The sequence below is a fragment of the Gluconobacter oxydans DSM 3504 genome (assembly GCF_000583855.1).
In the GTDB taxonomy this organism is placed as follows: domain Bacteria; phylum Pseudomonadota; class Alphaproteobacteria; order Acetobacterales; family Acetobacteraceae; genus Gluconobacter; species Gluconobacter oxydans.
On record NZ_CP004373.1, the window covers coordinates 2,796,591 to 2,851,823 of the forward strand.

The window sequence follows — 55,233 nt, forward strand, 5'->3', positions numbered from 1 at the left end:
GCCTTGCGGAACAGAAACCCTCAGACCGTGACCGGGCATCTTTCGGGTTACCGGAAGACTGCGTAATTATTCTGGTTTCGTTCAGTCTGTCTTCCAGCATGGTGCGCAAAAGCCCGATTGAGACGATCGAGGCGTTTCGCGCTGCCTTCGGGGATCGTTCAGACCGGCTCCTGCTCATGAAGATCGGCCATACCGAACATTATCCTGACGACCTGGCGCAGATCCGGGCAGCCACCGGTGGAGCGCCCAATATCCGGATCGAGACCGGGCAGCTCAGCGGCGGCGACCGGCTTGGCCTGACAGTCTGTGCAGATATCGTGCTGTCCCTGCACCGTAGTGAAGGGTTCGGACTGGTCGTGGCGGAGGCCATGGCGCTGGGGCGGTGCGTGATTGCAACGGACTGGTCGGCGACGACAGAGTTTCTGGACGCGACGTGCGGCCTGCCGGTCCCGTACACGCTGGTTCCGGCACGGGATCCACGCGGGATCTGGGACATGCCGGACACGAAATGGGCGCTTCCCGACAGGGATGCTGCCGTGGCGGCCCTGCGGGCTGCAGCCGCAGAGCCGGACTTGCGGTCCCGCCTTGGTACGAATGCCAGACAGAGGATCGCCACGCGTCTGAATGGCGCGACACTACGGGAAGCGGCTCTGACGGTTGGGGGCCGGCCGTGACGAAATCTGCCGAACGCATTCTTGTGTGGCAATGGGGACGGCGAGGAGCCGGGCCGCGGATTGCCGTGGATCTGGCGGGTGGGCTGAGACGACTCCCCGGTACGGATGTTCTGCTCTGCCTGTCAGACCGGGCGGAAATCCTTCAGAGCCGGAATGCTCCGGACGCGGTCGTGAAAGTTGCGACCTACAGTTCCATCCAGGGGCTGGTGGGGCGCCTGCTGACGGCGCCGGGATTCATGCACCTGTTGGGACGGATTGTGAGGGACTTCTGTCCGGACGTAGCGATCTGTGCGATGCCGGGACCTCTGGATCTGCTGATGACGCATGTGCTGCGCCGGGCTGGCGTGCGGATCGTAGTCATTGTCCACGACGCACAGCCTCATCCGGGCGATGGCTATCCTTTGCAGGCAATCCTGCAACGCCGGCTGATCCGTCAGGCTGACCAGATCGTCACGTTCAGCCGTCATGTCGCCGATGGACTGACCACCGGGCCGGAGGCCGTAGGCTGTCCCGTCGTCGCCTTGGCTCACCCACCGTTCATTGGGGGGGCAGCCGCGCCACCATTCGCCCATGAAGGAGCCCCGCGCATCCTGATGTTTGGCCGTCTGCTGCCCTACAAAGGGCTGGACCTGCTGGCAGAGGCTTTGCCGTATGTCAGGCGTGATTTCGAATGTCGGGTTGTGGGACAGGGACCTGAAAGCCCGGAACTGGGGCGACTGGCGGCACTGGCGCAGGTCAGGGTCGAGAACCGCTGGGTCGCGGAAGACGAACTTCCCCGCCTCATCGCATGGGCCGACATTGTGGTGCTGCCTTATCGTGAAGCTTCCCAGAGCGGCGTCGGGGCCATGGCGATTGCCAGCGGGCGCTATGTCGTGGCGACCAGGGTCGGGGGGCTGGTAGAGCAGTTTTCGGGCGATACACAGGCCATTCTATGCGAGCCGGAACCGGTGGCGATTGCGACAGCGCTGGAGAATATCCTTGAGGCGCCTCCACCCGTTCGCCCGCAGGTTGATAGCGGGCAGGAATGGGAAAATCTGGCGAGGGATATTCTCGCCAGCCGTGAGATGTCCTAGCGGTCCAGCGAGTCTTCCGTCGCGATCCGGACGCGATAGCCGATATGTTTTTCGACATCGCGCAGGAACGTGCGCTCGTCGATATTGATCAGCGAGAACGCCACGCCCTTGCGTCCGGCACGGGCGGTCCGGCCGATACGATGGACATAGGCTTCCGGCGTTTCGGGCATGTCCATGTTGATGACGAGATCCACATCCGGAATGTCGAGACCACGCGAGGCGATATCGGTCGTGACCAGTACGGGAACACGCCCCTGACGGAACAGATCCAGTGCCTTGTTGCGGGCACCCTGCGTCCGGTCGCCATGCAGGGTTTCAACCCGAAGGTCATGTCGGCGCAGGGTTTTGGCGAGCGCGTCCACCGTGTTTTTCGTCCGGGCAAAAACGATGCTACGGCCTTCGAAATGCTTCAGGAGACGGGCAACGGTCTCGGGCTTGTCGTCCTTCTCCACGAAAATCGCCCGCTGACGGATATTCTTGGGCGTGAAGGATTCCGCCGCGATTTCCACGCGGACGGGATTGCGCGTCACACGCTTGGCCAGATCCATGACTGGTTCGGGCAGTGTAGCCGAGCAGAAAACAGTCTGGGGCGGCTGGTCCGGGAAATAGGGTGTCAGCGCCGTCATGCTGGCGGAGAAATCCTCATCCAGCAGACGATCTGCCTCATCCAGAACCAGATAGGTCAGATGCTCCAGAACAAGATCGGCCTGCATGACCAGATCCAGAAGACGGCCATGGGTCGCAACGATGATATCCACGCCATCGCTGACGGACTGGACCTGCTGCTCGCGGGACGTCCCACCACAGATAACGCGCGTTTTCAGGGAGAGCCGACGCCCGAGCTGGCGACAGACGGCCGCGGTCTGGGCAGCAAGCTCGCGCGTAGGTTCCAGAATAAGCGCACGGGGGCCGGGAGCGGGACCGGCTTCCGTAAGCTTCTGGAGCATGGGTAGCACGAAAGCGGCGGTCTTGCCGCTGCCTGTCTGGGAGCCGACCAGAACGTCCTTGCCCTCCAGCAGAGGGGGGATAGCCTGTGCCTGGATCAGGCTTGGACGTTTGTGTCCGGCCTGGGCAAGAGTTGCCAGCAGGGGCGCAATCAGCCCAAGCTCCTCAAACCCGGGAGCAGGAGTGGCGGACGTTGCGGTCGGCGAGGCAGGGCGCGGCTGGGACGTTGTCATGTGCGCTTCTTGCCAAATTTCTCGCAGTTCGGGAAATACCTTCTTTTTTGCGGAGTTCCCTCATGAAGGCCATCATCATCGCAGAGGACTTCGCCGGCATGCGGGCGCAGGGGGCGGGACTGGCTGAAAAGGCCGGTCTGGAGTGGGATTTCCGGCCTGTGCGCATCCATCCTTTTTGGTCGCGTTTTCCGGCGCGTTACTGGCCCTCTCCACTGCGCCGGGTCGATCCCATCAGGATTCCCGAAGACATAGGCCTCATTATCTGTATCGGCGGGACAGGGGGCGTCATCGGCAGGGCTGTGGCCCGGCGCGAGGGACTGCCGGTCGTGCAGATCCAGAACCCGCGCATGCCGGTCAGCAAGTTCGACCTCGTGATTGCCAACACGCATGATGGCATCAGCGGACCGAATGTCCTGATTTCGCGCAATGCACTGCATCCCGTCACACCACAGAAGCTCGCTGCGGCACGGGCCGAATGGGAAGAGCGCCTGAAACAGGACGCACGGCCGCTGCTGTCCATTCTGGTTGGCGGCGCCAATGGTCGTTTCTCGCTGGAGCCGGGTGAAGCGGAGCGGATGGCGGACGGGATCATCACTTTCACGAAGCGCAACGCCATGCAGGCCGTCCTTACCCCCTCCCGCCGGACCGATCCCGCTGCCGTGGCCGTTTTTCGCGAACGGCTGGAGCCTTATGGCATTGCCGTCCTGACAGGCAGCGGGGACGACAACCCTTACATGGGCATGCTGGCCTGCGCGGACATGATTGCCGTCACAACGGACAGTGTCTCAATGATTTCCGAAGCCGTGGCGACCTCTGCCCCGGTCCTGGTTTTCCCGCTTCCAGGCCGTTCCAGCCGGATTTCACGCTTTGTAAAAACGCTTGAAGACGCCGGGCGGGTTAAGTGGTTCGATCCGGCACAGGTTCCGTGGGATGTCATGCCGCTTGACGATACCCCCCTCGTGGCGAGAGAAATGCGCCGACGTCTGAAGCTCTGAAAGGGCCCCTGTATGCTCGATATCCGCACCTTTGGTCCGCAGGGTGGCAATGTTCTGTACAAGGCGCTGGCGCATCCGCTGGCCGCGGAAGCGCTCGTCCGGATGGAAGCCGAATTCGCAGGGCGGACGCTGGCTGTCTACGATCCGGATGACGCTGCCCGCACGCTGGCCGCGCTCTATCCGGGGCTGAAACCGGCCTGCGTCTATGTTCATGATACGGAGCGGGTGGGACAGCCGGACGGTTTTGGCGGAACGCTTCATGCGCTCGTGGATCTTCCCGCGACCGAAGCGGATGCCATCCTTGCCCTGTCTTTTGAAGACGCCAAGATGCGGACCCGGCTGAAGGGGCTTCAGAACGGCCGGGATCTTTACACGCTCGCCCCGGCGCGTCTGCCGGACGAGATGCTGGTTGCAGGCCGCCCCTATCTGGACAAGCTGAACTTCGCGACCAACTTCGCCTTCTTCCGCGAGACAGAGCAGTTTTCCTGCCGGATCGTGACGGCCAATTACTGGTCCAGCTATGCGGCGGAGAACCTGCGTTACTGGATGCGGCTCTATGACGGAGCAGGCAAGGTACTGGCCCAGTGGGAACAGCCGGTGACTGAAGCCGGGGCAGGGATCACGATCGACAGCGCCGATATCCGCCGCCGCTTTGATCTGCCGGAATTTACGGGACAGCTTTTCATCCATGTTCTGGGCGCGCGCGGACATGACGTCGTCAAATATGCTCTCGACAGCTGGGGTAAAAACGGCGACCCGAGCCTCTCCGTCACGCATGATGCCAATGCCTGGCCTTCCGTGCGTTACGCAACGCTTCCGGCCCCTGAGCCCGACGAAGCGCTGATCGTCTGGGTACAGAACAGCCACGCGACCACCATTCCGGCAGGAGGCATTACCTTCAACCGGATGGGAGAAGACACATCGCATGCGCTCGACCGTGCTGTCGGGCCGTTCGAGACGGTGGCGGTTGATGTTGGCGCGCTTTTTCCCGGATTACACTGGCCCGCACAGCTTGAACTGCGTTCGGGCCGGCATCTCGTGCGCCCACGCTATGAAATCACGCAGCGCGGCCGCACCCGCATCGCCCATCTGAACGTGGAGCGGGACGATCTGCGCTCCGAGCCTGCCATCCGTCAGTTTGCGCCATCGCTGGGCCGTGGGTTCCTGCTGCCGTTTCCGATCCTGGATCCGAAGCAGTTCGAGACGTTCCTGCAGCCCAACCCCATGTCCGAAGCGCTCCAGTCGCTTCCCGTAAGGCTCGATCTGTTTGATGAAGCAGGCGGGAAAGTCGGATCGCATTTCCTGGGCAATCTGCCCCGGAACCATGACACGGCCGTTGCACTGCATACCCTGATGGATCGCCCAGGTCATGCCGATCTGGTCTATGATTTCCGCGATGGCGGAGAAGCCGATGGCTGGCTGCACGCCCTGATGCGCTATCGGAACCGCGAGAGCGATCACGCCGCTGAAACCAGCTTTGGCGCCCATATCTTCAATACGCTCATGACCTGGCGCTCGGAGCCGCAATCGTACTCAGGCCCACCGCCGGGCCTGACAACGCGGCTTTTTCTGAAGCTGGGACAGAAGGCAGGGCAGGAGACGCTGCGAAGCTTCTGCTGCCTGATCCATCCCGCTTCCGTCGAGGGGACCGATAGCTCGGAAACCGTTCTTCTACTCCATGGCGCAAATGGGGCCCTGATTGCCCAGACGACCATCACGATCGCGCCCAACGGATCATTCATGGTCCGCCCGCACGAGCTGTTTGAAGGCTCGCACCTCGATCGTGCCGGGGAAGGGGGGTACGTCCTGATCCGGGACCTGACCTGCCGCCTCTTCGGCTATCATGGCTTGGAAAACGGAAAAGGGGCATTCTCGCTGGACCACATGTTCGGCTTCTGAACCACTGAAACGCAGGGACCGCAGCGGATAATGCGGTTCCTCCCGAAAAAGATCTTGTCAGGAAAACAACACCTTGCTAGAAGCCCGTCCCACGGATGGGCGCGTAGCTCAGCGGTAGAGCACTGCCTTCACACGGCAGGGGTCACAGGTTCAATCCCTGTCGCGCCCACCATCCTAACCCCCCTGAAATATTTATATTTTTTTGTGATTTTGGAGCAAAAAAGTTCCACAACTCGAAGTGATTTGGATTATTTTCGTCCAGTGCAAAGCTAGCTGATCCGTACAAATTCTGGACAGCACTAATAGCATATCTATCGATTCTCACTCAAAGAAACGGGGATGGGGAGGCTGCCTCAACAGGATAAAATTCTGTTAGCTTTTTCTCTCACTTTAGGCTTCAGCTTAAAGGCTAACTAGAATTTTCATAAATTACACAATTGACATGAGCAGTTACAAAATCCACCTTCTTGCAATCGCAAGAGGTGGAAGATTTTATGATTATTTGTTCGATTGGATCAAAGAACTTTAGAACCTTAGTTGATTTTGAGCTACAAGTTCCAAGCGACTATTGCGCTATATCTGGAAAAAATAATGCAGGAAAATCTGCAATATTAAGAATAATACAACACTTTCTTCTTGATAAAGAAAGCGATAGTTTTTTTAATTCTTATGGATCAGATATATCATACACAAAAGACTTTACTCAATGGAAATCATCAGAGGATATGGAAATATCAATAAAAATAAGAATAAATTCCGAATATGACTCAGAAGTTTTCTTCGTTGTGAAAACTTTTTCTTCCATTGATGACTCTGCAGACAATATTGAAATTACATTATCCCAAACATATAAGAGCGACGGCACCAATATATTGAAATGTATGGTAGAAGATATTGACCTGGAAGGACATAAAGCAAGCGAAATTCTAAAAAAGTTAAGGTCTGCCTCTAATATAGTTGTACACAACTCAACAAATCCGGAAAGAAATATTTTTTATGCTGGAGGAGGATCGTTTACTGAAATTATAGAAGCTCACTTCTCTCCAGAAGATCAGAAAAAAATATCAGAGGCCCAGAAGGGATTACAAACCAGAGTTAAAAAAGCCGCGAAGCAACATAAAGAAGACCTCGAAGGCCTCTTAGGTAAACTAAAAGATAAGTTTCAAGTTGAATTAAGCACTATTGATAGACAAAGAAACTCGAGATTTCCACTAGAAGTTAAGCTTACAGACAAAAGCGTTGAGGTTCCATTAAATGATTGGGGAGCAGGGACACAAAATAGGACACGTGTAATGATGTCCGTTTTGGAAGCAGCGCGGATAAGGTCCTCGTCGACCCCGGAAGATCGGTCTACGCCTGTTTTCCTTGTAGAAGAACCAGAAAGTTTTCTGCACCCCTCAGCTCAGGCAGAATTTGGGCAAGTACTAAATAGCCTCTCAAAAGAATTAAACATACAGATAATAGCAACAACACATAGTCCTTATATGTTAAATCAAACATCACCATCATCCAACATTCTTTTAGAAAGAAAAATTCATAGAAATCTCTTGAAAGAAACATATATTCAAGATACCAGCGGCGATGATTGGATGATGCCATTTTCTGAAATACTGGGAATTGTTCCAAAAGAATTTTCAAGTTGGGAAAATATTTTTTCTTCGGTAAATAATAGGGTCATTTTAGTAGAGGGTGAGATTGATAAAGAATATTTTCTAACTATAAAAGAAAAATATCCAAACATTTACCAAATGGATGGAGACGTAGAAATAATACCTTACGGCGGGAAGGATGCTTTAAAAAATACACCAATACTTCAATTTATGATTAATAAATTTGGAAGTGTATTTATAACATATGATCAAGACGCGCAAAACGAGGTAAAGCCATCTCTTGAAAGAATTGGATTAGTAGAAAATGAAAATTTCATAAGCATTGGGTTAGATACTCCCGGAAATGGATGCATAGAAGGCCTACTACCGCCCACAATAAAGAGAAAAGTTTATTCAGAAGAAATAGAGTTAGTTACCCAACTAACCGGCGACACTAAATCAAGGAACTCAGCAAAATCATCTCTGAAACGAAAAATGCTAGACGAATTCAAAAAATCCAACTTTGAAGACAGAGAATTATCTGCTTTCAAAAAGATATTTACATTAATTAATAAGAATATGAAGAAATAAACTATTTCCTATAGAAATTCAGATATCTCATTGATGTAACTATCCGACATCTGCTTTGCATATCGCGTCACCATATTGATCGTACTCCAACCTCCTTCGTCTTTCAGGCGAAGGAGGTCTTTGTGTAGGCAGTAGTGCCAGGTTGCCCAGGTATGGCGGAGATCATGAGGCGTGATGTCTGGGACGAAGATGCGGCGCTCTGTGGTTTCGTCTCCGGGGATCCAGACACGGAATTTGCCTGGCAGTTTGGCTTTGTGAAATGCGGCAGCCCATCCTGATTTGATCTGACCGCCGCTGGTGCGGCCGTTGTTGTGGTAGCGGTCGCCTGTGATCCTTTCCCCAGCGGTGTGCCGACCGAGGCCCTGCTGGCGACGGAGGCCACCCGTGCGGCTTGGCCGGCGCGGTATTATACGTCCTATGACCGGACAGCTCCGCAACCCACGTCTGTCACGGGATGGTGGGATGTCTGGGACATGTCCGATGTCAGCAACGTGCCGCCTGCGGCCGATACGGTGGCGCTGACGGGCGCGCAATGGTCGGCCCGTCAGCCGTTTGGTGCTGGTGTGCAGGACGGGCAGGTCGTAGCCTATGTGCCGCCCTCTGCTCCATTGTCTGTCCAGGTACAGGCCGAAACCGAAATGGGCTGGATCCACCAGCAGGCCAGCCTCGCGGCGGCCATGGGCCAGAGCTTCACGCAGGCCATGCGTGACTATGTGACGGCCGTGTCTGCAATCGCTGCGGGCTCTGACACCACGACGGCGGCGCTGCCGACGCGGCCGGCCGATATCATGGCCTGAGCCAGGCCGCCGCTTTTGCTTCTCGACGCTTTCTCTGACAGCCGCCTCCGGGCGGCTTTTTTTATGGAAAACCAATGCCTGACACACAGACGGCCGCTCCGGCCGCAAGCCTTCCTGAAGCTCTCACGCCGGCAGAGCGGATCCGGGTCCTCGAAGACCGATGCCTGACGCTGGAAACCCAGCTCTCCAGCGTCGGGAACAGTCAGTCCGATCTAAAGGCGGAAATGCGCCAGGAAATCGCGTCGCTGCGCAGTGAGATCGAGGCCCTGGCGAAGTCCATGGAAAGCAGCAACCGCCAGATCAATGGCAAGCTTGATCGCCTGTTCGGTGCGCGGGCCGTGGTAACGGCCGCCATTACATTGCTGACCTCGATCCTCGGATCCGGGGTTGTGCATCTGGCGGTCTCGATCGGGAAGTGATCCGCCATGCATGAAACCGCTGTCGTGCTGGCCGTAACACTCCTGAAGCGTCCTGGCTTCGAGGGCTTCAGATCGAAGCCCTATGTCTGTCCGGCCGGATGCTGGACGATTGGATATGGCAGCCGCTGGCTGAAGGATGGCCGGCCTGTTACGGCCTGGACAACTGCCATCAGCGAGGCCGACGCCGCTAGCCTGCTGCTCCAGTCTGTCACGGTCTGCGACGGCGTCCTGTCGCGTATGGTCAAGGTGTCGCTCTCGGACGTCCAGCGGGCTGCCCTGCTGTCCTGGCAGTACAATGTCGGCGCGCCAGCCGTGGAAAGTTCCACGCTGCTGCGGAAGCTGAACGCAGGCGATTATGCCGGCGCGGCCGATGAGCTGCTGCGCTGGGACAAGGCGACCGTCAACGGCCATCTGGTCGAGCTGGCGGGGCTCGCCAGACGCCGCGCCTGTGAGCGGGACGTGTTCCTGGGCAGGCAATCGGTGCTCAAGGCCGATCCGCTGTCTGCCTGACCCCCTCAATGCCGCCTGTGAGGCGGTTTTCTCATCTCTGGAGAACTGAAATGGACTGGACGTCCCTGTTCCAGACAATCCTGCCATATCTGCCTGCGCAGTATGCGGGAGACCTCGTCTCGATCCTGACCTTCCTGATCGCGGCGGCCGCTCTGGCCATGCGGTTCTGGAAGCCGCCTGCTGCCGGCAGCAGGCTGGCGCTGCTCTACAAGGCCGTCTCCGCCCTAGCACAGTCCAGGGGCTGGAACACAAACGCTTACCAGCCCGACGCCAAGGCCCTGATGATCCCGGCCGGGGCCGATCGAGCGGCAGCAGCCGCAATGCTGGGGCTTGATCCGACATCTTCGCACCCGAAGGCTGGAGAACCGCCTCGGGCTGCCGGTCTGAACTAAGGATAAGGGATTGAATCAATGGCAAGAGTATCGGCGCTGGATCTGGCAGCGCAGTTAGCGGCGGCGTCTCCGTTAGCCCGTCGGCCGGGTCGCCGCCCTGGGTGGCCGAGAAAAGAGCGGGCTGCTCTCATGCGGCGCGATATTCCCGAAATTTCTGCTGTTCGTGTTGAGTCCGGGGAAGAGGCGCTGCGTCGCGGGCATCCCATCAGCTGGCGCGCTATCTGGTCCGACGAGGCCCCGCCGTATCCCATGGAGGGACTGTCCAATGTCTGATGCTGGGAAAGTGCGCCATCCCTCGATCGCGGTCCGGCTGCATACGGTGCAGTCTCTGTATGATGCGCAGGATATCGGCGATGAAGAAATCGATGCCGCAAACCGATGGTATCGGGAATACGTTTTCGCCATGACTGGCGTCGTCGAGCACCGCCGTGATGGCCGCGAAAGAGAGAAGGGCGACGTCCATACCTGGATGCTCGGCCGGGGACGTTGTTCCGCCAGAATATCGCAGATCAGGGACCGGCTCGGCCTCTGTGCCCATCTCCGTCTGGAAATGATGCTGGCGCGCGAAATGTCCTTTTCGGCGATCGCGCGCATGATTTACCCGGATGTTTCAGAAGGTCGAGCAAGGATGAAGGTTTCTGCACAATGTGCCCTCGTGCTGGAGCAGCTTGTGCATGCATACGCAACCTTTCCCAGCCATGTTTCACGCTGATAGGCTGCTGTTGGCAGGATAGTGGCAGTCAGTCTTTAGGTGTATGCATCGAAAAAGCGTACATGATCCGGCTCATAGGGAGGGGTAAACGGCATGTCCGCTTTGCATTGGAAAGGCACAAAAGCGGACGCTTCTGGCGATCTAATAATGAATGGTTCCGCCTCAGAATGGAAGGTCGTCATCGAGGTCAGAAGCTGCCTTCGGTAGCGCTTCCGCCGGTAGAGGTACATTCCGCACTACATACAGGTTGAGGATGTCCTCTCGGTCCATGAAAATTATTTGGCTCCTTTTGCTCGCATCGAGCTTACCGGCGAGCCACTGCTGCGCCGCCTTGGTAATCTCCCCACCGGCTACGATGAAGGCATGGTCTACTAACACTTTCCGGTTTGTCTCAGGGTCGAAAATCTCGTGGCCTAACATCATCAATGCTTGGTTGTGGATCTCGGCCATATTGGCATTGCTGCCCCTGGTAACACCCGAAGCATCCAGCTTCCCCTTCTTCGCTTGGATACCAAAGTAGATGTAATGCTGAGTAGGTAGCTGGTACCGCATCCAGATGTCCTTACCGAACTCATTGGACTTGTCCTTGTGACCGGCAATGGTGATGCGGTGGAAACCAGCGTGCTTGAAAAGCGGCATCAGCACCTCGCCTATCAGGTCATCCTCCGAGCACTTGTCGAGATAGGCTGCGAGCTGCAAGCGCCTAACTGCCTCTAGGGTTGAGAGCGGGCGATGCGGGTTGGTGGATATGCCGGCAATCCTCTGGGTACCGACATGGCGGATGTAGCACTGCTTGTCTTCGGCATAGAACGCTTCGAAACCCTCCCGCCCAAGCGCCACGTTGAGTGCCTTGAGAGCAGCCGGTCGCTCCTCTGGCTCGTCTTGTGCCTCGGCCTGATCCATGAGGCGAGCAATAACGCGGCAGAATGCATCCGGCGGCGTCAGGTCATCGGTGTGAGGCTCCTCAAGGATTTTGCGGAGTGTGTCGGCTGTCCAGTCGCCACGGGTGGTCCCGTCATGGACGTGGTCGGTACCCGCTTCTTCGAAGAAGCGGGTAAGGCGTGAGCTGCTGCGATAGACAAAGTGTGAAGCGGGGTGATTGGGGTGAATTGCGATCATCTCGGCTATGGCTTTGATCGTCCTGTCCTTCCAAATCATACATCGCTCTCCGAACCTAACTTACAGTGTAGTAACCCTATCGTACTCAGTGTATTCTGTCGCCAAGATCCAATGCTTGGTTGCCTTCAGTCTCGAAAGCAATGTGAGAATCTTTCATGGCTTTGCGCGCCGTTGCCTAACAGTCTGGTCAAGCAATTCTGGTTGTACCTGTTCACATTCTCCTAAGCGGCAGGCGCCGCTTCGCGTGATTTGTGAGGCTTATCCCCCCTGTTGCTTCATATTACTTGAGCCGACAGGCGCTACTGGGGGGAAGCAGAATGTCCGCTAGCAGCTTACTGAATTAGCTCCAGATATATCTTTTGGGCTTTGCAATAAATTGTTAACAAAATCCTGTGTTAGGATTCTATTATAGGCTGATATTGCATCAATATTATCTTCTATTTCAAGAATATTAGCATACTTAGAAATTATCTTTTTTGCGTCGGATGCCAATAAGAAAACTACTTTTAACTCATTTTCACTTATAAACTGACCCTCAATCGACTTAATCCCGAGATTTTTCGACTTATTTCTATGCGCTATGAAATTATTTCTTATTGAGAAAAAATGTTCCAAATATTTATATTTCTTACTTTTATTATTCCTATAATCTACCATCAGATCTTCTATTTCGATAATATCGAAATGATCGGTTATTTTTTTTCGTGAGGCTATTATATAGGATTTGATTTCACGGAAGACTTTATCACAATTTATAAGGCTTGCCGTGGATTTGTTCGTATCCCAAATCTTACATACAGATAGTATTAAGCTGCTTTGAAAAACCAAAGCGGTGCTTTGAACAATATATTTTGCTTCAATACTACTGCCTTCCATTTTCTTATCAATGGATGTAATATTCTTAAAAATACATTCGATTGCATAGAACTGTATTAACTCACTACGGCATATCTCAATCATGCTGGATAGAGATTTTTTTTTCGATTCTTGGCTGCTTGTTTTGTTCATGACACCTTTCTCTCTTAACATAATTAATGGATGATTAAGAATTGGTCCGAAAGCCCTTCTCTTTCGATTTTTGCAATAACGCCATTAAATCGCTAAATTGCTCTACGTCCCCTTTGTAGGCGATTGCCGCCTGTCTGCTTGATTTTTGAAGCCGACAGGCAGATTTGGGGGGGGAGGCGGAATGTCCGGTGTAGCAAAAAATAATAAAAAACAGAACATTCCGTATGAATAGTCATTTTAGAAATTAATTGTACTTGCACTAATTAAACTCAGTCTAATTTCAACTTCCAGATTCTATTATTTCTGTCATCAGCCAGCTCTGCACCCATTGATAGAAAAAAACTATTATATGGCCAATTATCAAAATCTCTATGGCTTTCTTCAAAGAAAAATGTAGTCAAATTATACTCTCTCGATATGTTATTGATGGCAGTGCTTATTGCATGAGTTGCCAAACCTCTTCTTAAATAACTTTTTTCTATACCAATATGCCTAATGGTTGCCCGATCATCGTAAACAACAATACCTTCTATCCATCCAACCGCTTTGGGGCCGAATTTTATATAAATATCATCCAAACATTTAGTGTTGCCTAAGCTAGATATATATTTTCTAAAATCATAATTTATTCCAGAATAATCAAAAAAGAAATTTTGAGGACTTTTCTTAAAATTATCAATATACTCTTGCTCTGTTATATTTTTACTAGAATTTGAAAAAAATTTATGCCAGAATTTTTTAAGCATTATACCATTTCCTTTTCATGCTAGAATAAGAAATTTATCAGTAAGGTTTTATAGTGACCCAATTTTTTTTCTTAAAGCGCTTACTTTTACAAATAATGTATTTTTAATTAGAATCACCATACCCTATTTCTTTTAAAAGTTTTTTATAATATTCATCTATTTTTTTAAATATTGGATCGATGTTTGCGCCAGGAGGTAGGGGGAGTAGCTGATCCTAATACTTTCCAGCTCTTCGATTTTCTCTTGTATAATTTTCACAGCCTTTGAGTTTACCATTTTCTACCTCTAGTATAATTTTACTATGAATTTTTATTTGTAAGGAGGCCTACAACAATTGCAAGTTTAAATGATTGGGATCAGACCTCATAGCCAAAACATGACGGTTTCTTCGAGACATATAACTTAGAAAAAGGTCATTTAAAATCCGTTAGTAACGGTCACAACCCTACTAATTGTCACCCAGAAAAAAACACCATGAAGGGATATGCAGATTGTCAGCACGATGATCTGCAACAAAGACGCGACAGAACGTCCGCTTGAGGGGCCGCCGCGGCTGTCCTACTCGGTCCGACATGAGAGCGTAAACGGAAGGTCGGCTTTGTGTAGGGCTATCGGTAAAACCGGATCTTCACATGAATGATCCTCACGAAAGCTTTCACCATATACCGGTCATTCAAATAACCCATGAGCTTTTCTGGAAGCTGGCATTTGCTCATGAAGCAGTAAATTTATTCAGTGCATGACCACGTGTCAGAGCGACGGCAGGCAGCCCGAACCCCCACCGAAGAGGGTAAAACTGGCCTATAGCGGGTCGCTCAGGCCTTTTTCAGTTCAGCCAGAGACTGCAAACCGTAATCGAGTCCTATGCTGCTTGTCTCAGGAACCGCATAATGAAATCATGGGGACATGGAAGCGATCATGTTCGTCGCAGAACAGCGCGGCCGATTAGGCACGTATATTTTTCGGGATGATTATATCAGATGCGTATTTTTAAAGGTTTGTTTTTGCTGACATTACAACTCGCATTTGGGGTCACAGCAGCTGTAGCCTCAGATACGACGACCTTCGTACCCTCGACGTCATGTGCGACTTATCTGGACTACGCGAATAGAGACAAAGCATCTGTTAACGCGCCGGAAGCGCGAAACAGAGTGATCTCGGCAATGAAAATCATGCAACCGTATACGACGGAGTTTGCCTCGCTTCATCTGGACCAAAAGGTCATGGGTCAGATTATGTGGAGCTTCTTTCTCAGGATGGAGCTTGAATGCCACAGTCATCCTGATCAACTCTTGTCCCAAGTCATCCCAAAGGTTGGCAATGGTCTTGTTGATAACCTGAATAACGCTTTGGCCCATGCAGGAGTTAAGACGCATCTTTCCTATCCAGCCTTCTGAGCAGCATCAGCGAATCATTAGACGTCTCTGATGAGGGCTTACCCCGCCGTCTGCTTTATATTCTTTGAGCGGACAGGCAGTACAGGGGGGAAAGCAGAATGTCATTAATGGCCAGCTATGGACGCAATGGCTACAAACCACTCGACTTTGAAATCGATGCAATTTCGGATGCCGCTTCATGATTGAATCTCCCTATACTCCCGAACGCATCCGCAGCTTGCACCGGAAAAGCGCGACAATCATTCTCTCTCCAAAGTATATTGCGATTGAGTCGGATGAAATCTGGCGCGGGACCTACTTTTCGCGGACGGGTTGGTGTGCGCACGCGCCCTGCGACGCCTCCGCTCAGTGGATAGGCGAAAATTTTCGTAAGGCTCTGGAAAGCAGCGAATATTTTAACAAGCCTGGCGTCCCTTCGCTTGATCGTGACGAAATCAGGGCGATGAAAGAGGTTTCCAATACGCGGAGGCTGGCGTTCTGGGGCGAAATTGCACAGACCTATGGTTACAAGGACATTGATCAGGCCGGGCGAAGATGTGATCTCGTGTTCACGTCCTGGCATGATCTGATCGAGGACTTCGTGACCCTGATGGCGACACTCCGTCTTCCGGGGAGCCATCGGGCCTGGGGCCCTATGGAAAAGAAGAAATACGCGGAGAAGCGGATTGCCGTTCCCTTGTCCGTATCAGACGAAGCGTTAGGGCTTGCCATCCGTGATGCCCTCTCACGATGTGAAGCCTCGGGACGGCAGAAAATCAATACTCCGTCAGAGTAGTTTTATTGCTGGGACAAAAGCGAAGAAACAGGGTTTTTCATGCGGCGTTCGACACTAGATCGCGTTGACAAAAGACCCAGTCCAGAGCCTTGTCGCGGCGAGGTTGAGGAAACTCAAGAAGGACAAGGCGGTCCTGTCGTAGTAGATCCTGCTGAACATCCGCTGTGCAAAAAACGGGCAAGCTTATCCGGTCGTGTCCGATAAAATATCTATTTATCAATTATTTAACTCTAAGTTTAATCTACCTTCACACGGCAGGGGTCACAGGTGGAGGGATCGAAGAACTGTTGATTGGCGCGGCTGGCTCCTGATTTCAGGGTTGTGGCGTGCTGATTGACGGTTTCCGGGATGACTTTCGCTCTGCGTTTTGAGCGGATCGCGAGCTATCGCCATTGGGATGGCTACGCGCTCGCGTTCAACCTCTCGAGGAAGAGGAAGCGGCGCATATTGTAGACAATATTGGCCAGGCCGATCCGCATGGTGGCCCGGGTAATACCCACGGTTCGGACGAACAGCCCCATCTGCGATTTCTGATCGGCAAAGACATGCTCGACGCGCGATCGGATCACCGACTTCCCTGCATTGCACCGCTGGATATGGCGGGGCATGGGTTTGAGATGCGGCTTTTTCCTGTGAACTTTCGAGACGAAACCCTCTTTGTCCATGAAGTCCTCATTGGCTTTCGAGCGATACGCGGTGTCTGCCCAAACGGTTGAGGCCGTATTGGTTTTGTCCAGCAGCCCCTCGCGCAGTCTGGCACCATCACTGGCAGCGGCATCCGTTGTCTTCCATTTTCGGATCAGTCGGAACTTCCGGTCGATGGAAACATGCGATTTATAGCCAAAGAACGGAATGGCGAGGTCCGTAGCCGGGAGCGTCCCGTCCTCCTGCCGCTTTGCCTTCGTGAACTTCAGCGTCCAGCGGGCGTGCCTGTCCTTGTGGGACAGCTTTACCGGCTTGTCTTCCCAGCCTTCGGGAATTCGTCCTGCCCGAAGATCGGCTTTCTCTCCGTTGGTATTGCGCTGCTTTGGCGCTGCCACCAGTGTTGCATCCAGGATCTGGCCGGACATCGGCAGATACCCGGCGTTACGCAGGGTGGCGTCAAAGCGCTCGAACAGCTTCTGAACGGCACCAGCCTCGGTCAGACGTTCGCGAAACAGCCAGACCGTTTTGGCATCGGGTACCCGGTCCGACAGTCCCAGACCGAGGAAACGCATGAAGGACAGGCGGTCGTTGATCAGATATTCCGTTCGCTCGTCGGAGAGATTGTTCAGCGTCTGGATGACCAGGATCTTGAACATCATCACCGGATCGAACGGGGGGCGGCCGCCTTTGCTCCTGTCTGAATAGGCCAGAGCCTTCTCCAGATCAGGGCGGAACGCCTCAAAATCCACAGTCCGGGAAAACGCCTCGAGCTGATCGCCAAGCCCGCTTAACCGGGCAAGCCGCTCGTCAACATCAAAGAAACCCGGCTGCTTCATGAGCCATCCCTCCAATCATTACACAAGATAGGGAATTACAGCCAACAATTCAGAGCCAAGGGGTTTTTCGAACCCTCCAAGTCGTAATGTTCCCATCTGTGGCAGAGCCATGCCGTCTTCTGAGTTGGGTTAGGCGTATCGAGCTGATGCTGGCGGATAAGGATGTGCGGCAATCTTAGCTGCTTCACCTCGTTCTTTGGAAAGCTTGTGTTGAAGCCTATCCCGTTCGACAACAGCGAATGACCGCACCTTTTGTTCCGGCCACTGTCCATGTCCATGTCAGACGCTTCCTGAAATCTTCCGCCGGTGGAGCATCCTTTCTCCTGCTTGCGTCTCTTGCAGGGTTTGTTCTGGCCAATTCGCCATGGGCGGCGGGTTATAGAACTCTGACGGCACTCCCGCTGAAATTTTCCTTTCTTGGAAAGCGGGGCCCCGACAACGTCGCCGCATGGGTTTCTGACGGGCTAATGACCCTGTTCTTTCTGGTGGTCATTCTCGAAATCAAAAAGGAAATCGTCTCCGGACATCTCTCATCGCTCCGACGTGTCGGTCTGCCGCTGATTGGAGCCGTGGGCGGGATGGTGGTGCCGGCACTGACATATCTGCTGGTGACCGGAGGACACCCGGAAGCAACGTCTGGCTGGGCCATTCCTGTTGCAACGGATGCGGCTTTCACCCTGCCGATCATCCTTGCGCTTGGACGGCGTGTCTCGCCCGGAGCACGAGCCTGGCTGATGGCACTTGCCATTTTCGATGACGTACTGGGGATTGTGGTGATCGCCCTGTTTTATGGCAGCGTTCTGTACTGGCCCGCGCTGCTCGCGGTTGTACTTGTCACGGCCGCATTGATTGGAGCGAATAGGGCAGGGATCAGAACACTCTGGGTTTATGGCGCGGGGGGCATTCTGCTCTGGACTGCGCTTCTAGATTCCGGGCTACACCCGACGCTTGCGGGGGTCATCACGGGTCTGTGCCTGCCGGCAAGGGACGCGAAGAGGGCTACCCCTCTCGATCGGGTCTCATCTGCGGTAACGCCCTTCGTCACCTGGATCGTCCTGCCGCTTTTTGGCTTCATGAATGTAGGCATTTCAGTGGTCGGCATGAAACCGGACATGATGCTAGAAGCTGTGCCGCTCGGGATCATGCTGGGACTGATGATTGGCAAACCTGTCGGGGTCTTTGGCGCAACATTGCTCTCGATCCGGCTGAAAGTCGCCATGCTTCCAGCCGGCACCTCAACCGGAATGCTGTTCGGTCTTTCGCTGCTGTGCGGCATTGGCTTCACGATCAGCCTGTTTGTAGCAAATCTGGCATTTTCGGGATCAGATCTTATGACCCCGGCGAAGATGGGTATCTTCGCCGGTTCAACCTTGTCGGCTCTGATCGGGTGGTTCTGGTTGCGTTTTATGCCGCAGAACGTAACCCGGGCATCCGAAGAGGGCGGCTTCCCGCGTTAAGCGATGGCGTCAAGGCGCGCGCGAGCATCGTCGGGCAGTTCCAGCTCTGCTGCTGCCAGGTTTTCCGACAGGTGACGAAGATTCGAAGTTCCCGGAATGAGGAGCAGATTGGGGGAGCTGGCCAACAGCCATGCCAGAGCGACCTGTAACGGTGTAGCTCCGATATCTGCTGCAACTCGGGACAGGGCTTCGGACTGGATGGGGCTGAACCCACCCAAGGGAAAGAACGGCACATAGGCTACGCCCTGTGAAGCCAGCGCGTCGATCAGCGCATCATCCTTTCTGTGGACGAGATTGTAATGGTTCTGCACGCAGACCACTGGTGCGATCGTCTGCGCTTCAGCCACCTGGGCAGCCGTTGCATTGCTGAGACCGAGATGACGGATGAGCCCCTGTTCCCGCAGCGCAGCGAGTGCCGAAAATGGCTCGGCCAGCGATCCTTCTTTGGGTGCAAAGATTTCCCCCATCAGTCGCAGATTGACCACCTCAAGCCGGTCCAGCCCCAGATTGCGCAGATTGTCATGCACGGCTCTGGTCAGCTCTTCCGCGCTCTGGGCGGGCTGCCATGATGCATCCTCACCACGCACCGCGCCGACCTTGGTTATGATCACGAGGTCATCGCCATAAGGGTGCAGGGCCTCCCGGATGATCTGGTTCGTGACATGCGGGCCGTAAAAATCGCTGGTATCGATATGATTGACGCCGGCTTCGACCGCCGCTCGCAGTACAGCAATAGCGGCTTCACGGTCCCGCGGCGGCCCGAAGACACCAGGGCCGGCAAGCTGCATCGCCCCGTATCCCATGCGGTTCACGACGCGGTCGCCGAGTATAAAGGTTCCGGCATTGGCCTGACTGCTCATTGGTATCTCCTTGATAAGGGGTGCACACCAAACATGGACGGCGCTCGAATGATCGATAAGCTGTTCAATCCTGAACGGCCCGTACGGAAAATCGCACAATGTCTTTCGAGCTTGATGATCTTTCAGCCTTCGTTGCAGTTGCGCGGGCAGGCGGTTTCCGGGAAGCAGCGCGTGTTTCGGGTCTTTCAGCATCCGGTCTGAGCGAAGCTCTGCGGCGGCTGGAAACCCGCCTTGGTACGCGCCTGCTTCACCGCAGCACACGCAGCATTTCGCTTACTGAAACGGGCGCCCGACTGTTCGAACGGCTTTCGCCAGCTCTGGCCGAGATCAGCGCCGCACTCGATACGATCCATGCACAAACCAACCAGCCTGCGGGTACAATCCGCCTCAACGTGCCGGCCAATGTCGCCCGGACTGTGCTGCCGGGTATTCTGTCGCCTTTCCTGATCGCTCATCCACAAATCCGCGTGGACGTGACGGTAGAGGACAGTTTTGTCGATATTCTTGCTTCTGGCGCGGACGCAGGCATCCGTTATGAGGAACGTCTGGAACAGGACATGATCGCGATCCCCATCGGGCCAGCCACTCAGCGCGTTCTTACTGCGGCCGCACCATCTTATCTGTCTGCGAAGGGACGTCCTCAACACCCGAGCGAGTTACTGGAACACGCCTGTCTGCGTCTTCGCTTCGCCGGTGGAGCGCCAGCCATGTGGGAGTTCGAAAAGGACGGAGAGGTTATTCGCCTCGATCCTCCAGGGCCCTTACTGGTCCAACCCGGATCGGCCTGCGATCTTCTGGTTGAAACTGCTCTGTCAGGTCTTGGTATCGTCTGTCTGTTTGAAGACTGGCTGGCTCCTCACATCCGCAGCGGTGCGCTTGAGGTGGTGCTGGACGACTGGGCCACACCTTTTTCGGGACCCATGCTTTATTATTCCGGCCGCCGCCAACTCCCACCGCCGCTGCGCGCGTTCATCGATTTCATTTGTTCGCATCAGTCGTCGGTACAATAACTACCTACCCGATACCGAGGGGAAGCAATCGAAGCGCTGTGAATGAAGCTGGAATTCCTTATCGAACCAGTGAAGCCAGTCCATCAATCTTGTCGGCCAGCGCCGCAACCATGTGCTTGATCTCATCCGGTGCGCCTGATTTTTCGGTCGCAGTGCTCAGACGTTCTGCATCATTCTGCAGCTCGGACATCAGTTCCTGGATTTCTGAGTCGATGCCGTTTTCATCATCGTCATGATCGTGTCGCATGTTGCGCTCTCCTTTGCGTGAAGAGAGTGGAATCTGGAAAACAGGATATCCAGCTTTCCTGCGACACTTTACCACTGCTCAAGGTGTCAGTGACTGGGGAATGATCGTAGAGTGCTTCCATTCAAATTTTAAATCAGGGCCGGAAAAACGTCCTGATTTTACTCTCTGTTCATATCCCTCCGGTATCCGGGAAGAATTCTCGGGAGACGTTTCCACTCATGATGCCGGTCTATCCATTTTCCGCCGCTACACAGCCCTATCCGCGCCAGCAGTGGTACATTGCCGGCTGGAGTTCGGAGATCACCACTACCCCTCTGAGACGACGGTTGCTTGGGCAGGATATTCTGTTGCTGCGGACTTCAGGCGGGGACGTACGAGCATTGAAAGCCCTGTGCCCACACCGTCAGATGCCACTATGCGCAGAGCATCAGGACGGGGAACACCTGATCTGCCCCTATCATGGGGCGGTTTTTGAGACATCAGGCCAGTGCGTCAGTCTCCCCTTTCAGAAGCATATTCCCAAAGCCATGGATCTGAAATCTTTCCCTGTCGTCGAACAGAAACCGTTCGTCTGGATCTGGGCGGATCTGGAAACACCCGCAGACATGAACCGCCTGCCGGACACGGCTTCCCTTTTTTCGCATGGCACAGAGAAACTCCTGTTCGGAACAGGCACCTGCCATGTTGAGGCGCGGTCCCAGATCGTGCTGGAGAACCTGTTCGACCAGTCACATATCAGCTTCACGCACCCTGCAAGCCTGGGCATTCGGAGCTGTGAGGATGGCCCGGCAAAGGCCTGTTCAATACTCGAAGAGCCAACGCGTCTCTGTTTTCACCACCCCCTGAAAGCTTTTCCCACGCCAGATGCCATGACCGCCTTCTTTCCCAAGCTTGGAAGCACCATGGGGATCAGGAGCCGGGCCGAACTGTTTGGAGTTTCACTGGTCGTAGCAGCCGGGTCGGAAATCGTTTCCTGTGACGAAGAGGGGCATGTGCAGGACAGCATGGGTCAACTGGCGTTCCTTCACGGAATTACCCCCGAAACGGATACGACCACGCATTATCATTTCGCCATCCTGCGTGATTTTGCCACGGGTTCCGAAGACATTTCGGAGCAGTATGCCAGCCGGAACAGGGATGTGATTGCCGAGGACGTGCGTGTTCTCAATGCTATTGAACCCTGCCTCGATCAGACACGAGCCTGCGATGAGCCCAACTTCGTGACGGATGCAGAAGCTGTTCATGTGCGCAGAAGGATCGAAAGACTGATCCTTGAAGAGGAACATCTTCGTACCAGTTCGGCGGGCTGACAGCCCGACTCTGATTGGGTTTCTTTTTGTGTATATCGAACCAGCCCCTGGGTAGGGATTTGAATCGTCGGACAACAGGAGGCGACCATGTTCGCTCAATCCGGCAACACACCCATCAATCCGACAAAAGCTCCCGGTTCTCCAGGTGAAAGGGAGCCTTTCGATCCCTATCCCGACAAGAGCCCGATCATAGACGAGCCTCCGGAAGAAGATGAGGAGGTTGAAAAGGACTATGATCCCGCGAAAGAGACTTCATCATCCAAAACCGGGCAGTCGGGCAGCTTTCTTTTTGCTGCGAGCAAACCGCCGTTCCAAAACAGCTTTGAAGCATTGTCACCCCTGCAATGGAGATGATGATGCTCTACCCACAAAGTGCCAGTGAGCTGCCGAATCCCCCGCCACCAATGCCACCCGACCCGCCAAAGCCCAATCCATATCCCCCACCGGGTGAAGATCCTCCCCCCATGCAGGAACCTCCCAATCGGATAAACTGAAAGAAGCCCGGTGCAAGCCGGGTTTCTTTTTGTCTCAGATGAACCCCGGGCTTGCAGAGCGCTTGAATCGTTTTGCAGGAGGGCAGAGCATGTCCATTCCAGTTGATGAGCGCAGCACGAAGCCCATTCCGCCTTCAGAGGTTCACGATCCAGAACCATACGACGCGAATAATCACAAGAATGACGAAAATCGGCCGCTGAATTCGCCTCCTCGGCGAGGAAAGGTCCACCAATATCGCATCCGGCCTCTGGGTAGGTTTCTTCCGCCATGGACGCGCCACTGAGACAGGATGACGTCTACTCAAGTCAGGAAATTGTAACCATAGCTATCACAAACGATGGAAATGTATCATCCTGAATAAAGAACGATGCGCAGGAGGCGAATTTGAAGCATTTTCTATTGTTGATAGCTGTATTGGCAGCGCCAGGTATAGACTGCGGCCAGGAAACGAAGTCCAATCCCCCGCAGGTTATGAAAAACGGACCTGTGTATCCGGAAAAACTGGTCAGGGAAAATGCCACAGGCCAGGTCAAGATGATGTTTGATATTGATAAAACCGGGCATACGGTGAACTGTCAGGTGGTTTCCAGTACAAACCCTGAATTCAACGCAAGTGCGCTCAATCACTGCCGGCAACAGCGATATGCCCCAGCGACCATAAAAGGCGTTCCCGTGGTTGAGCATCATCACCAGACAACGGTAAATTTTAGTCTGGATAATTAATTCACACACTTCAAAGCATGGCGGCGACATGGGCCAGATCAACCCAAGGGCCGCCTTACCGTGCCACCGCAATCAGGGATCGCTCATATTTCATAGAGTTCGAGCGGAAGATCATCCGGATCAGCGAAAAACGTGAACCGGCGGCCTGTATAGGGGTCTGTGCGAATTGGCTCCGAAACAATTCCGTGCCCCTTTAAACGCTGTACCACCTGGGCAATATCCTGAACACGGAATGCGAGATGGCGCAGTCCACAGGCTTCTGGTCGCGAAACCCGAGGGGGAGCATGCGGAAAGGAAAAGAGCTCAATCTGGGCATCACCGACCTGAAGATCACACTTCCATGAATTACGCTCGGCCCGAAAATTTTCAGCGATGACCTTGAAGCCCAGTACATCAACATAAAACGCTCGGGAGCGCTGATAATCCGATGCGATGATGGCGACGTGATGCAACCCAGTAATATCGCCAGCATCCTGCTTCATCTTATCTGCGTCCCTTAACCTCAATTCCAACGACGATAGCGTCAGCAACTACCGAGATCCACCATGCTGATAGTGCTGGCAGAAATTCGCGTTTTTTATCGTAAAAGCAGATTTGTAATGACATCGGTGAGCCTGTCGTAAGGTGGCTGAAGCAACGTCGCACCACTGAAGCGCCCCTGCCGGTAAATGCCCCGGGGATGAGTCAGCGCGATAAAGCCTTCCTTCCCGTGATACGCCCCGATCCCACTGTCTCCTACGCCTCCGAAGGGCAGGTCGTCCTGCGCGATATGCAGCAGGGCACCATTGATGGTGACATTTCCGGAAACTGTGCGCCTGAGAACCCTGTCACGTTCAGCGCGGTTATCGCCGAAATAATACAAAGCTAGAGGACGCGGCCGCTCGTTGATAAAAGCAATTGCTTCATCCAGTGTGCGATAAGTGAGGACTGGCAGGACGGGTCCGAAAATTTCCTCCTGCATAACGGTCATCTGCGGTGTCACATCCAGCAGCAGGACGGGAGCCAGAACATGGCTTTCGTCTGAATTGCTCCCCAGACGGATCACCTGCGCGCCCTGGTGCTCGGCATTGTCGATCAGGCCTTGCAGCCGTTCATAATGATGCTGATTGAGAATGGCGGTGTAGTCAGAGGAACCCGCGTATCCACCGGGGTGCTGCTTTTTCACGCCTGCCTGGTAGGCCGCCGCAAAGGCGTCCCGGTCATTTTCGTGAACCAGCACATAATCCGGCGCGATGCAGGTTTGCCCGCCATTGGTCAGCTTGCCGAATACCAGGCGATCCGCCACCCATTCCCTGCAAAAGCCGGGCTCGATCACCACGGGCGACTTGCCGCCCAGTTCAAGCGTAACGGGTGTCAGATTGCGGGCCGCTGCCTCAGCAACCTTCCTTCCAACCGAAGTGCTACCGGTGAAGAAGAGATGGTCGAAAGGCAAGGCAGAGAATGCCGCGCCCACTTCGCCATCTCCCGTGACGACCGAAACCTGCTCCGACGGAAAAACGGCCCGCACGATTTCGCCGATCACTGCCGATGTCACCGGTGTGAATTCCGATGGTTTGAGCATGGCCCGGTTTCCGGCTGCAATTGCCGTTGCCAGCGGCACGAGAGCAAGGGAAACCGGATAATTCCAGGGTGCGATAATGCCTACGACACCAACCGGCTGGCGAATTATCCAGGCGCGACCGAACTGGAAATAGGCTGAAACATGCCGACGCTCTGGTCTCATCCAGCATGCGAGATGTCGGATCATGTAATTGATCGACTGGATCAGCGGGATCAGTTCAACAATGGCACTTTCCCGCTCTGACCGCTGGCCGAAATCCGCCTTCAGGGCCCGGACGATATCAATCCGCCGCTTGAGAACTTCAGCTTTTAGGCGACGCAGATCGGCCCGACGCTGTTTCAGGACAGGGGGCCCATCCCGCAGAAACGCAGCGCGCTGGCGGTCGAGAAAACGAGACAGATCGGCCGGGGAAACAGTATCGGACATGACGTCCTCCATGTTTACAGAAGAAACTTTCACGGGCAGGGTATGGAGCACAATGCTTCAGCGTCAATTAAAGTTTCTTCTGTAAACATGAGCCTCACGAATGAGTGAAACCAAGAACCGCCCCTATCATCACGGGGACCTGCGCCGCGCCCTGATCGATACGGCGCTTGCCATGCTGGCTACAGACCAGAACTGGACGTTCACGCTCCGGGAAGTGGCGCGCCGCACAGGGGTCAGTCATGCAGCCCCTTACAAGCATTTCCAGGATCGCGAGATGCTGCTGCGGGAACTGGCACGGATCGGTTTCGTCCGGCTGGGGGAGTGCATGGCAGAGGCCATGTCCCAGGATTTCTCTTCCACGCGCGCGCAATTCGTCGCCACAGCCCAGGCCTGTATTGATTTTGCCCGCTGCAATCCTGGCCTTTACCGGCTGATGTTCAGTGCCGATGCGGACAAGACGATAGACCCGCAGTTGCATGATGCCGCCATGGACACATTCGCAATTCCTCTACGCCTTCTGGAAGACGGGCAGGAGGACGGCAGTTTCCGGAAGGTCGCCATTACGGCACAGGCAGCTGCAAGCTGGGCACAGGTGCATGGTCTGGCCATGCTGACGATCAGCGGCCAGCTCCTTGAGGAAAAAGTAGGGCCAGAGCCGGTACGAGCCGCGCTGGACGTATTGCTGGATGGTCTGTGCCGCAGTGACTGACTGGAGATCATAGGCTCACATCTTTCTATGCGCCCCCGCCCAGTGCTGTAATTACAGCCCCTGTACAGGCAGCTCTCTCCAGATCCGGGCGCCAGAAAACCATAGGACGCAAAGTGTTATCGCGTTATGAAGATGCAACCGTCTTTTTCAGAAAGTTGATCATGCATTTCCTGACGCCCCCAACTCTGACCTGCTCGCACATTACATGAATCCCTTTTCCTTCAGAAAAAGGATAACGGTGCCGTCATTTGCCGTCATGACTGGCGGAACGGGTGGAATTGGGTGTGAAATCGCGGGGCTCCTGCTGGAGCAGGGGTGGGATGTCCTTTTGCTGACACGCCAGCCCCGCAAGGCGGAAGAACAGATCTCAGGCAGCAAAGGCCGATTTGAGGCTGTTTTCTGTGATCTGACAGAGCCATCGGATCTTCAGGCTGTCAGTACCGCAATCCGGGACAGAAATCGGCCCATCGGGCTTCTGATTCATTGCGCAGGGAAAATACAGCCTGAAGCAACCAAGGATATTACCCAGCATAGCCTTGAAGAGCAGATGGCAATCAATCTGACATCGCCCATCCTCATGACCAGTCAACTGCTCCCCGCCTTGTCTCCCAATGGGCATGTCATGTTCGTCAATTCCATTGCCGGGGTGATGCCCTTGCAGGGAAGTTCTGTATACAGCGCAACGAAATTCGGCCTCAGAGGCTTTGCGCGTTCCCTTGCGCTTGAATTCAGCCCCGGGACACTGAGGGTTTCGTCCATATTTCTTGCCGCTGTTGATACCCGGATGCTCGAGCAGGAAACGCGGGACGGGGGGTCTGTCCTGAATTTCGTCAATCAGCCCCTGTCAGCCCGATATGTAGCCAGAATGATTATCCGGACCAGCGAAGGGGCGGGGCGTGAAATCTTCCTGCCCAGGATAGACGGCATTTTTGCCCATGCCTGTCTGGTCATGCCGTGGCTGCTGCACATCACGACGCCACTTCTCGAAAAAGTCGGGCAGATCGGGCTGCGGCGCTTCCTGAAACACAAAGCCGCCGCTTCTGTCGTCGCCCATAAAGAATAAACCGTCACTGATTCGGTCATAAGCGGAGATGTAGACTTCGCTCAGCCACCATCATCATTTTGAGATAAGTGTTACCCTTAGATAAATACCGAAACCCAATGATGGAGTTGTTAACCAATAAAAAACACTAGAGATTTTATCAAACAAAAGCATTTTATGATTTATTGACGCAAAAACAGAAGTCTTTTACACATCCATTTCTGTTTTACACTTTCGGAAGGCTGTAACGTGCCTAGTGTGACGTTGACTGATTTTCTGCAAGTGACCCAATGGTCTCCCGACCAGCTTGCACAGCAGATTGGGCGTACAACCGATGACATCCTGTGGTGGACTCACCACCACGAGGAACTGCCGCAGCAGCTTCAGAACTGGATGACGCGGGTCGTAACGGCATTCCAGACAAAACCTCCAGCGATGGGGTATGCTCTGGAACGTCCGTCAAGCTGTTCCTTTAACGACGACCCTTCCATGACCGTCGTCTGCAATGTCTGTGGTCTGGCGCCACGCTGCCGTCAGGGCATCTACGCGAAAAATTAATAAAGCCGCCTAAACCCTTGCCTGCAACCGCAAGGAAAGGCGCTCAGCCGCCTTCCGAAAGGCCTGAAAGAAATCCCGGTGGATGGAAACCTGACCACCGGCCATGCCAATAAAGCCTTCCACCATTCCATTCTGAAGCAGACCTTCGGAATGGACCAGCATGCCGTCAGGATCTTCCATGCTGCCTGAGGAAGGCGCATCACTCTCCTCCCGCTTGCGTAGATCCTGTTTCAGAACATCCCGCCAGTACGCCTCGACCTTTTCGGAATAAAGACGCCCGTCCACGGTGTAGGCTTCCATCGGCTTGCCCAGGCCCATCATATAGCCGATTTCCACAGCTGTTCCCGGATCCATCTCCGGAGAACGGCGGAACGGATCAATACAGAACAGACCCGCAGCACAGCGGTCCATCAGATCACGATCCGCACGGACAAACGCAAGAATGGTTTCGCGACCAGGCGGCAGAAGGCGCGCCTCGGCCTGACCGTCAAAAGGCGCCACACCATCCAGGCCATACTCGGCACAGATCGATTTCAGTTTTACGAAAAGAGCGAGGGCTTTCGGACGGAACACCAGATCGCCCGCCAGATAAACTGGAATAAGATTTTCTGACATAGATCCAAGCCTCTACACGGTCTCCGACCCTGAAGAAAGCCCGATAAGGCAGACCCATTCAATGGGTGTCGGACAACTGCCCGAGAGCCTGAATTTCATATTTTCTTGGGATCGCGCTGGCGGAGGGGATGGGATTCGAACCCACGATACGACTTGAAATCGTATAACGGATTAGCAATCCGCCGCCTTCAGCCTCTCGGCCACCCCTCCGCTTTTTTACGCGGTTCGCACGGCGTATGCAGGAGTGTTCTTAGGGGGTAACCGCGTCGTGGTCAAACCCCCCGAGAACATTTTTTTCGCCTTACTCCGAAAGAAGTTTCTTCAGGGTTTCGTTGACGAGGGCAGGGTTGCCCTTGCCCTTCATGGCCTTCATCGTCTGACCGACAAAGAAGCCGAAAAGCTTGTCCTTGCCACCCTTGTATTCCGCGACCTTGTCGCTGTTTGCGGCCAGGATTTCACGGATGGCGCTCTCGATTGCTCCGGTGTCAGTCACCTGACGCAGGCCCTTGCGCTCGACGATGGCAGAGGCGGAATCACCCGTCTCGACCATGTCTTCGAGAACTTCCTTGGCGATCTTTCCGTTGATTGTTGAGTCGGAAATCAGACCCAGCAGCTCCCGCAGACCTTCCGCACTGACCGGGCTGTCCTCGATCGAACGCCCCGTACGATTCAGCGCGGCGAAAAAATCCCCCAGCATCCAGTTGGCTGCCAGACGGGCATCTGCACCACGTGCCACTGTCTCGTAGAAATCCGCGATCGCCTGCTCGACGCAGAGCACGGAAGATTCGTAACGGCTGACACCGTATTCCTGCTCCAGACGCGCACGCTTGGCTTCCGGCAGTTCTGGCAGAGCTGCCTTGAGTTCATCCACCCAGGACTGCTCGATCACCAGCGGCAGCAGGTCCGGGTCCGGGAAGTAGCGATAGTCATGCGCATCTTCCTTGCTCCGCAGGGAGCGGGTTTCGCCACGCACATGGTCGAACAGGCGCGTTTCCTGATCGACGGTTCCGCCAGCTTCCCAGACCTCGATCTGACGCTGTGCCTCGACCTCGATCGCCATCATCACGAAACGGATGGAATTGACATTCTTGATCTCGCAGCGCGTGCGATACTCGGTTTCACCCGGCTTGCGGACCGACACGTTCACGTCGGCACGCATGGAGCCTTCTTCCATGTTGCCATCGCAGGTGCCAATATAACGCAGGATCTGGCGCAGCTTGCGCAGATATGCACCGGCTTCTTCAGGCGAACGGATATCCGGCTCACTGACGATTTCCATCAGCGCGACGCCAGCACGGTTCAGGTCGATGAAAGAGCGTGTCGGATCCTGATCATGGATTGACTTGCCCGCATCCTGCTCCAGATGCAGACGCGTCACGCCGATTTCGCGCGTGCTGCCATCTGCCAGATCAACCAGGACCTTGCCCTTGCCGATGATCGGATGGGCGAACTGGCTGATCTGATATCCGGTGGGCAGATCAGCATAAAAGTAGTTCTTGCGGTCAAACCGGCTGAACAGGTTGATTTCGGCTTCAAGCCCCAGACCCGTCCGGACGGCCTGCGCCACGCATTTCCGGTTCAGAACCGGAAGCATGCCTGGAAAACCGGCATCAACAAGGCTGACATGCGTGTTCGGTTCGCCGCCATATTCCGCCGAAGCGCCGGAAAAGAGCTTGGCCTCGCTGACGACCTGGGCATGAACCTCAAGACCGACAACGATTTCCCATTCGCCGGTGCTGCCGGTGATACGATAGCTCATGCCGACACTCCTGCATGAATGGTGGGTCTGTGATGGAATGCCGCAGCCTGCTCGATGGCATGACCGGCCGCAATCAGCGTCTCTTCATCGAAGAACTTGCCGATAAGCTGTAATCCAAGCGGCACGCCACGCGCATCCAGACCAGCCGGGACGGACAGGGCAGGGACGCCCGCCATGCTGGCCGGAACCGTAAAGACGTCATTGAGATACATCTGCACCGGATCACTCGGCTTTTCGTCCTGTGCAAAAGCGCCGGAAGGAGCGGTCGGCGTCAGAAGCACGTCAACGTTCTCGAATGCCTTGAGGAAGTCCTGCTGGATCAGCGTCCGGACCTTTTGTGCGCGCAGGTAATAGGCATCGTAATAGCCTGACGACAGCACATGCGTCCCGATCAGGATGCGGCGCTTGACCTCGTCACCGAAACCGGCGGCACGGCTGGCTTCATACAGACCATCCAGCGTCGAGGCACTGACACGCTCACCAAAACGGACGCCATCATAACGGGCCAGATTGGAAGACGCCTCGGCCAGAGCCGCAATATAATAGGTCGGCAGGCCGTACTTCGTATGCGGCAGGGAAACCTCGACGATTTCTGCGCCGGCATCGCGCAGCCAGGTCATGCCCTGCTGCCAGAGCGCCTCGATTTCAGCTGGCATGCCCTCGACGTGATATTCCTTGGGAATACCAACGCGCAGCCCCTTCACACCGCGCTTGAGCGCTGCCTCGTAATGCGGAACGGGGGTATCAACGCTCGTTGAATCGCGCGGATCAAACCCGGCCATCGACTCAAGCAGAATGGCACAGTCCTGAAGATTGCGCGCCATCGGACCGGCCTGATCCAGCGAGCTTGCGAAGGCGATTGTTCCAAAGCGCGAGCAGCGACCATAGGTCGGCTTGATCCCGGCAATACCCGTAAACGCCGCCGGCTGACGGATGGAGCCACCGGTATCCGTACCTGTCGCACCCAGAACAAGCCCGGCCGCCACAGCCGCCGCGGACCCGCCCGAAGAACCTCCCGGAACCAGCTTTGCGTCAGAATCCTTGCGCTTCCAGGGGTTTTCCACCGGCCCGAACGCAGAGGTCAGGTTCGCAGACCCCATGGCGAATTCGTCAAGGTTCAGCTTACCCAGAAAGACCGCGCCATCCTTGAGCAGATTGGCCGTTACCGTGCTTTCGTAAGGTGGCACGAAATTGCCGAGGATCTTGCTAGCAGCCGTCGTGCGGACGCCATTCGTGCAGAACAGATCCTTGATGCCCAGCGGAATACCGCAAAGGCTGCCGCCTTCACCCTTGGCCAGAGCCTCGTCGGAAGCCTTGGCAGCCTCACGGGCCTGATCGGGGGTGCGGGTGATGAAGCTGTTGAGCTGGCCGTCCAGATGCTCGATCGCGTCAATATGGGCGTTCGTCAGTTCGACTGCGGAAATTTTGCGCGCCTTGAGCGCGTCCCGGGCCGAAGCCAGCGTAAAATCGTGAATGCCGGACATTATTCGACCACCTTCGGAACCGTATAGAACGGGCCTTCCCGCTCGGGAGCGTTGGAAAGAACCTTGTCACGGCAGTTGCCATCCGTAACGCGGTCTTCGCGCAGACGGGGCTTTGCGAGCCCTGTGCCGATCATGGGGTCGACGCCCGTGACGTCGACTTCCTTGAGCTGCTCCACCCAGTCGATGATGGAGCCCATGTCCTTCCCGAGAGTTTCAACCTCTTCGGGCTGGAGACCAATCCTCGCCAGTCTGGCGATGCGCGTAACCGTTTTCGCGTCGAGCGACATGAATATTCCTGAACAAGAGGAAATTTTATGGTGGCTTTTCAGCCGTCAGGGGGATCATAACGCCGTGCTATGCCCCTGTTCAATCCACATGATCTCCGTAATCTTCTTCAGTCCGGTCAGCGCGTCCTCGGTCTCGACCCCGGATCGAAGACTATCGGCGTCGCCCTGACAGATGTCTCACTCATGCTGGCATCTCCCCTGATCGGCCTCAAACGGCGGAAACTGGGCGAAAATGCGCAGGAACTGGCCAGGATCGTCCGCACGCAGGACGTAGGGGCCCTGGTCGTCGGATTGCCGCTTTCGCTGGATGGATCTTTTGGCCCGGCGGCACGCGCCGCATCGGACTGGACACAGGCCCTGTCGGAAAAGCTCGGGATTCCCGCGGGCTTGTGGGACGAGCGCCTGTCCTCAAGCGCCGTCAACCGTTTCCTGATCAAGGATGCCGACATGACGCGTGGGCGGAGAGCGGAGGTCGTCGACAAGATGGCCGCAGCTTATATGCTGCAGGGCTGGCTCGACGCATCACGTCCGGAAGCGCCTGAAATTTTCTGATCCGGCAGAAATATTTGCCCGGATCAGACGCTTTTGTTTCCAATCAGGGCGGAGCGTGACGATGTATTGGCCAGGACGCGGAACCATATTCGGGCCGTCATAGCGCCCATAAGCAGACAGAACAGGAACTTCATGATCTTTCTCCAGTCATGAAGTCAAAACGAACCATATTGGTCCGGGTTTTCCGTCGGACAATTTCAAATTGTAAAGAGGGCTGTGACGTGATGTTTCGTGTGTTGATCGTGACGCTTTTTCTGGGACTGTCAGCCTGCGCCCACGACCCCGAGGACGGGAGTGCCCCCGTCAGCCGGCACCATCCCTCATCTCACGGGGCCTATGCGGGCGCTGGTGGCGGCTGGTCCGGATACTGATCAGCGCTGCCGCCAGGCCAGCCGGACCGGCATGGCGCGATAGGACGCAAGATCCCGCCCACCCCTTACAGGCAAAGCACTCCCCGCCTGGCCGACTGCATGGTGAATGATACGGGGCGGAGGCGCATAGGACACCATGTGAACGGATGGCATCGTTTCCATACGCGGTGCGGGACGCTCGGAAAATCCGGCCTGTCTGTTCAGAGCGAAATAAGGGGCGGGCCTGGCACTTGGAAGCATGGCCTGCAACCCTGACGCGGTCATGACCACCTGTGGAAGGAAATCAGGCGGCCGGTAGCTGTCGGGCTGCCCGTTCCAGATGGCCAGAACATGACGGGCATAATCGGCGCCCAGAGCCGGGGTGAGGGAATGATAGGCAGCCGTCGCGGCGGGCCAGCCCTGAAGCTGGTTGTGCAGTCCGGACAGGAAACGGGCCCCGTAACGGGCATTGCTGTAGGGATCAAAAGCGTCTTCGAGCGAGAAAAATGCATCGGGATGATGGTGCAGATTGATCTGCATGCAGCCCACATCGATCGAGACGATCCCGTGCGCCTGAAAATCCCGGACTGCCGCGATGGCTTCATCCCTGCTTTCGTAGAAATAGCCTTTTCCGGCCGCATTGACGGTCCAAGGCCACGCCACGGTTGCCGTACCATTCGGATCCCGCCGCCCGCTCTCCACGCGACTGATGGCATCCAGAAGGCGGGGTGGAATTCTGGCCTGCTGCTCGGCAGCCTGCACTGCCACCTTACAGACAGAAGACGCATCATAAGCACGCGCAACCGGTACGCCAGAAAGCGTCAGGGCAGCGGCAAGAAGGAGGATTTTCCCGATCATTGTCCTGTATATGATCGGGAAAGGTAAAAAAACGGTTATGCCTGCCACTTTACCGAACGAGCGGTTTGCAGACCTCCGACAGCCACGCGGCTACATCCGGCTCGACATGCGGTGAGACCCGCGCCTGAACTTCGGCATGATAGGCGTTCAGCCAGTTCAGCTCCGCATCGTTGAGAAGGGCGACATCGATCAGTCTGTAATCAATGGGCGTGTAGCTCAGGATCTCGAACTCCAGGAACGTGCCCTTGCTCCCCTTGAAAGAAGAAGGCCGCACCAGCATCAGGTTCTCGATCCGGATTCCATACTGTCCCGGTTCATAATAGCCAGGCTCGTTGGACACGATCATGCCGGCTTCGAGGGCCACGGGACGCGGGGCAGGGGAAATGTTCTGCGGACCTTCATGGACCGACAGATAGCTCCCGATGCCATGTCCGGTACCATGATCGTAGTCCATGCCGACCTGCCACAGGGCCGCACGCGCCAGCACGTCCAGCCGATGACCGGTCGTGCCGGGCGGGAAGCGGATGCGGGAGAGGGCAATATTGCCCTTCAGAACACGCGTGAACGCTTCACGGACATGAGCAGGCGGTTCCTGATCGCCCACCCAGAGCGTGCGGGTAATGTCGGTCGTACCGAACGGATACTGCCCGCCGCTGTCGATCAGATACACACTTCCGGCTTCAAGAACCCGATCGTGACCAACCTGTGCCCGGTAATGGGGAAAGGCACCGTTCGGGCCGACGGCGGAAATGGCGTCGAAGCTCTGTTCCCGGTAATCGCCGGACCGGGCACGCAGACCATCCAGCCGGGTGACGAGATCCGTCTCGTGCTGGCCGATCCCCGACACCGTCAGGGAATACAGGAAACGGGCCATCGCCACGCCATCAAGGGCATGAGCTTTTCGTGCACCGTCCTGTTCCGTGCTGTTCTTGATAGCTTTGGGCAGCGTGCAGGGATCGGTTCCATCCACAACCGTCGCACCGGCAGCGGCAAGCGTCGTGTCGAACCACACAGCCGTTGTCACCGGATCCACACGCACCGTCCGGCCCTTGAGGACCTCAAGCCGCTTCGCCAGATCCGCTGGCGAACAGACTGTCACGCCAGGGCCGCAGACCTCCAGCACACCCTCCGACAGACGATCGGATGAGACGAACCATTCTGCCGTCCCGTCCGCGTGCAGGATCGCATAGCCATGCGCGACGGGGGTGAGGGGGACGTCACTTCCACGAATGTTCAGAAGCCAGGCCAGGGAGGTACAATCCGCAATGACAGCCGCATCCTGTCCCGCCTTGCGCAGAGCATCGCCAAGACGCCTGCGCTTGTCCGCGCTGCTTTCTCCCGAAAATTCCAGCTTCTGCGACAGAACCGGATTAGCCGGTGCGGCCGGACGATCCGTCCAGGTCTGATCAATGGGATTGTGCGGCAGCGGGACAAGTTCGACATCCGGCGCCTGCCATGACGCCAGCATGGATCGACTGACCAGACGCGGATCATAGCCGATTTTCAGTCCCTTGGCGTGTTCCGCCAGCCAGTCGGAAAGCGGTTCCAGCGCGACATGGCGACGCTCCCACAGGTCATGGGGAACCTGCTCTTCCATCTGCACCGTATAACGCCCGTCGGAGAACACGGCTGCTGCTTCCGGCAGGATCGCCGCCAGACCCGCACTTCCCGTAAAGCCCGTCAGCCAGGCCAGACGCTCGGCGCAGGGAGCGACATATTCGCCGAGATATTCATCACCGCGCGGGATAATGAAACCGTCAACGCCCAGCGCCTTGAAGGCTTTGCGGACGAGGGCAGGGCGCTCGTTGAGCGGGATGGAGGACAGGGTCATGAAAAGTCCTTTTCCACAGTATGAATATCATCAAGGCAGAGTGTCATGAACAGCAGATCCAACCAGCGGCCGTGTTTGCGACCGACCTGAGGAAGCGTGCCACAGTTCCGGAAACCAAACTCATGGTGCATCGCGACGGAAGCAGCGTTGTCCGCCGTAATCCCGGCCACCATGACATGAAAGCCCGCGTCCCTGGCGTGATTGATCAGGGCATGCAGAAGTCTGCGCCCGACGCCCCGACGCTGTTGTGAGGGGGCGACATAAACCGAATGCTCAACAGTCCGTGCATAGCCTTCATAGGCCCGGAAAGAGCCATAGGAGCCATACCCCGCAACCTCACCAGCCGTATCAACGGCGACAAGTACCGGGTAGCCCTGCGCCACCCTGTCCTCGAACCACTGACGCCGCTGCTCCAGCGTAAAAGGCGTCGTGATCCACAGCGCATCCGTGTTCTCGATGGCATCATTGGTGATCCGCAGGATAGCCGGCAGATCGTCAGGTCCGGCCTCCCGGATCAACGGCAATGATCCCAGCACACCCATCAGCCGCGACGGCGCAGAATCAGCGTGGCCCAGTCGCCTTCACGCAGGATACGCTCCAGCACGAGACCCTGACGCTGGTGTGCTGCCAGCACCATCCGCGCCTGACTGTAAAGCAGGCCGGCTAAAATAGCCGTCCCGTTCGGTGCAAGATTCAGCGCCAGAGACTGCGCCATCCGGCACAGCGGACGGGCAAGAATGTTGGCGAAGACCAGATCATACGGCGCCTTGGCACGCACGGCCTCGGTCTGCCAGCCATTGCCAAAGCGGCAATCCAGCAGATTGCCCTGACCGTTCAGGCGCGCATTGAGCTTCGCCGTCCGCACGGACCAGGGTTCGATATCGACGGCCAAAACCGGACGGTGCAGCAGCTTTGCCGCAGCCATCGCCAGAATACCGGACCCGCACCCCATATCCAGAATACGCTGCGGCTTGCGATACGCGACCATTTCCAGCGCCCGAAGACAGCCACGCGTCGAGCCATGCTCGCCCGAGCCGAAGGCGATTCCGGCATCCAGCGTGATCGTCAGACGCGACTGATCTGGCGCACCATGCAGATGGGTGCCGCGGATGGCAAAGCGCTTGCCCACATTCTGCTGCGGGAAGGATTCATAGGTCCGGGCCAGCCAGCCCTCGGACTCGGTCGGGGTCCGCTCGAGTTCCGCTTCACAGCCGGTCAGCATCCTCGCCACAGCCAGAGCGCTTTCGAGCTCGTCTTCCTTGAAGCCCGTATCCTTCACACCTTCGACGCGCCAGTATTTCTGCGCGTCATCGGCTTCGAAAATACCAACAGTTTCGCAGGCACACATCAGGGCCTGCTCAAACAGGGGAACAAAGGGCTCTTCCACCGTGATGGACAGGGTTTCGAGCGCACTGGCATGGCGACGGCCAATGCTGCGGGGTGCCATCACGATCTTATCTCCACGAAATTTGCCATGACGCGTTTAACGCCACCATTTTCAAAATTGATATGCAACTGCGGCCCGTCAGCGCCGATGACGGTGCCTTCGCCGAACCTGTGATGAAAGACCGTCGCCCCGATCGCGACGGTCGGCTCCGGCTTTACATCATGGATTCTCGGACGCGGAGCGCGGAAACCTGACGGGCGCGTACTCGTCAGCGGACCAGACGCGAACATGGACGGCGCCGCCGCAGCCTGCCGGCGCGTCTCGAACGCCTGTCCCGTCAGCTGCACATATTCAGACGGGATTTCCTCAATGAAGCGGCTCGGCATCGAGGACTGCCAGTTCGCATAGATCCGCCGGCTCGCCGCATGCAGCACGATCGCCCGACGCCGCGCGCGCGTCAGCCCCACATAGGCCAGCCGCCGCTCTTCCTCGAGTGCCCGGTTCCCGCCCTCGTCGAGCGACCGCTGGGACGGGAAAACACCTTCTTCCCAGCCCGGCAGGAACACAGTGTCGAACTCCAGTCCCTTGGCGCCATGCAGCGTCATCAGACTGACCTTGTCATCGGACGTCTCACTCTCGGTATCCATGACGAGCGCCACATGCTCCAGAAAGCCCTGAAGCGTCCCGAACTCCCCAAGAGCCCGCAGAAGCTCCCGGATATTGTCCAGACGCCCCGGCGCCTCAACGGAGCGGTCATCCCGCCACATCTGAAGATAGCCACTGTCCTCGAGAAGCTGCTCGGCGGCCACCACATGGCCTTCGCTCTCAAGCGTCGCCTTGGCGCGCTGGAACGCCGCCATCAGCCCATCCAACGCGTCCTTCGACTTGCCCTTGAGCAGCCCTTCCTGAAGCTGCCACATCACCGCCGCCGTCAGCGGGCCGGGCAGGGCACGCGCCTGCGCATGCAGCTTCTGCACCGCAACGGCACCAACGCCACGCTTGGGAACATTAATGATCCGCTCAAACGCCAGATCATCCGCAGGCTGCGACAGTACCCGCAGATACGCCAGACAGTCCCGGATTTCAGAGCGTTCGTAGAATCGCAGTCCACCCACGACGCGATACGGAATGCCGATCATCATCAGCCGCTCTTCGAACGGCCGCGTCTGGAAGCCAGCGCGCATGAGGATAGCGATTTCCGACAGCGGATGCCCGTCACCGCGCAGACGCTCGATCGCGCCGCTCACAATCCGCGCTTCCTCATCCGAATCGCGCACTCCGATGATCTGAACCTTCTCACCCTGCGCATCATCGCGTCCGGGCCGTAGCGTCTTGCCCAGCCGCCCTTCGTTATGAGCGATCAGCCCGGCCGCAGCGGCGAGGATCTGTGCCGTCGAGCGGTAATTCCGCTCCAGACGAACGACTTCCGCTCCCGGAAAATCCTTCTCGAAGCGCAGGATGTTCTCAACTTCCGCCCCGCGCCAGGAATAGATGGACTGATCGTCATCACCCACACAGGCAATATTGGATGGTCCGTGCTCGCGCTTGGCCAGCAGACGCAGCCACAGATACTGAACCGTATTCGTGTCCTGGTACTCGTCCACGAGAATGTAGCGGAAAATCCGGTGATACTGCGCCAGAACATTGGGCTGGTTGCGCAGGATCTCCGTCATGTGCAGCATCAGATCGCCGAAATCGCATGTATTAAGCGCAATCAGACGCTCCTGATACGCCCGGTAAATCGCCAGAGCATGACCGTTCGCAAAATCGGAATCCTCGGCTGGCGTCACCCGGTCAGGCGTCAGCCCGCGATCCTTCCAGCGCTGGATGATCCCCATGAGCTGGTTCGGCGGCCAGCGTTTGGTGTCGATCTTCCACGGCTCCATGACCTGCTTGAGCAGCCGGATCTGGTCATCCGTATCGAGGATGTTGAAGCTGCTCGTCAGCCCGACATATTCCGCATGGCGCCGCAACATCCGCGCGCAGATCGAATGGAACGTTCCCAGCCACAGACCTTCGGCCGGCTCGCCCAGAATCGCACTGACACGCTCGCGCATTTCGCGGGCGGCCTTGTTGGTGAACGTCACGGCCAGAATCTGGCTCGGATAGGCGCGGCCCGTCAGAAGGATATGCGCAAAGCGCGTCGTCAGGACGCGCGTCTTGCCCGTTCCCGCACCTGCCAGAATGAGGAGCGGCCCTTCGGTTGTCTCGATGGCACGTCTCTGCTCCGGATTGAGGCGGGAGAGATACTCGGGGGTAGGGGAAGGTAGGTCTTGCGGCACCCTCCCGATATAGAGTGAGATACCGTCATGGCCAACACCTATCCCCGGATCGATCTGACACGCGGCACAGGACCTCAGGGACACCGCGCCAGAATGCGCGCACGCGTGCTGGTCAATGGCGCTCACACACTCGCCGATTATGAAATCCTCGAAATGCTGCTCTTCGCAGGTGTTCCGCGCAAGGACACGAAACCACTCGCCAAGGGACTGATCGGCCATTTCGGCAGTCTGGTGGATGTTTTCCGCGCACCTACACAAGCCCTGCGCGCCGCAGGACTGAAAGACGATGCCATCCGTGTTCTGCGTCTTCCAGGCGTAGCCGCTGAACGTCTGGCCTCTTCGGAACAGCGTGAACGTCCGACACTGAGTAACTGGGAACAGCTCATGGCGTATCTCGAACAGGCGCTTGAAGGCGGCGTCCCGGGACAGTTCCGGCTGCTCTATCTTGATAACCGTAACCGGCTTCTGGCGGACGAAGCCGCGCTCGAGGCCGACAGTCTTGCCGAACGCAACCGCGCCATCGCCATCAGGGCCCTCTCACTGCATGCCACGGCCCTGATCGGTTTCCATATCACCCCCACACAGCGCCCGGCGGATCTGTCGCAATCGGCCCGGCAACTGGACTTTGCGATGCGCCCCCTGTCCATCACGCTTCACGACGTACTTGTCACAGGTGAGGGGCGCCCTTCCAGCTTACGTCAGGAAGGGCTGCTGTAAGATGAACGACAGGGATGCCGGAACACCCGGATTTTCGGATGGCATGACAGGCCTCTCGTCAGCCGATCTGCGACAGATCACCGCGCTGACGGATGCTCTTCCCGAAATGGAGCCGCCGCTTGCCCTGCTGACAGGACGGGGACGGCATCTGGACGATGCGACCTTGCTGCATCTTCTGACCGTGCTGTTCACCGGGCGTGAAACAGGCAGTACTGAACTGTCGCGCAACCTCTTCACGCGTTTCGGCTCTCTGGCCGCAGTTTTGTCCGCCACAGACCAGGAACTTGAAAGCATCTCGAATATGGGCACGCATATGCTCCCAATGATCCGTGTGCTTCAGGAAGCAGCACTTCGCTACAACCGCGCACGCCTGCCGCCGGAAGACGTGCTCGACAACGAACAGAAACTGCTCGACTACCTCACGGCCCGTCTGGCGCGGGAGAACATCGAGCAGTTCCGCATCCTGTTTCTCAACGAAAAAAACAGCCTGATCGCCGACGAGGCGCAGGCCAGAGGCACAGTCAATCACACGCCTGTTTATCCGCGGGAAGTCGCCAGACGTGCAGTGGAAATCGGTGCCACCGCGCTTGTTCTGGTCCACAACCACCCCAGCGGCGACCCTACGCCCTCGGAAGCCGATCTTCAGATGACCATGCAGGTTCAGGCGGCACTCGAAGTGGTCGGCGTCACGATCGCGGACCACTTCATCATCGGCAATGGTCGCCACACCAGCTTTCGCCGCAGCAACCTGCTCTGAGACTTCAGCCGCGCGGCGGCAGAAGCCCTTCAAGCGCCAGTTCTCCAGGGAGGGCACCGCGCGGGAAGATGGTGTTTACATGCCCCATCTTGCGTCCCGGACGCGCTTCGGCCTTGCCATAAAGGTGAAGCGATGCCCCATCCATTGCAAGAATGGCCGGAACACGCGCCATATCCTCAGGACCAATCAGATTGTGCATGACGGCATCAGAGTGCCGACGTGCTGGCGGCAGCGGCAGACCTGCCACCGCCCGCACATGCATCTCGAACTGATCCACCAGACACGCATCCATAGTCCAGTGCCCAGAATTATGCGGGCGAGGGGCGATCTCGTTCACCATGAGGTTACCATCAGCGGCGTGAAACATCTCCACGCCCATGATCCCGACCAGACCCAGCGCCTCGGCAATGCAGGCCGCCATATCCTGCGCCTGACGCGCAAGGTCCGGCATAATGCGGGCCGGGGCCAGCGTCACATCCAGGATACCGTTGCGGTGCCGGTTTTCGACCGTATCGAAACACCGCACGGTCCCGTCCAGACCACGGACCACCATCACGCTGAGCTCACGCTCGAAATCGATCATCTTCTCCGCAACCAGCGGATAGGGAAGATCCTGCAGGGCTGCGAGGGCCTCGGCATCGGCCACACGGAACTGCCCCTTGCCGTCGTAACCAAAACGGGTCGTCTTGAGAATGAGCGGAAAACCGAGCGTCTCAAGCCCTGCCAGATCCTCGGGAGCATTGACGGCCTGCCAGGGGGCAAGACTGACGCCGATTTCGGACAGGCGTGTCTTTTCCGCAATCCGGTCCTGACTGATCCGCAGGATCTCGCCCGCAGGTCGCACCGGCCGGTGCTTCTCCAACAGGGCCAGTCCTTCGGCACTGATGTTCTCGAACTCGAACGTCACGACATCACAGCGCGAGGCAAAATCCTCAAGCGCCGCCGGATCATCATAGGCCCCGACCGTCACAGACGCCGCAACTTCCGTAGCCGGGCTCGGCGCCTCAGTGCTCAGCACATGAACATGAAAGCCAAGCTTCGAGGCCGCAACGGCTGACATGCGGCCAAGTTGCCCGCCCCCGATGATCCCGATCGTGCTGCCGGGAGCAAAAATCTGCGCCTTCATTCGACCGGAACATCCGCAACAGCCGCCGTCTGCGTCGCCCGCCAGGCATCCAGACGCGCCATGACTTGTTTGTCGGTCACCGACAGGATCGACGCGGCGAGCAGACCGGCATTGATCGCACCTGCCTTGCCGATCGCCAGGGTCCCGACCGGCACGCCACCCGGCATCTGCACGATGGAGAGCAGACTGTCCTGCCCGTTCAGGGCTCGGCTCTGCACGGGGACGCCGAGGACGGGAATGCTTGTCCAGGCGGAACACATACCCGGAAGATGCGCTGCACCACCCGCACCGGCGATAATCACATGAAGGCCACGCTGACGGGCTGTCTTTGCGTATTCCACCAGACGGTCAGGCGTGCGGTGAGCCGAGACAATCCGCTTTTCATGGGCAATCCCAAGATCGTCGAGGATCTCGCAGGCGTGGCGCATGGTGTCCCAGTCGGACTGGCTTCCCATGATCACACCGACACGGATCGGCATGTCGTCCTGGATGGTTTCGGCGGCGGAGAGGATCTGGCTCATTCAGGCAATATTATCCGGGATCAGACGGGTCTCGATCCACGAAATCTCATCTTTGAGCTGGAGCTTGCGCTTCTTGAGGCGCTGAAGCTGGAGCTGGTTGAGGGGATGATGGACGAGACGCTCGATGACGGTATCAAGGTCGCGATGCTCGCTGCGCAGTTCGTGCAGACGTTTCAGCATGGCATTGTCGTCAGTCATCATGGCATCCGGTCCCGGAGAACGTTCAGGCGTCGTGGAGAGACTGATTCTTTCCACTCTTTTCATTGCAGTATCATGCCTGACGGGTACCGGGCCAGTGCCCGTCAGGCATTCATCCGAACCAGCTCCTTACAGGCCGGTCCGGACGCCGCAATCAGGCATGACTATCGCTGTCGGGAACATAGGCTTCCACAACCGGAAGCGCATGGCCTTCGCGGGCCAGACGGTCATTGGCAGCCGTGACGGCGGCATTCAGATCAGTCTGGGTGCACAGGCCAAGAATCACGGGATCACGCGGCTTGATGTTGGCGCTGTTCCAGTGCTGCCGGTCACGGACCTTGGTGATGGTGTCCTTGGTCGTACCGAGCAGCTTGACGATCTGCGCTTCGGAAAGCTGGGGGAACTGGCGCAGGACGAATGCGATGGCATCCGGACGGTCATTGCGCTTGGCCACCGGGGTATAACGGGCGCCCTTGGCGCGACGCTTCACCGGGCTGGACGTCGGCATGATCTTCAGGCGGGCATTCGTATCCGCTTCGCAGCGCTTGATTTCCGCTTCGGCGAGCTGATGATTCTTGATCGGGTCATAGCCGTTGATCCCGGCGGCAACTTCACCATCCGCAATCGCCTGGACCTCAAGCGGGTGCATGCCACAGAATTCTGCGATCTGGGTGAAGGTAAGACCGGTTTTCTCGATCAGCCAGACGGCCGTGGCCTTGGGCATCAAAGGCAGGGTCATGTCGGTGCGTTCCTTGCTGGGACACGGATGGAGCCGGCTTCCGCAGGCACCGATCGGGCGTATCCGGCGAGGAACCAATCCCGCCCGGGATATGATCGCGGCACCTGCTGGATGCTCTGCGATAATGGAAACGGGTATGCGGCACCGAAGCCGCGGCGGTCAAGCACCAAAACGGAGCGGGGGTGCTTTTAGGACACTCCCGCTCCAAATGCTCAGGCCGCCTGAACGGTTTCAGCCGGGGCTGCGTGCACGGCTTCAGTCCGCACCGGAATACGGCGCGGCCTAGCCGCTTCCGGGACGAGCTGACGGATGGCAATGGACAGCAGGCCATTCACCAGATCCGCCCGGTCGATTTCCGTATGATCGGCCAGAACAAAGCGGCGCTCGAACGCCCGGGTGGCAATACCGCGATGCAGCCACTCCCGGTCACGGCTGTTTTCGGGAACGCTACCGCGCACGACAAGCGTGTTGTCTTCCTGAACAACGTCCACGTCTTCAGGTCGGAAACCCGCAAGGGCCATCGTCAGGACGTAGTTCGTCTCGCCGGTTTTTTCGATATTGTAAGGGGGATAGCTTGGAAGGGCCTGGGCGTTGGCAACATTGCCAGCCATCGTGGCCAGTCGGTCGAAACCGATCGCGCTGCGGAACAGCGGTGTAAAATCGTAGGTCACTGAAACCTCCTTCAGGCAGGAATCATCTGGCGCATTTCCCGATATGGCAAAATGCTATGGTCAAACCAGCCGCGACCCGAACGGCATCGCGGCTGGTTTTCCAGATGGGTTCCGACCCCACCGTCTTCAAGAGGAGACAGCGAGGAGGGGCGCCGAATTACTTCGTGCGCGTACCAATGCCAGCAAAGCGCTTGTTGAACTTTGCAACCTGGCCTCCGGTATCCATCATGCGCTGGACGCCCGTCCAGGCCGGATGGGACTTCGGATCAACGTCAAGACGCAGCGTCGCGCCCGGTTCGCCATAGCACGAACGGGTCTTGTATTCGGTTCCGTCGGTCATGATGACGGTGATCTCGTGGTAGTCGGGATGGATGCCGGATTTCATGAATTTCTACTCCATAAAGAAAGCCCCGATGCCGACCGGGGCGAATCATCAGGCGCATATAACGGAAAGCGCTTCCGGATGAAAGTGGCCTTTACTGGATCGTATGAGTCCGTTTATCCCTTGCAATGAATGCGGGCTCGACTGTCAGGCCTGCGACCGTGCCTGCACGGATACCAAGAAAAGGTTTGATATGAGCGAAACCAAGCACACCCTGCACACCCCGGGCTGGGTCAGCGATTTCCAGAAGTTCATCATGCGCGGCAACGTGCTCGACCTCGCAGTCGGTGTCGTGATCGGTGCTGCATTCAGCGCGATCGTCGGCAGCGCCGTCAAGGACATCCTGACCCCGTTCATCGGCCTGATCACGGGCGGTGTGGATTTCTCGAACCTGTTCATCACGCTCAAGGGCCCGGTCAAGGATACGCTTGCCGAAGCCCAGAAGGCCGGAGCGGTAACCGTCAATATCGGCGTCTTCCTCAACGCCGTGATCCAGTTCCTGATCATTGCCTTCTTCATCTTCTGGCTGACGCGCATCCTCAGCAAGCTGAGCCGCAAGCAGGAAGCTGCTCCTGCCGCCCCGCCGGCCCCGACGAAGGAAGAGGTTCTCCTCACGGAAATCCGCGACCTTCTGGCGCAGAAAAACTCCTGATGACAGAAACGAAAGCCTCCCGTCGCGCAGTCTGGCGCCCTGCCGTCACACTGTTTGTGATGGGAAGCTTTCTGGCCGGATGCGCGGCACGCCCTGCAATGACAGGGCTGCCGCCATCTCCCAATTCGCGGCTTTATGCCTATCTGATCGCCCATGGCATGGCCCGGGGCGCGGTCATGACAGGACAGATCGGCCCTGAAGGACTGTCCCAGCTGGTGGCGCTGGACAGGGCGGCCCAGCAGGCAACGGTAAATGCCCTGAAGCTGCAAAGCTCTTCAGCCAATCGACAGGCTGACCAGGCACTTTCCAGCCTTCTGGCGGACCTGCCTCAGAAAACACCGCCCACACCCGCCAATCCATCAGAGCAGACACAAAAAAACCGGCTCCCCTGAGGGACGCCGGTTTTTTTGTGTCTGTGGCAGACCCGATCAGTCTGCCGCAGCCTCCTTGCGCAGCCGCTTCTCGCCCATAAGAAGCAGAAGGGGTGCTGCGATGAAAATGGATGAGGACGTTCCAACCACGATGCCGAACAGCATGACCGTCGCAAATCCGGTCAGCGTGCTGCCCCCGAACAGGGCCAGTGGCAGAGCCGCCAGAAAGACCGTCATGGACGTGCCGAGTGTGCGGTTCAGGGTCTCGTTGATGGATAGATCCAGCAGTTCCCGCAGCGGCATCGTGCGATACTTCCGCAGGTTCTCGCGGATCCGGTCATAGACCACCACCTTGTCGTTGGTGGAATAGCCCAAGATCGTGAGCAGGGCTGCGACCATCACAAGATCGAACTCGAAGCGCGTGATGGCCAGAAAGCCGACCGTCTTCGTCAGATCAAGAATGAGCGTCACCACCGCACTGATGGCAAACTCGCGTTCAAAGCGGACCCAGATATAGATCAGGATCATCGCAAGGCTGAATCCAAGCGCCAGCAGACCATCGCGGAACAGTTCGGACGAGACCGAGGCACCCACGGCATCGGCCCGAAGGACCTGGGTGCCGGGTTCGGCAACCGAAATGGCGCTCTTGACGCCATCGACCAGCTTCTGGGTCTGTGCCTCGCGATCCGCACCTTCCGGAGCATTGATCGAGATGCGGACATCCCGCGGCGACCCGAAGGCCTGCACGGCATCGGGATGAATCCCGGCATGATCCAGAGCCGCGCGCAGCTTGCCGAAATCGGCAGGGCCGGGGGTCTGGGCTTCAACGATGATGCCACCGCGGAAATCCAGCCCGAGCTTCAGGCCGGGCTGGAAGAACAGGATAACGGAAGCAATGGAGAGGACCGCCGAAACGATCAGCCCCATGTGACGGCCGCGCATGAAGTTGATGCGCCGATCGTCACGGACAAAACGGAAAAGGGGACGTGACAGCATGACGATCAGACCGGAAGTTCTTTGGGACGGGCGAGGGCGTACCACCGCACGACCAGAAGGCGTGACAGCAGGAGGGTCGTGAAGAGGGTCGTGACGATACCGATGGTGATCGTCAGGGCGAAGTTGCGGACAGGACCCGTTCCGAACACGAACAGCATGACATGCGCCAGGAACGCCGTGGCGTTACTGTCGATGATGGTACCGGTCGCGCGATCGAAGCCGGCCTGCAGGGCCTGAAGCGGACCACGACCACGCTTTACTTCCTCACGGATACGCTCGTTGATCAGGATGTTGGCATCGACAGCCATACCCAGGGTCAGCAGCATACCCGCCATGCCCGGCAGGGTCAGCGTCGCCTGGAATAGCGAGAGGATCGCCACCATCAAGATCAGGTTCGCAAACAGGGCGATATCCGCATACAGGCCGAACCGGCCGTAAAATAGCACCATGAATGCAATGACCAGAAGAAGGCCGGTCAGCAGGCTGATGACACCCGCATGAATGGACGCGGCACCAAGGCTCGGACCGATCGTCCGCTGCTCAACAACCGAAAGCGGAGCAGGCAGGGCACCGGCCCGCAGCAGAAGCGCCAGATCGGACGCACTGCGGGCATCGAAACCACCCGTGATCTGGCCGTTTCCAGCCGTGATCGGGTTGATGATGTTCGGAGCCTCGATGACCTTGTTGTCCAGCACGATCGCAAAGCGCTTGCCGACATTGGCCCGCGTGACGTTCGCAAAGGCCGTTGCACCAGCGCTGTTGAGCTGGAACGTCACAGCCCAGCCACCGCTCTGCTGATCAATCACGGCACCCGCATTGGTCAGGTCCGTGCCATCCACATCGACATGATCCTGAACCGCGACCTGCGTATGCACGCTCTCGTCCTCGAGCATTGTCGAGCCGGGGCTTGCGACGCTCGGGTTCGGGGCCAGCAGACGGAAGGTCAGACGCGCTGTCGTTCCCAGCAGGCTCTTGATCCGCTCCGGATCGCTGACACCGGGAAGCTCGACGACAATCCGGTCGTCACCTTCACGTGCGATGCTCGGATCGATCGCACCCGTTGCGTCGATACGGCGACGGACGATCTCGATCGACTGTGCCACAGCTTCGCGCGCACGGGCCAGCATTGCATCGTGCTGAAGCGTCAGGACGATACGGCCGTCCTTTTCAGACGTCGTGAACTCGTTCGGCACCACCGGCGGTAGGGACTGCATGGCCTTGAGCGCGGCATCACGTTCGGCATCCGAACGGGGCATGAAGCTCAGGCTGGCCGCTGCATCGTCACGGGCAAAATCACGATAGCCCAGAGACCGGTCCAGAAGTGTCTGGCGCGCCTGATCCTGAAGGGACTGAAGGCGGTCATGCTCAAGGGATTTCAGATCGAGTTGAAGGAGCAGGTAGGACCCGCCCCGCAGATCGAGCCCCAGATGGATCTGCCGCCAGGGCAGGGACGGTGAGGGAGAACGCAGAAAATTGGGCAGACACAGGAGCACGCCAATCAGGCAGATGCCCGCGACGCCCAGCAGTCTGAGCCGGCTGTAATACATCATATCAGGTCGAGACGTCCTCGGCGGATTTGGACAGATCGTTTTTCAGATCATTTTCAGGCCGGGACCATGCCGTTTCCGCCATGCCGATGCAACCTTTTGCCTGTTTGAGGCCCCACTGTCTTTCCGGGAAACACCACGCCTGATAAGCGTATCAACATGAATACAGCGCAACAGCTTCGGGTCGGCATCGTCGGGGCCGGCCATTTCGGACGGTTTCATGCCCTCAAGTCCGCCGCAAACCCGGCCGAACAGCTTGTCGCGCTTTACGATCCCGATCCGGCCCGCGCGGCGGTCGTGGCACGGGAAGTTCGTTGCGGAATTGCCACAAGCTATGAAAATCTTCTGGAGCAGGTGGATGCCGTCATCATCGCCGCACCCGCCGAGTATCACTTTGCCCTGACAAGCCAGGCCCTGATGGCCGGGCGACATGTTCTGGTCGAAAAGCCCATCGCGGCCACGCTGGACGAAGCCCACGCCCTAGCGGACCTTGCCATGAAGACCGGCAAGGTCCTGCAGGTCGGCCATCTGCTGCGCTACTCGGCGGAACATCAGGCCATTACCGAACGAATCAAGGCCCCCCTTTACATCGAAGCCACCCGCATTGCGCCTTACAAGCCGCGGGGAACGGACGTATCGGTCATTCTGGATCTCATGATCCATGACCTCGATCTCGTTCTGGCAATCGTAGACAGCCCGATTGCAGAAATCGATGCCCTGGGAGCCGCTGTTTCAAGCGCGCATGAAGACATCGCCAACGCCCGGGTACGGTTTGAAAACGGCTGCGTGGCCACAATCACCGCCAGCCGGATTTCCCTGAAAACTGAACGGCGTATGCGTCTTTTCTCACAGGATGGATATCTTTCCGCCGATTTCATGGAGCGCAAGCTGAGCTTCATTGGGCGTGAGCGCGGCATGCCACTTCCTGGCACGGGAGGCTTCCGGCGTGAGGCCATAAGCTGGAAAGACCACGACAATCTGGCCGTAGAACATGAAGCCTTTGCTGCTTCGTGCCTTCACGGCGCACCGGTTCTGGTCGATGCGCAGGCCGGGATCAGAGCGCTGGATGCCGCCATCCGCGTGACGGACAGCATCCGGAAATCACGACAGATCATGGAACTTTCCGGCCTGATCCCCACCTCAGGTCAGAACTGAGAGAATTCCTTCAAGTTACTGGTTTTCAAGAAGTTCTTTCTTCATTTCCAGCTCAAGCCATTGCTCTTCCGACTGGGTCAGATCCCGCTCGGCAGCTTCCAGAAGCTGGGTCGTCTTCTCGAATTTGGCAGCATCCCGGCCATACAGACCCGGATCGACCAGAACATCCCGATAACTCTGGATCTTCTTTTCCAGCTCAGCCATCTTCTGCGGAAGAAGATCCAAAGCCCGCTTGTCATTATAGCTGAGCTTTTTCGGCTTCTTATCTGTTTTCAAAGCAGATTTTGGGGCGATATCTTCCAATTCAGGAGAGGACGTCTCACGCCCTGCCGGTACATCCCCGCGCTGGATCAACATGTCCGAGTAGCCCCCGGCATATTCGATCCAGTCTCCGCCGCCATCCGATACCAGAACCGAACTTGCAACCCGGTCGAGGAAATCACGGTCATGGCTGACCAGCAGAACCGTGCCCGCATAATCGGCCAGCATGTCCTGAAGAAGATCCAGCGTCTCAAGATCGAGATCGTTGGTCGGCTCGTCCAGCACCATGAGGCTGGATGGCTTGGCCAGAGCACAGGCCAGCGCCAGCCGTCCGCGCTCGCCGCCCGAAAGTTTTCCTACGGGAGTGCGGGCCTGTTCCGGGCGGAACAGGAAGTCTTTCATATAGCCGATCACGTGACGTTTCTCGTCCCCGACCTGCACCATATCCCCGCTGCCTCCCGCCAGGGTTTCGGCAAGGGTCTTGGCCGGATCGAGACTTTCCCGCTGCTGGTCCAGTGTAACCATGGCCACGGACGGCCCCATTTTTACGGTCCCGGACTGCGGCTCCATTTTGCCGGTCAGCAGACGCAGAAGTGTGGTCTTACCCGCACCATTGGCACCCACCAGGCCGAGCCGGTCACCGCGCAGGATCCGTAGATCGAGGTCCCGGACGATGGCGCGATCGTCATAGGCCCAGTTCACACCTTCCGCAGCGATCGTGATCTTGCCCGCACTTTCGGCGTCAGTGGCTGCCATGCGGAGCGTACCCTTGCCCCGTGAAGCAAGTTCCTTTCGCTGTGCCCGCAGTGCCGCCAATTCCCCCACACGCCGCACGTTGCGCTTACGCCGCGCTGTGACGCCGTAGATCATCCAGTCTTCTTCACGCGCGATCTGGCGATCCAGCTTGTGTGCATCACGCTCCTGCTGTTCCAGCACCTCGTCACGCCAGGTCTCATAGCGTGCAAATCCCTGATCAAGCCGACGCGTCACGCCATTTTCCAGCCAGACAACGCTCCGGGACAAAGTCTCAAGCAGGCGTCGGTCATGGCTGATGACGATCATCGCACAGCGACAGGCGGAGAGCTCTTTCTCCAGCCATGTGATGGACGGCAGATCCAGATGGTTGGTCGGTTCATCCAGCAGCAGAAGATCCGGCTCGGCCGCAAGAGCACGGGCGAGGGCGCAGCGGCGCACTTCGCCACCTGAAAGGTTCTGGCAGCTTTCCTCACCCGTCATCCCGAGTTCTGCCAGCATGGAGCGCGCCCGGTAGGTCTCGGTCTCATCAAGCCCTTCGGACGCATAATCGAAGGTGGTGGCGTAACGGGAAAGATCCGGCTCCTGAGCCAGATAATGGACCTTGATTCCCGGCTGAACGAACCGCGTTCCGGAATCCGCCACGATATCGCCCGAGGCGATCTTCAGCAGCGTGGATTTTCCGGAACCGTTGCGGCCGACCAGACAGATCCGCTCACCGGGCAAAACGCCCAGTTCTGCGCCATCCAGCAGGGGACGTCCGCCGAGAGTGTAGGTAATGTTCTGCAGGGAGAGAATGGGTGCCGACATGGCTCCCTATGTGTCGCAGCAGGACGGCCGCCGCAAGTCACCCCTGCACCGAATCATACTCTCAGACGGGCGTGACACCACCTGTAACAGCCTGATAGGTGGCCACAGCCAGTGTCATCGGCTCGAAGGGTTTGGTGATGACGAAGGACGGTTCCTGCGTCTCACCCGTCAGCAGACGCTCCGGATAGGCGGTTACGAAAATGACCGGCGCCTCATGGGTCCGAAGGATGCGTCCGACGGCCTGCATGCCGTCACCGCCGCCGCCGAGATTGATGTCCGCAAGAATGAGTCCGGGCTTCGTTTTCGCAGCCAGGGCAACGGCATCGGCCTCTGTGTGGGCAACTCCGGCGATCCTGTGTCCACAGCGCTCAACCAGATCCTGAATGTCCATGGCGATGATGGGCTCATCTTCGATGATCAGGACACTTGTCTGCGCAATGCCCTGAAGGCCTTCGCGTGCCTTGTTCAGTTCGGCCGCCGCCTCTTCATCCGTAATGCCCAGCGCCTGCGCACTGGACGAAAGGGACTGCTCTTCCAGAGAAGTCAGCAGCAGAAGCGCACGTTGCCGAAGCGGCATGCCCACGGTGGCATCCTTGCCGTGGCGCTGCATGAAAGCGCTCACAAGCAGACCATACAAAGCCTGCCGTGCGGAGAGATCGTTCCTGGCGGGACTTTCCATCAGCTCCTTCAGGGCCACGGCCACAAGCTGATCGCCCGTTTTCTGGTCACCAACCAGGGCACGGGCAAAGCGGCGGGCATAGGGAAGCGCCTTGACGAGTTCCTGACGTGTCAGATCAGTCATGTGCCCATGGCCTCCTGAAAAGATATCTGCTGACGCACCCCGAATGGGATGCATCTCGTTATGAAGGTTGAATAGTCATGACACGATGCCCAATCTCCGTATAGTCTTCGTGGCCGCCCCGGTCGCCTGCGATGTCGCGTGAAGGATCTTCTTCTGAGCACACCCTTGCCCGCGGGCCAGCAGCGCGACCCGTCTCCCCAGAAAGGCAGCTTTCACCGCGGCCTGCTCCAGACCCTTCCGGATCTGCGGGGTTTCGCGCGTTTTCTGACTCGTGATCCTGCGGCCGCGGATGATCTGGTGCAGGACACGATTGTCCGCGCCTTGGCCTCCCAAGAGCAGTTCCAGCAGGGAACGGTCCTCAAAGCCTGGCTGTTCACAATCCAGAGAAATGCCTTCTACGAGCAGACGCGCCGCCGCAGCCGCGAGCAGGAGATCATGCTCGACATCGAGCAGGACATGCAGCCTTCCACTGCCGCGCCGTCACGCCAGAATGCCCGCGATGCCGTTCAGGATCTGGGCGAACTGCTGTGGAAGCTGCCCGATCTGCTGCGGGAAGCCCTGATTCTCGTGGGGGCACAGGAACTGTCCTATGAAGATGCCGCCCGCGTCTGCGATGTGCCTGCTGGAACGATGAGGGCCCGTGTTTCCCGTGCCAGAGCCCAGCTTGCCGAGCTTGCGACGGAAAATACCGAACCTCCGGAAACGGATTCCGAAAAAAATATCACCTGATTTTTGCCGGTTTTCTGCGCCTCACAGGCTGTCTTTTCCTTTTTTCGGGAAATTTCCTCCGCCCCGATGCAACATTTTCGCCTGACCGTTCATTGATCCCATGAAAACAGAACGAAATCAGGAGTCAGTTCCATGACGTTCCACGATCAGGTCATTGCCATTCTTCCGAAACTGCGCGTTCAGGCTCTTTCGCTGACCCGCAACCGCGCCGCCGCCGAAGACCTCGTACAGGACGCCGTGTGCAACGCTCTGGCAGCCCAGAACAGCTTCATCCCGGGAACGAATTTTTCGGCCTGGATGCATCGTATCCTCCGCAACCGCTTCATTTCCGACCTTCGCAAGCGTCGCGAGACGACCGATATCGATGATGTACCCGCATCGTCCTTCGCCAGCCCGGCCACCCATGAGGACAATCTGGCTCTCAAGGATCTGTCGATGGCACTGTCCCGCCTTCCGGCCGATCAGCGCGAAGCTCTCGTTATGGTCGTGATCCAGGGCATGAGCTACGAAGCGCTGGCTGAAGCCACGGATTGCGCTGTCGGAACGGCCAAGAGCCGTGTCTTCCGCGCCCGTCGTCAGCTCGAAGCCTAGATGAGCGGAGACCTGCCGGCCAACGACAAACTGCGCATTAAGGTCAAGGCTCTGCGCGATGCCATGGATGCCCGTCGCCGTGCCGGTCAGTCCTCCGACGATCTCATGCTTTCATGATCTCAGGATCCGCAATGGAAAGAATTTGTATCCATTGCGGATTGGCAGTGATTGCAGAAAACGTGTTGTTTTCGTAAGACTGGATCGGCAGTTCATCCCGCAGCGGCTTCTCAGGAGAGACCCGGAGTTCGCGCCACAGTCAGTATCAGGGGTGCAGGATCTGCATCTTCTGACGTCACAGGAAGGTTCAGGACCAGCCAATGACCGCAGGAGACAAGCGGAAGTCCTCAGCCAAGGAAACCACTGGCGAGGATCAGGATTCGCCTTTCGGAATCTGGCTGAGCCGGGGCCTGCATCAGCTTTTTGATGATGTTGCAAACGAGCCGATCCCCGATGAACTTCTCCGATTGATCGAGGAAGACCGAAACAAGTGACTGTTAGCCGGTCTGGTTCTCCAGACCTGAATCCGCGGCGCTGGCGTCGTCTGTGGCACAGACGTGACGCCCTGCGCAGCATCCGGATGTTTGACACCGTCGGCGCGCGGGTGATGACCCTGATTGTCGCGACGACTCTGCCCCTCGCGATCATCGCCTCTCTGCTGGCGTGGCACAGCTACCAGCAGAATGTCGGCAACAGTGCCATGCGCACCGAACGCGACACGCAGCTTGCCATTTCGGAAATCACGACGGATCTCGACCAGACCCACACGCTGCTGGACATGCTTGCCGATGGAGACATTTCTTCAGGAAATGCCCTGAGGGAGTTTGCGCTGGTCCAGACCGTCTCACAGCATCACTACTGCATGCTGATGCTGACGGACGTATCGGGCCGGCCATCGGTCGTTCTGCCGCCGCCTTCAACGCAGGATGCTGCAATCTGCTCGTCTCCCGAACTCACCGCGCCTGCGATGAGCTCTCCGACGGTCAGAACTCCGGTTGTCGGAGTCGATGTGCTGAAGGGCGACCGTGGTCCGCTCCTGAAATTCGTTGTCCCCATTCTCAGCAACAACTCCGTCTCCGGTTACATCATTGCCGTCCGGACCCTGGGCTGGCAGCGCAGCCATCTTCCAAAAGGGGACAGTCGCCTCCTGCTCGGCACGGATAACAATTCACGGCATTTTCTGGCGATGCCGGATGGAACCCTTTATTCGCTTTTCCCTGATCGGCCGGTAACCGCGGAATTGCCGAGAAGGGCATTTGCGCGCCTGAAGAGAGACATTGCGTCCCTCAGTCTGCATGACGTCTTCACGAGCCAAGGCATCACCTACGCTTTTCAGAATGCCTATGGTCCGGTCAGCCTGATTGTCGCAACGGAGCGCACGGCCGAAGAAAGCCACGCCCTCAATATCTTTCTGATCCGGGTCAGCCTGATTGTGGGTCTGCTGGTGCTTGAACTGATGGCCGTCGCCTTGGGGGCGCGCCTGTTCCTGGTCGATCCGCTGGAGAAACTGGCCCTGGCGGTCGCAGACTGGCGCAAGGGCGCTGCCTTCGCGCCCCGGATCAGCCATTCGATCCCGCTTGAAATCAGGCATCTGGAAAAGGCGTTCCTCCGCGCGACACGCCGTCTCAGCAAGCATGAACAGGACCTGGAACAATCGGCCCGCAATCAGGATATGCTGATCCGGGAAATTCATCACCGGGTAAAGAACAACCTGCAGGTCGTGGCCTCACTGCTCAACCTGCAGGCAAGCCGCATCCGCTCCCATGAGGCCCGCGAGGAATTTCGTCTCGTCCGGGACCGGGTGAGGGCACTCGCGACCCTGCACCGCTACCTGTATTCCGAAAGCGGCCTCTCGGCGCTGGATGTCCAGAGTTTTCTGGAAGAACTCTGCAGCATCCTGCTGTCCGCGAACGGCATGAACGCCCAGACCCGCATCCGGCTGCAACTCGATATCGAGCATGTCCTGATCTCTCCCGATCAGGCCGTCCCGATCGCGCTGATCGTGACCGAAGTCGTCAGCAATGCCCTGCGATATGCGTTCCCGGAGAACAGGGCGGGTCATATCGTGATCAACCTGCACAAGGTTGTTCCGACAGATCCGGAAAAGGAAGGTCTGGTAGAACTCAAGCTGGGTGACGATGGAATCGGCATCAATGCCGGTCAGGCCACCGAGTCCCGCACGCGTCGGGAAGGAATCGGGATGCAGCTCATCCGCGGGTTCGCGCGTCAGATCAATGCCGATATGACGGTCAGCAATGAAAACGGAACCTGGTATACCCTGCGTTTCATTCCCGAACGCC

Annotated in this window: 59 protein-coding genes, 2 tRNA genes and 2 pseudogenes (2 of these 63 running past the window's edge); 34 read left to right on the forward strand and 29 right to left on the reverse strand. The window is 57.2% G+C overall.

Annotated elements, in window-relative coordinates; translation table 11 throughout:
• Together GLS_RS12455 and GLS_RS12460 are read left to right on the forward strand one after the other, a co-directional pair.
• Positions 1–674, forward strand: partial view of a glycosyltransferase family 4 protein gene (locus tag GLS_RS12455; RefSeq protein ID WP_193363869.1) — the 3' portion only. The gene continues 379 nt to the left of window position 1, outside the view; the window shows 674 of its 1,053 coding nt (coding positions 380–1,053); the start codon falls outside the window, past its left edge; its stop codon occupies positions 672–674.
• Positions 671–1,747, forward strand: coding sequence for a glycosyltransferase family 4 protein (locus GLS_RS12460; protein WP_041112462.1), 1,077 nt, complete (start codon positions 671–673; stop codon positions 1,745–1,747). Before GLS_RS12455 ends, GLS_RS12460 begins: the two co-directional genes overlap by 4 nt.
• Here GLS_RS12460 and GLS_RS12465 read toward each other — a convergent pair.
• Positions 1,744–2,925: a DEAD/DEAH box helicase gene (locus GLS_RS12465; protein WP_041112463.1), complete on the reverse strand. Its 1,182-nt coding sequence runs from the start codon at positions 2,923–2,925 to the stop codon at positions 1,744–1,746. The genes GLS_RS12460 and GLS_RS12465 overlap by 4 nt on opposite strands.
• Positions 2,926–2,987: 62 nt before the next feature.
• Here GLS_RS12465 and GLS_RS12470 point away from each other — a divergent pair, with 62 nt between their 5' ends.
• The 10 genes from GLS_RS12470 (at position 2,988) to GLS_RS12505 (ending at position 10,829) form a co-directional block, all read left to right on the forward strand.
• On the forward strand, positions 2,988–3,920 hold the full coding sequence (locus GLS_RS12470) for a mitochondrial fission ELM1 family protein (protein WP_041112464.1): 933 nt from the start codon (positions 2,988–2,990) through the stop codon (positions 3,918–3,920).
• 12 nt (positions 3,921–3,932) lie between these two features.
• Entirely contained in the window at positions 3,933–5,819 is a 1,887-nt protein-coding gene (locus tag GLS_RS12475) for a hypothetical protein (RefSeq protein ID WP_041112465.1), read from the forward strand.
• Between the two features lie 97 nt (positions 5,820–5,916).
• Positions 5,917–5,991 (forward strand) — tRNA-Val (locus tag GLS_RS12480).
• 310 nt (positions 5,992–6,301) lie between these two features.
• The gene (locus GLS_RS13190; RefSeq protein WP_148295937.1) at positions 6,302–7,999 is read left to right on the forward strand and encodes an ATP-dependent nuclease; all 1,698 of its coding nucleotides are present in this window, start codon (positions 6,302–6,304) and stop codon (positions 7,997–7,999) included.
• Positions 8,000–8,310: 311 nt separating this feature from the next.
• Positions 8,311–8,796, forward strand: coding sequence for a hypothetical protein (locus tag GLS_RS12485; protein ID WP_052327588.1), 486 nt, complete (start codon positions 8,311–8,313; stop codon positions 8,794–8,796).
• Positions 8,797–8,870: 74 nt separating this feature from the next.
• The gene (locus GLS_RS12490; RefSeq protein WP_041112466.1) at positions 8,871–9,215 is read left to right on the forward strand and encodes a hypothetical protein; all 345 of its coding nucleotides are present in this window, start codon (positions 8,871–8,873) and stop codon (positions 9,213–9,215) included.
• A gap of 6 nt (positions 9,216–9,221) precedes the next feature.
• A complete protein-coding gene (locus GLS_RS12495; RefSeq protein ID WP_052327589.1) occupies positions 9,222–9,725 on the forward strand; it encodes a lysozyme in 504 nt (167 codons plus the stop codon).
• A gap of 50 nt (positions 9,726–9,775) precedes the next feature.
• Positions 9,776–10,117: a hypothetical protein gene (locus GLS_RS12500; RefSeq protein ID WP_041112467.1), complete on the forward strand. Its 342-nt coding sequence runs from the start codon at positions 9,776–9,778 to the stop codon at positions 10,115–10,117.
• 129 nt (positions 10,118–10,246) lie between these two features.
• A complete protein-coding gene (locus GLS_RS13380; protein ID WP_155721034.1) occupies positions 10,247–10,390 on the forward strand; it encodes a hypothetical protein in 144 nt (47 codons plus the stop codon).
• On the forward strand, positions 10,383–10,829 hold the full coding sequence (locus tag GLS_RS12505) for a hypothetical protein (RefSeq protein ID WP_041112468.1): 447 nt from the start codon (positions 10,383–10,385) through the stop codon (positions 10,827–10,829). The genes GLS_RS13380 and GLS_RS12505 overlap by 8 nt, the downstream gene beginning before the upstream one ends.
• A gap of 162 nt (positions 10,830–10,991) precedes the next feature.
• Here GLS_RS12505 and GLS_RS12510 read toward each other — a convergent pair whose 3' ends face one another.
• The 3 genes from GLS_RS12510 to GLS_RS13330 all read right to left on the reverse strand — a co-directional run bounded on the left by GLS_RS12510 (position 10,992) and on the right by GLS_RS13330 (position 13,702).
• Positions 10,992–11,987: a hypothetical protein gene (locus tag GLS_RS12510; RefSeq protein ID WP_041112469.1), complete on the reverse strand. Its 996-nt coding sequence runs from the start codon at positions 11,985–11,987 to the stop codon at positions 10,992–10,994.
• A 285-nt stretch (positions 11,988–12,272) separates the two neighbouring features.
• Positions 12,273–12,956 (reverse strand): AbiU2 domain-containing protein, encoded by a 684-nt coding sequence (locus tag GLS_RS13325; protein WP_148295938.1) that lies wholly within the window; start codon positions 12,954–12,956, stop codon positions 12,273–12,275.
• Between the two features lie 269 nt (positions 12,957–13,225).
• Positions 13,226–13,702: a GNAT family N-acetyltransferase gene (locus GLS_RS13330; protein ID WP_148295939.1), complete on the reverse strand. Its 477-nt coding sequence runs from the start codon at positions 13,700–13,702 to the stop codon at positions 13,226–13,228.
• Between the two features lie 980 nt (positions 13,703–14,682).
• On the opposite strand from GLS_RS13330, the gene GLS_RS13335 reads away from it, so the two are divergent.
• Both GLS_RS13335 and GLS_RS13550 read left to right on the forward strand, forming a co-directional pair.
• Positions 14,683–15,099 (forward strand): hypothetical protein, encoded by a 417-nt coding sequence (locus tag GLS_RS13335; RefSeq protein ID WP_148295940.1) that lies wholly within the window; start codon positions 14,683–14,685, stop codon positions 15,097–15,099.
• Between the two features lie 442 nt (positions 15,100–15,541).
• Positions 15,542–15,874 (forward strand): hypothetical protein, encoded by a 333-nt coding sequence (locus GLS_RS13550; RefSeq protein WP_041112471.1) that lies wholly within the window; start codon positions 15,542–15,544, stop codon positions 15,872–15,874.
• A gap of 401 nt (positions 15,875–16,275) precedes the next feature.
• Here the strand turns inward: GLS_RS13550 and GLS_RS12525 are convergent, their stop codons facing one another.
• Entirely contained in the window at positions 16,276–17,355 is a 1,080-nt protein-coding gene (locus GLS_RS12525) for an IS5 family transposase (RefSeq protein WP_041111054.1), read from the reverse strand.
• 239 nt (positions 17,356–17,594) lie between these two features.
• Here GLS_RS12525 and nhaA point away from each other — a divergent pair, with 239 nt between their 5' ends.
• The gene (gene nhaA / locus GLS_RS12530; RefSeq protein ID WP_041112472.1) at positions 17,595–18,812 is read left to right on the forward strand and encodes a Na+/H+ antiporter NhaA; all 1,218 of its coding nucleotides are present in this window, start codon (positions 17,595–17,597) and stop codon (positions 18,810–18,812) included.
• On the opposite strand, the gene GLS_RS12535 is transcribed toward nhaA, so the two are convergent.
• Complete coding sequence (locus GLS_RS12535) at positions 18,809–19,672, reverse strand: aldo/keto reductase family oxidoreductase (protein ID WP_041112473.1); 864 nt, start codon at positions 19,670–19,672, stop codon at positions 18,809–18,811. The two genes, nhaA and GLS_RS12535, sit on opposite strands and share 4 nt — an antisense overlap.
• A 98-nt stretch (positions 19,673–19,770) precedes the next feature.
• On the opposite strand from GLS_RS12535, the gene GLS_RS12540 reads away from it, so the two are divergent.
• The gene (locus tag GLS_RS12540; protein WP_041112474.1) at positions 19,771–20,682 is read left to right on the forward strand and encodes a LysR family transcriptional regulator; all 912 of its coding nucleotides are present in this window, start codon (positions 19,771–19,773) and stop codon (positions 20,680–20,682) included.
• Between the two features lie 58 nt (positions 20,683–20,740).
• On the opposite strand, the gene GLS_RS12545 is transcribed toward GLS_RS12540, so the two are convergent.
• Positions 20,741–20,929, reverse strand: coding sequence for a hypothetical protein (locus tag GLS_RS12545; RefSeq protein WP_041112475.1), 189 nt, complete (start codon positions 20,927–20,929; stop codon positions 20,741–20,743).
• A gap of 221 nt (positions 20,930–21,150) precedes the next feature.
• On the opposite strand from GLS_RS12545, the pseudogene GLS_RS13555 reads away from it, so the two are divergent.
• The 4 genes and pseudogenes from GLS_RS13555 to GLS_RS12555 all read left to right on the forward strand — a co-directional run.
• Positions 21,151–21,438, forward strand: a pseudogene (locus GLS_RS13555) (Rieske 2Fe-2S domain-containing protein); the annotation flags it as partial.
• A gap of 18 nt (positions 21,439–21,456) precedes the next feature.
• On the forward strand, positions 21,457–22,239 hold the full coding sequence (locus tag GLS_RS12550) for an aromatic ring-hydroxylating dioxygenase subunit alpha (protein WP_226986682.1): 783 nt from the start codon (positions 21,457–21,459) through the stop codon (positions 22,237–22,239).
• An 87-nt stretch (positions 22,240–22,326) separates the two neighbouring features.
• The gene (locus GLS_RS13200; RefSeq protein WP_080691976.1) at positions 22,327–22,593 is read left to right on the forward strand and encodes a hypothetical protein; all 267 of its coding nucleotides are present in this window, start codon (positions 22,327–22,329) and stop codon (positions 22,591–22,593) included.
• A gap of 525 nt (positions 22,594–23,118) precedes the next feature.
• Positions 23,119–23,457, forward strand: a complete 339-nt coding sequence (locus GLS_RS12555; protein ID WP_148295942.1) for an energy transducer TonB — start codon at positions 23,119–23,121, stop codon at positions 23,455–23,457.
• Positions 23,458–23,540: 83 nt separating this feature from the next.
• Here the strand turns inward: GLS_RS12555 and gloA2 are convergent, their stop codons facing one another.
• Positions 23,541–23,939, reverse strand: a complete 399-nt coding sequence (gene gloA2, locus GLS_RS12560) for an SMU1112c/YaeR family gloxylase I-like metalloprotein (protein ID WP_041112476.1) — start codon at positions 23,937–23,939, stop codon at positions 23,541–23,543.
• Between the two features lie 95 nt (positions 23,940–24,034).
• Complete coding sequence (locus GLS_RS12565) at positions 24,035–25,444, reverse strand: coniferyl aldehyde dehydrogenase (protein ID WP_041112927.1); 1,410 nt, start codon at positions 25,442–25,444, stop codon at positions 24,035–24,037.
• Positions 25,445–25,544: 100 nt separating this feature from the next.
• Here GLS_RS12565 and GLS_RS12570 point away from each other — a divergent pair, with 100 nt between their 5' ends.
• The 3 genes from GLS_RS12570 (at position 25,545) to GLS_RS12580 (ending at position 27,753) form a co-directional block, all read left to right on the forward strand.
• On the forward strand, positions 25,545–26,153 hold the full coding sequence (locus tag GLS_RS12570) for a TetR/AcrR family transcriptional regulator (protein ID WP_041112477.1): 609 nt from the start codon (positions 25,545–25,547) through the stop codon (positions 26,151–26,153).
• A gap of 256 nt (positions 26,154–26,409) precedes the next feature.
• Positions 26,410–27,216 carry an SDR family NAD(P)-dependent oxidoreductase gene (locus GLS_RS12575; protein WP_041112478.1) on the forward strand — a complete coding sequence of 269 codons (807 nt, stop codon included), beginning with the start codon at positions 26,410–26,412 and terminating at the stop codon, positions 27,214–27,216.
• Positions 27,217–27,477: 261 nt separating this feature from the next.
• The gene (locus tag GLS_RS12580; RefSeq protein ID WP_226986590.1) at positions 27,478–27,753 is read left to right on the forward strand and encodes a hypothetical protein; all 276 of its coding nucleotides are present in this window, start codon (positions 27,478–27,480) and stop codon (positions 27,751–27,753) included.
• Between the two features lie 9 nt (positions 27,754–27,762).
• Here GLS_RS12580 and GLS_RS12585 read toward each other — a convergent pair whose 3' ends face one another.
• The 5 genes from GLS_RS12585 to gatC all read right to left on the reverse strand — a co-directional run bounded on the left by GLS_RS12585 (position 27,763) and on the right by gatC (position 31,898).
• The gene (locus tag GLS_RS12585; RefSeq protein WP_041112479.1) at positions 27,763–28,368 is read right to left on the reverse strand and encodes a nucleoside 2-deoxyribosyltransferase; all 606 of its coding nucleotides are present in this window, start codon (positions 28,366–28,368) and stop codon (positions 27,763–27,765) included.
• 117 nt (positions 28,369–28,485) lie between these two features.
• Positions 28,486–28,578: transfer RNA gene (locus tag GLS_RS12590), tRNA-Ser, on the reverse strand.
• A 91-nt stretch (positions 28,579–28,669) separates the two neighbouring features.
• Positions 28,670–30,127 carry an Asp-tRNA(Asn)/Glu-tRNA(Gln) amidotransferase subunit GatB gene (gene gatB / locus GLS_RS12595; RefSeq protein WP_041112480.1) on the reverse strand — a complete coding sequence of 486 codons (1,458 nt, stop codon included), beginning with the start codon at positions 30,125–30,127 and terminating at the stop codon, positions 28,670–28,672.
• Positions 30,124–31,611 (reverse strand): Asp-tRNA(Asn)/Glu-tRNA(Gln) amidotransferase subunit GatA, encoded by a 1,488-nt coding sequence (gene gatA, locus GLS_RS12600; protein ID WP_041112481.1) that lies wholly within the window; start codon positions 31,609–31,611, stop codon positions 30,124–30,126. Before gatA ends, gatB begins: the two co-directional genes overlap by 4 nt.
• Positions 31,611–31,898 carry an Asp-tRNA(Asn)/Glu-tRNA(Gln) amidotransferase subunit GatC gene (gene gatC, locus GLS_RS12605; RefSeq protein ID WP_041112482.1) on the reverse strand — a complete coding sequence of 96 codons (288 nt, stop codon included), beginning with the start codon at positions 31,896–31,898 and terminating at the stop codon, positions 31,611–31,613. The genes gatA and gatC overlap by 1 nt, the downstream gene beginning before the upstream one ends.
• Positions 31,899–31,967: 69 nt before the next feature.
• Here gatC and ruvX point away from each other — a divergent pair, with 69 nt between their 5' ends.
• Complete coding sequence (gene ruvX / locus GLS_RS12610) at positions 31,968–32,450, forward strand: Holliday junction resolvase RuvX (RefSeq protein ID WP_041112483.1); 483 nt, start codon at positions 31,968–31,970, stop codon at positions 32,448–32,450.
• A 221-nt stretch (positions 32,451–32,671) separates the two neighbouring features.
• Positions 32,672–32,821 carry a hypothetical protein gene (locus GLS_RS13385; RefSeq protein WP_155720760.1) on the forward strand — a complete coding sequence of 50 codons (150 nt, stop codon included), beginning with the start codon at positions 32,672–32,674 and terminating at the stop codon, positions 32,819–32,821.
• Here GLS_RS13385 and GLS_RS12615 read toward each other — a convergent pair whose 3' ends face one another.
• From GLS_RS12615 to GLS_RS12635, 5 genes are read right to left on the reverse strand one after another with little or no spacing between them, the layout of a single operon-like run.
• On the reverse strand, positions 32,822–33,658 hold the full coding sequence (locus GLS_RS12615; protein WP_041112484.1) for a lytic transglycosylase domain-containing protein: 837 nt from the start codon (positions 33,656–33,658) through the stop codon (positions 32,822–32,824).
• 49 nt (positions 33,659–33,707) lie between these two features.
• A complete protein-coding gene (locus tag GLS_RS12620) occupies positions 33,708–35,489 on the reverse strand; it encodes an aminopeptidase P family protein (protein ID WP_041112485.1) in 1,782 nt (593 codons plus the stop codon).
• The gene (locus GLS_RS12625; RefSeq protein ID WP_041112486.1) at positions 35,486–36,031 is read right to left on the reverse strand and encodes a GNAT family N-acetyltransferase; all 546 of its coding nucleotides are present in this window, start codon (positions 36,029–36,031) and stop codon (positions 35,486–35,488) included. Before GLS_RS12625 ends, GLS_RS12620 begins: the two co-directional genes overlap by 4 nt.
• Complete coding sequence (locus GLS_RS12630; protein WP_041112487.1) at positions 36,031–36,936, reverse strand: 50S ribosomal protein L11 methyltransferase; 906 nt, start codon at positions 36,934–36,936, stop codon at positions 36,031–36,033. The genes GLS_RS12625 and GLS_RS12630 overlap by 1 nt, the downstream gene beginning before the upstream one ends.
• Positions 36,936–39,158: an ATP-dependent helicase gene (locus GLS_RS12635; RefSeq protein WP_041112488.1), complete on the reverse strand. Its 2,223-nt coding sequence runs from the start codon at positions 39,156–39,158 to the stop codon at positions 36,936–36,938. Before GLS_RS12635 ends, GLS_RS12630 begins: the two co-directional genes overlap by 1 nt.
• A gap of 27 nt (positions 39,159–39,185) precedes the next feature.
• On the opposite strand from GLS_RS12635, the gene GLS_RS12640 reads away from it, so the two are divergent.
• Positions 39,186–39,875 (forward strand): JAB domain-containing protein, encoded by a 690-nt coding sequence (locus GLS_RS12640; RefSeq protein ID WP_041112489.1) that lies wholly within the window; start codon positions 39,186–39,188, stop codon positions 39,873–39,875.
• Between the two features lies 1 nt (position 39,876).
• Positions 39,877–40,632 (forward strand): RadC family protein, encoded by a 756-nt coding sequence (gene radC / locus GLS_RS12645; RefSeq protein ID WP_041112490.1) that lies wholly within the window; start codon positions 39,877–39,879, stop codon positions 40,630–40,632.
• 4 nt (positions 40,633–40,636) lie between these two features.
• Here radC and GLS_RS12650 read toward each other — a convergent pair whose 3' ends face one another.
• The 6 genes from GLS_RS12650 to rpmE all read right to left on the reverse strand — a co-directional run bounded on the left by GLS_RS12650 (position 40,637) and on the right by rpmE (position 44,272).
• The gene (locus tag GLS_RS12650; RefSeq protein ID WP_041112491.1) at positions 40,637–41,758 is read right to left on the reverse strand and encodes a 5-(carboxyamino)imidazole ribonucleotide synthase; all 1,122 of its coding nucleotides are present in this window, start codon (positions 41,756–41,758) and stop codon (positions 40,637–40,639) included.
• Positions 41,755–42,279, reverse strand: coding sequence for a 5-(carboxyamino)imidazole ribonucleotide mutase (gene purE, locus GLS_RS12655; RefSeq protein WP_080691977.1), 525 nt, complete (start codon positions 42,277–42,279; stop codon positions 41,755–41,757). Before purE ends, GLS_RS12650 begins: the two co-directional genes overlap by 4 nt.
• Positions 42,280–42,480, reverse strand: coding sequence for a YdcH family protein (locus GLS_RS12660; protein ID WP_011253895.1), 201 nt, complete (start codon positions 42,478–42,480; stop codon positions 42,280–42,282). It lies immediately after the preceding gene.
• A 151-nt stretch (positions 42,481–42,631) separates the two neighbouring features.
• Entirely contained in the window at positions 42,632–43,216 is a 585-nt protein-coding gene (locus GLS_RS12665; protein WP_011253896.1) for a DUF1013 domain-containing protein, read from the reverse strand.
• A gap of 212 nt (positions 43,217–43,428) precedes the next feature.
• On the reverse strand, positions 43,429–43,887 hold the full coding sequence (locus tag GLS_RS12670; RefSeq protein ID WP_011253897.1) for an Hsp20 family protein: 459 nt from the start codon (positions 43,885–43,887) through the stop codon (positions 43,429–43,431).
• Between the two features lie 157 nt (positions 43,888–44,044).
• Positions 44,045–44,272: a 50S ribosomal protein L31 gene (gene rpmE, locus GLS_RS12675; protein ID WP_041112492.1), complete on the reverse strand. Its 228-nt coding sequence runs from the start codon at positions 44,270–44,272 to the stop codon at positions 44,045–44,047.
• Positions 44,273–44,462: 190 nt separating this feature from the next.
• On the opposite strand from rpmE, the gene mscL reads away from it, so the two are divergent.
• Complete coding sequence (gene mscL, locus GLS_RS12680) at positions 44,463–44,921, forward strand: large conductance mechanosensitive channel protein MscL (RefSeq protein ID WP_024717071.1); 459 nt, start codon at positions 44,463–44,465, stop codon at positions 44,919–44,921.
• Positions 44,921–45,313, forward strand: a complete 393-nt coding sequence (locus GLS_RS12685; protein ID WP_041112493.1) for a hypothetical protein — start codon at positions 44,921–44,923, stop codon at positions 45,311–45,313. The genes mscL and GLS_RS12685 overlap by 1 nt, the downstream gene beginning before the upstream one ends.
• Before the next feature lie 36 nt (positions 45,314–45,349).
• Here GLS_RS12685 and secF read toward each other — a convergent pair whose 3' ends face one another.
• Positions 45,350–46,288, reverse strand: coding sequence for a protein translocase subunit SecF (secF, locus tag GLS_RS12690; protein WP_041112494.1), 939 nt, complete (start codon positions 46,286–46,288; stop codon positions 45,350–45,352).
• Positions 46,289–46,293: 5 nt separating this feature from the next.
• Entirely contained in the window at positions 46,294–47,835 is a 1,542-nt protein-coding gene (secD, locus tag GLS_RS12695) for a protein translocase subunit SecD (protein WP_041112929.1), read from the reverse strand.
• Positions 47,836–47,994: 159 nt separating this feature from the next.
• Between secD and GLS_RS12700 the strand changes: the two genes are divergently transcribed.
• Positions 47,995–48,990, forward strand: a complete 996-nt coding sequence (locus tag GLS_RS12700; protein WP_041112495.1) for a Gfo/Idh/MocA family protein — start codon at positions 47,995–47,997, stop codon at positions 48,988–48,990.
• Between the two features lie 15 nt (positions 48,991–49,005).
• On the opposite strand, the gene GLS_RS12705 is transcribed toward GLS_RS12700, so the two are convergent.
• Both GLS_RS12705 and GLS_RS12710 read right to left on the reverse strand, forming a co-directional pair.
• A complete protein-coding gene (locus GLS_RS12705) occupies positions 49,006–50,814 on the reverse strand; it encodes an ABC-F family ATP-binding cassette domain-containing protein (protein WP_041112496.1) in 1,809 nt (602 codons plus the stop codon).
• Between the two features lie 61 nt (positions 50,815–50,875).
• Positions 50,876–51,616: a response regulator gene (locus tag GLS_RS12710; protein WP_041112497.1), complete on the reverse strand. Its 741-nt coding sequence runs from the start codon at positions 51,614–51,616 to the stop codon at positions 50,876–50,878.
• Between the two features lie 222 nt (positions 51,617–51,838).
• Between GLS_RS12710 and GLS_RS12715 the strand changes: the two genes are divergently transcribed.
• From GLS_RS12715 to GLS_RS12725, 4 genes and pseudogenes are all read left to right on the forward strand, one after another.
• A complete protein-coding gene (locus GLS_RS12715) occupies positions 51,839–52,345 on the forward strand; it encodes a sigma-70 family RNA polymerase sigma factor (protein WP_024717069.1) in 507 nt (168 codons plus the stop codon).
• 132 nt (positions 52,346–52,477) lie between these two features.
• A pseudogene (locus tag GLS_RS12720) lies at positions 52,478–52,933 on the forward strand (sigma-70 family RNA polymerase sigma factor); the annotation flags it as partial.
• Positions 52,934–53,253: 320 nt separating this feature from the next.
• Complete coding sequence (locus GLS_RS13390) at positions 53,254–53,427, forward strand: NepR family anti-sigma factor (RefSeq protein ID WP_158413643.1); 174 nt, start codon at positions 53,254–53,256, stop codon at positions 53,425–53,427.
• On the forward strand, positions 53,424–55,233 hold the 5' portion of the coding sequence (locus tag GLS_RS12725; protein WP_226986591.1) for a sensor histidine kinase. It continues 65 nt past the right edge of the window; only the first 1,810 of its 1,875 coding nucleotides appear in the window; the start codon lies at positions 53,424–53,426; its stop codon lies beyond the right edge, outside the window. The genes GLS_RS13390 and GLS_RS12725 overlap by 4 nt, the downstream gene beginning before the upstream one ends.

What these genes read in the sequence shown, in the direction of transcription:
- rpmE (WP_041112492.1), bottom strand. Translation starts at nt 44,272, where the DNA reads ATGAAATCCGGCATCCATCCCGACTACCACGAGATCACCGTCATCATG.
- GLS_RS12465 (WP_041112463.1), bottom strand. Translation starts at nt 2,925, where the DNA reads ATGACAACGTCCCAGCCGCGCCCTGCCTCGCCGACCGCAACGTCCGCC.
- GLS_RS12615 (WP_041112484.1), bottom strand. Translation starts at nt 33,658, where the DNA reads ATGATCGGGAAAATCCTCCTTCTTGCCGCTGCCCTGACGCTTTCTGGC.
- GLS_RS12550 (WP_226986682.1), top strand. Translation starts at nt 21,457, where the DNA reads ATGGATCTGAAATCTTTCCCTGTCGTCGAACAGAAACCGTTCGTCTGG.
- ruvX (WP_041112483.1), top strand. Translation starts at nt 31,968, where the DNA reads ATGCCCCTGTTCAATCCACATGATCTCCGTAATCTTCTTCAGTCCGGT.
- GLS_RS12710 (WP_041112497.1), bottom strand. Translation starts at nt 51,616, where the DNA reads ATGACTGATCTGACACGTCAGGAACTCGTCAAGGCGCTTCCCTATGCC.
- GLS_RS12535 (WP_041112473.1), bottom strand. Translation starts at nt 19,672, where the DNA reads ATGAGCAGTCAGGCCAATGCCGGAACCTTTATACTCGGCGACCGCGTC.
- GLS_RS12685 (WP_041112493.1), top strand. Translation starts at nt 44,921, where the DNA reads ATGACAGAAACGAAAGCCTCCCGTCGCGCAGTCTGGCGCCCTGCCGTC.
- GLS_RS12475 (WP_041112465.1), top strand. Translation starts at nt 3,933, where the DNA reads ATGCTCGATATCCGCACCTTTGGTCCGCAGGGTGGCAATGTTCTGTAC.
- GLS_RS13325 (WP_148295938.1), bottom strand. Translation starts at nt 12,956, where the DNA reads ATGAACAAAACAAGCAGCCAAGAATCGAAAAAAAAATCTCTATCCAGC.
- gatA (WP_041112481.1), bottom strand. Translation starts at nt 31,611, where the DNA reads ATGTCCGGCATTCACGATTTTACGCTGGCTTCGGCCCGGGACGCGCTC.
- GLS_RS12505 (WP_041112468.1), top strand. Translation starts at nt 10,383, where the DNA reads ATGTCTGATGCTGGGAAAGTGCGCCATCCCTCGATCGCGGTCCGGCTG.
- gatB (WP_041112480.1), bottom strand. Translation starts at nt 30,127, where the DNA reads ATGAGCTATCGTATCACCGGCAGCACCGGCGAATGGGAAATCGTTGTC.
- GLS_RS12545 (WP_041112475.1), bottom strand. Translation starts at nt 20,929, where the DNA reads ATGCGACACGATCATGACGATGATGAAAACGGCATCGACTCAGAAATC.
- GLS_RS12630 (WP_041112487.1), bottom strand. Translation starts at nt 36,936, where the DNA reads ATGGCACCCCGCAGCATTGGCCGTCGCCATGCCAGTGCGCTCGAAACC.
- GLS_RS12620 (WP_041112485.1), bottom strand. Translation starts at nt 35,489, where the DNA reads ATGACCCTGTCCTCCATCCCGCTCAACGAGCGCCCTGCCCTCGTCCGC.
- GLS_RS13550 (WP_041112471.1), top strand. Translation starts at nt 15,542, where the DNA reads ATGAAAGAGGTTTCCAATACGCGGAGGCTGGCGTTCTGGGGCGAAATT.
- GLS_RS12490 (WP_041112466.1), top strand. Translation starts at nt 8,871, where the DNA reads ATGCCTGACACACAGACGGCCGCTCCGGCCGCAAGCCTTCCTGAAGCT.
- GLS_RS12470 (WP_041112464.1), top strand. Translation starts at nt 2,988, where the DNA reads ATGAAGGCCATCATCATCGCAGAGGACTTCGCCGGCATGCGGGCGCAG.
- mscL (WP_024717071.1), top strand. Translation starts at nt 44,463, where the DNA reads ATGAGCGAAACCAAGCACACCCTGCACACCCCGGGCTGGGTCAGCGAT.
- nhaA (WP_041112472.1), top strand. Translation starts at nt 17,595, where the DNA reads ATGACCGCACCTTTTGTTCCGGCCACTGTCCATGTCCATGTCAGACGC.
- GLS_RS12625 (WP_041112486.1), bottom strand. Translation starts at nt 36,031, where the DNA reads ATGGGTGTGCTGGGATCATTGCCGTTGATCCGGGAGGCCGGACCTGAC.
- GLS_RS13200 (WP_080691976.1), top strand. Translation starts at nt 22,327, where the DNA reads ATGTTCGCTCAATCCGGCAACACACCCATCAATCCGACAAAAGCTCCC.
- GLS_RS12640 (WP_041112489.1), top strand. Translation starts at nt 39,186, where the DNA reads ATGGCCAACACCTATCCCCGGATCGATCTGACACGCGGCACAGGACCT.
- GLS_RS12665 (WP_011253896.1), bottom strand. Translation starts at nt 43,216, where the DNA reads ATGACCCTGCCTTTGATGCCCAAGGCCACGGCCGTCTGGCTGATCGAG.
- purE (WP_080691977.1), bottom strand. Translation starts at nt 42,279, where the DNA reads ATGAGCCAGATCCTCTCCGCCGCCGAAACCATCCAGGACGACATGCCG.
- GLS_RS12660 (WP_011253895.1), bottom strand. Translation starts at nt 42,480, where the DNA reads ATGATGACTGACGACAATGCCATGCTGAAACGTCTGCACGAACTGCGC.
- GLS_RS12585 (WP_041112479.1), bottom strand. Translation starts at nt 28,368, where the DNA reads ATGTCAGAAAATCTTATTCCAGTTTATCTGGCGGGCGATCTGGTGTTC.
- GLS_RS13390 (WP_158413643.1), top strand. Translation starts at nt 53,254, where the DNA reads ATGACCGCAGGAGACAAGCGGAAGTCCTCAGCCAAGGAAACCACTGGC.
- GLS_RS12565 (WP_041112927.1), bottom strand. Translation starts at nt 25,444, where the DNA reads ATGTCCGATACTGTTTCCCCGGCCGATCTGTCTCGTTTTCTCGACCGC.
- GLS_RS12700 (WP_041112495.1), top strand. Translation starts at nt 47,995, where the DNA reads ATGAATACAGCGCAACAGCTTCGGGTCGGCATCGTCGGGGCCGGCCAT.
- GLS_RS12575 (WP_041112478.1), top strand. Translation starts at nt 26,410, where the DNA reads ATGACTGGCGGAACGGGTGGAATTGGGTGTGAAATCGCGGGGCTCCTG.
- radC (WP_041112490.1), top strand. Translation starts at nt 39,877, where the DNA reads ATGAACGACAGGGATGCCGGAACACCCGGATTTTCGGATGGCATGACA.
- GLS_RS13380 (WP_155721034.1), top strand. Translation starts at nt 10,247, where the DNA reads ATGCGGCGCGATATTCCCGAAATTTCTGCTGTTCGTGTTGAGTCCGGG.
- GLS_RS12540 (WP_041112474.1), top strand. Translation starts at nt 19,771, where the DNA reads ATGTCTTTCGAGCTTGATGATCTTTCAGCCTTCGTTGCAGTTGCGCGG.
- gatC (WP_041112482.1), bottom strand. Translation starts at nt 31,898, where the DNA reads ATGTCGCTCGACGCGAAAACGGTTACGCGCATCGCCAGACTGGCGAGG.
- secF (WP_041112494.1), bottom strand. Translation starts at nt 46,288, where the DNA reads ATGCTGTCACGTCCCCTTTTCCGTTTTGTCCGTGACGATCGGCGCATC.
- gloA2 (WP_041112476.1), bottom strand. Translation starts at nt 23,939, where the DNA reads ATGAAGCAGGATGCTGGCGATATTACTGGGTTGCATCACGTCGCCATC.
- GLS_RS12705 (WP_041112496.1), bottom strand. Translation starts at nt 50,814, where the DNA reads ATGTCGGCACCCATTCTCTCCCTGCAGAACATTACCTACACTCTCGGC.
- GLS_RS12500 (WP_041112467.1), top strand. Translation starts at nt 9,776, where the DNA reads ATGGACTGGACGTCCCTGTTCCAGACAATCCTGCCATATCTGCCTGCG.
- secD (WP_041112929.1), bottom strand. Translation starts at nt 47,835, where the DNA reads ATGTATTACAGCCGGCTCAGACTGCTGGGCGTCGCGGGCATCTGCCTG.
- GLS_RS12525 (WP_041111054.1), bottom strand. Translation starts at nt 17,355, where the DNA reads ATGAAGCAGCCGGGTTTCTTTGATGTTGACGAGCGGCTTGCCCGGTTA.
- GLS_RS12650 (WP_041112491.1), bottom strand. Translation starts at nt 41,758, where the DNA reads ATGAAGGCGCAGATTTTTGCTCCCGGCAGCACGATCGGGATCATCGGG.
- GLS_RS12495 (WP_052327589.1), top strand. Translation starts at nt 9,222, where the DNA reads ATGCATGAAACCGCTGTCGTGCTGGCCGTAACACTCCTGAAGCGTCCT.
- GLS_RS12570 (WP_041112477.1), top strand. Translation starts at nt 25,545, where the DNA reads ATGAGTGAAACCAAGAACCGCCCCTATCATCACGGGGACCTGCGCCGC.
- GLS_RS12510 (WP_041112469.1), bottom strand. Translation starts at nt 11,987, where the DNA reads ATGATTTGGAAGGACAGGACGATCAAAGCCATAGCCGAGATGATCGCA.
- GLS_RS13330 (WP_148295939.1), bottom strand. Translation starts at nt 13,702, where the DNA reads ATGCTTAAAAAATTCTGGCATAAATTTTTTTCAAATTCTAGTAAAAAT.
- GLS_RS13335 (WP_148295940.1), top strand. Translation starts at nt 14,683, where the DNA reads ATGCGTATTTTTAAAGGTTTGTTTTTGCTGACATTACAACTCGCATTT.